46 protein-coding genes (2 of these 46 cut by a window edge) are annotated in these 57,671 nt (G+C 65.8%); 27 read left to right on the top strand and 19 right to left on the bottom strand.

Going from position 1 to position 57,671, the window contains the following annotated elements; translation table 11 throughout:
- The 8 genes from CH271_RS04830 to CH271_RS04795 form a co-directional block, all read left to right on the top strand.
- Window positions 1-526, top strand: partial view of a hypothetical protein gene (locus CH271_RS04830; protein WP_037194096.1) — the 3' portion only. Its footprint begins 2 nt before the window's first position; the window shows 526 of its 528 coding nt (coding positions 3-528); its start codon straddles the left edge of the window (only 1 of its three bases is visible, at window position 1); it ends in the stop codon at window positions 524-526.
- A 30-nt stretch (window positions 527-556) separates the two neighbouring features.
- Window positions 557-1,210 carry a hypothetical protein gene (locus CH271_RS04825; RefSeq protein WP_094632857.1) on the top strand — a complete coding sequence of 218 codons (654 nt, stop codon included), beginning with the start codon at window positions 557-559 and terminating at the stop codon, window positions 1,208-1,210.
- Between the two features lie 190 nt (window positions 1,211-1,400).
- Window positions 1,401-2,057 carry an RNA polymerase sigma factor gene (locus CH271_RS04820; RefSeq protein ID WP_143546007.1) on the top strand — a complete coding sequence of 219 codons (657 nt, stop codon included), beginning with the start codon at window positions 1,401-1,403 and terminating at the stop codon, window positions 2,055-2,057.
- The gene (locus CH271_RS04815; RefSeq protein ID WP_094632855.1) at window positions 2,050-2,535 is read left to right on the top strand and encodes a hypothetical protein; all 486 of its coding nucleotides are present in this window, start codon (window positions 2,050-2,052) and stop codon (window positions 2,533-2,535) included. Before CH271_RS04820 ends, CH271_RS04815 begins: the two co-directional genes overlap by 8 nt.
- 14 nt (window positions 2,536-2,549) lie before the next feature.
- On the top strand, window positions 2,550-4,097 hold the full coding sequence (locus tag CH271_RS04810) for a S8 family peptidase (protein WP_094632854.1): 1,548 nt from the start codon (window positions 2,550-2,552) through the stop codon (window positions 4,095-4,097).
- Window positions 4,094-6,565 (top strand): CHAT domain-containing protein, encoded by a 2,472-nt coding sequence (locus tag CH271_RS04805; RefSeq protein WP_094632853.1) that lies wholly within the window; start codon window positions 4,094-4,096, stop codon window positions 6,563-6,565. Before CH271_RS04810 ends, CH271_RS04805 begins: the two co-directional genes overlap by 4 nt.
- Before the next feature lie 87 nt (window positions 6,566-6,652).
- Entirely contained in the window at window positions 6,653-7,861 is a 1,209-nt protein-coding gene (locus CH271_RS04800; RefSeq protein WP_094632852.1) for a S8 family peptidase, read from the top strand.
- A 68-nt stretch (window positions 7,862-7,929) separates the two neighbouring features.
- Window positions 7,930-8,820, top strand: a complete 891-nt coding sequence (locus CH271_RS04795) for a trypsin-like serine peptidase (RefSeq protein ID WP_052047964.1) — start codon at window positions 7,930-7,932, stop codon at window positions 8,818-8,820.
- 149 nt (window positions 8,821-8,969) lie between these two features.
- Here the strand turns inward: CH271_RS04795 and CH271_RS04790 are convergent, their stop codons facing one another.
- The gene (locus CH271_RS04790; protein WP_094632851.1) at window positions 8,970-10,313 is read right to left on the bottom strand and encodes an HNH endonuclease signature motif containing protein; all 1,344 of its coding nucleotides are present in this window, start codon (window positions 10,311-10,313) and stop codon (window positions 8,970-8,972) included.
- Window positions 10,314-10,426: 113 nt separating this feature from the next.
- Window positions 10,427-11,374 (bottom strand): GlxA family transcriptional regulator, encoded by a 948-nt coding sequence (locus CH271_RS04785; RefSeq protein ID WP_179274816.1) that lies wholly within the window; start codon window positions 11,372-11,374, stop codon window positions 10,427-10,429.
- 71 nt (window positions 11,375-11,445) lie between these two features.
- On the opposite strand from CH271_RS04785, the gene CH271_RS04780 reads away from it, so the two are divergent.
- The gene (locus tag CH271_RS04780) at window positions 11,446-12,213 is read left to right on the top strand and encodes an NAD(P)H-dependent oxidoreductase (protein ID WP_094632850.1); all 768 of its coding nucleotides are present in this window, start codon (window positions 11,446-11,448) and stop codon (window positions 12,211-12,213) included.
- Here the strand turns inward: CH271_RS04780 and CH271_RS04775 are convergent, their stop codons facing one another.
- The 4 genes from CH271_RS04775 to CH271_RS04760 form a co-directional block, all read right to left on the bottom strand.
- Window positions 12,214-12,702 carry an FBP domain-containing protein gene (locus tag CH271_RS04775; RefSeq protein WP_094632849.1) on the bottom strand — a complete coding sequence of 163 codons (489 nt, stop codon included), beginning with the start codon at window positions 12,700-12,702 and terminating at the stop codon, window positions 12,214-12,216.
- Between the two features lies 1 nt (window position 12,703).
- A complete protein-coding gene (locus tag CH271_RS04770; RefSeq protein WP_094632848.1) occupies window positions 12,704-13,270 on the bottom strand; it encodes a TetR/AcrR family transcriptional regulator in 567 nt (188 codons plus the stop codon).
- A gap of 69 nt (window positions 13,271-13,339) precedes the next feature.
- Complete coding sequence (locus CH271_RS04765) at window positions 13,340-15,088, bottom strand: ABC transporter ATP-binding protein (RefSeq protein WP_094632847.1); 1,749 nt, start codon at window positions 15,086-15,088, stop codon at window positions 13,340-13,342.
- The gene (locus CH271_RS04760) at window positions 15,085-16,833 is read right to left on the bottom strand and encodes an ABC transporter ATP-binding protein (protein ID WP_176460624.1); all 1,749 of its coding nucleotides are present in this window, start codon (window positions 16,831-16,833) and stop codon (window positions 15,085-15,087) included. Before CH271_RS04760 ends, CH271_RS04765 begins: the two co-directional genes overlap by 4 nt.
- A 105-nt stretch (window positions 16,834-16,938) precedes the next feature.
- Here CH271_RS04760 and CH271_RS28690 point away from each other — a divergent pair, with 105 nt between their 5' ends.
- The 3 genes from CH271_RS28690 to rsgA all read left to right on the top strand — a co-directional run bounded on the left by CH271_RS28690 (window position 16,939) and on the right by rsgA (window position 19,777).
- A complete protein-coding gene (locus CH271_RS28690; RefSeq protein WP_008710019.1) occupies window positions 16,939-17,112 on the top strand; it encodes a hypothetical protein in 174 nt (57 codons plus the stop codon).
- Window positions 17,113-17,164: 52 nt separating this feature from the next.
- Window positions 17,165-18,613: an alpha,alpha-trehalose-phosphate synthase (UDP-forming) gene (locus tag CH271_RS04755; RefSeq protein ID WP_094632846.1), complete on the top strand. Its 1,449-nt coding sequence runs from the start codon at window positions 17,165-17,167 to the stop codon at window positions 18,611-18,613.
- A gap of 153 nt (window positions 18,614-18,766) precedes the next feature.
- Window positions 18,767-19,777, top strand: coding sequence for a ribosome small subunit-dependent GTPase A (gene rsgA / locus CH271_RS04750; RefSeq protein WP_094632845.1), 1,011 nt, complete (start codon window positions 18,767-18,769; stop codon window positions 19,775-19,777).
- Between the two features lies 1 nt (window position 19,778).
- Here rsgA and CH271_RS04745 read toward each other — a convergent pair whose 3' ends face one another.
- Window positions 19,779-20,009 carry a hypothetical protein gene (locus tag CH271_RS04745; protein WP_032376217.1) on the bottom strand — a complete coding sequence of 77 codons (231 nt, stop codon included), beginning with the start codon at window positions 20,007-20,009 and terminating at the stop codon, window positions 19,779-19,781.
- A gap of 159 nt (window positions 20,010-20,168) precedes the next feature.
- Between CH271_RS04745 and CH271_RS04740 the strand changes: the two genes are divergently transcribed.
- Window positions 20,169-21,584, top strand: a complete 1,416-nt coding sequence (locus CH271_RS04740; RefSeq protein WP_094633160.1) for an MFS transporter — start codon at window positions 20,169-20,171, stop codon at window positions 21,582-21,584.
- On the top strand, window positions 21,581-21,985 hold the full coding sequence (locus tag CH271_RS04735; RefSeq protein WP_094632844.1) for a MarR family winged helix-turn-helix transcriptional regulator: 405 nt from the start codon (window positions 21,581-21,583) through the stop codon (window positions 21,983-21,985). The genes CH271_RS04740 and CH271_RS04735 overlap by 4 nt, the downstream gene beginning before the upstream one ends.
- Before the next feature lie 9 nt (window positions 21,986-21,994).
- Here the strand turns inward: CH271_RS04735 and CH271_RS04730 are convergent, their stop codons facing one another.
- The 6 genes from CH271_RS04730 to CH271_RS04705 form a co-directional block, all read right to left on the bottom strand.
- Window positions 21,995-22,741 carry an FAD-binding oxidoreductase gene (locus CH271_RS04730; RefSeq protein WP_094632843.1) on the bottom strand — a complete coding sequence of 249 codons (747 nt, stop codon included), beginning with the start codon at window positions 22,739-22,741 and terminating at the stop codon, window positions 21,995-21,997.
- 435 nt (window positions 22,742-23,176) lie between these two features.
- A complete protein-coding gene (locus CH271_RS04725) occupies window positions 23,177-23,593 on the bottom strand; it encodes a heat shock protein transcriptional repressor HspR (protein ID WP_094632842.1) in 417 nt (138 codons plus the stop codon).
- Entirely contained in the window at window positions 23,593-24,762 is a 1,170-nt protein-coding gene (gene dnaJ, locus CH271_RS04720) for a molecular chaperone DnaJ (protein ID WP_094632841.1), read from the bottom strand. The genes CH271_RS04725 and dnaJ overlap by 1 nt, the downstream gene beginning before the upstream one ends.
- A 31-nt stretch (window positions 24,763-24,793) precedes the next feature.
- Window positions 24,794-25,426 carry a nucleotide exchange factor GrpE gene (gene grpE, locus CH271_RS04715; RefSeq protein ID WP_037194070.1) on the bottom strand — a complete coding sequence of 211 codons (633 nt, stop codon included), beginning with the start codon at window positions 25,424-25,426 and terminating at the stop codon, window positions 24,794-24,796.
- Window positions 25,423-27,267, bottom strand: a complete 1,845-nt coding sequence (gene dnaK / locus CH271_RS04710) for a molecular chaperone DnaK (protein ID WP_032376212.1) — start codon at window positions 27,265-27,267, stop codon at window positions 25,423-25,425. Before dnaK ends, grpE begins: the two co-directional genes overlap by 4 nt.
- Before the next feature lie 240 nt (window positions 27,268-27,507).
- The gene (locus tag CH271_RS04705; protein ID WP_094632840.1) at window positions 27,508-28,008 is read right to left on the bottom strand and encodes a Pro-kumamolisin, activation domain family protein; all 501 of its coding nucleotides are present in this window, start codon (window positions 28,006-28,008) and stop codon (window positions 27,508-27,510) included.
- A gap of 297 nt (window positions 28,009-28,305) precedes the next feature.
- Here CH271_RS04705 and treS point away from each other — a divergent pair, with 297 nt between their 5' ends.
- Entirely contained in the window at window positions 28,306-30,486 is a 2,181-nt protein-coding gene (treS, locus tag CH271_RS04700) for a maltose alpha-D-glucosyltransferase (RefSeq protein WP_037194066.1), read from the top strand.
- Between the two features lie 39 nt (window positions 30,487-30,525).
- A complete protein-coding gene (locus CH271_RS04695; RefSeq protein WP_094632839.1) occupies window positions 30,526-31,086 on the top strand; it encodes a hypothetical protein in 561 nt (186 codons plus the stop codon).
- On the opposite strand, the gene CH271_RS04690 is transcribed toward CH271_RS04695, so the two are convergent.
- The 3 genes from CH271_RS04690 to CH271_RS04680 form a co-directional block, all read right to left on the bottom strand.
- Complete coding sequence (locus CH271_RS04690) at window positions 31,075-32,535, bottom strand: dynamin family protein (protein ID WP_094632838.1); 1,461 nt, start codon at window positions 32,533-32,535, stop codon at window positions 31,075-31,077. The genes CH271_RS04695 and CH271_RS04690 overlap by 12 nt on opposite strands.
- Window positions 32,532-34,340, bottom strand: coding sequence for a dynamin family protein (locus CH271_RS04685; RefSeq protein WP_094632837.1), 1,809 nt, complete (start codon window positions 34,338-34,340; stop codon window positions 32,532-32,534). Before CH271_RS04685 ends, CH271_RS04690 begins: the two co-directional genes overlap by 4 nt.
- A gap of 148 nt (window positions 34,341-34,488) precedes the next feature.
- The gene (locus CH271_RS04680) at window positions 34,489-37,044 is read right to left on the bottom strand and encodes an IniB N-terminal domain-containing protein (protein WP_094632836.1); all 2,556 of its coding nucleotides are present in this window, start codon (window positions 37,042-37,044) and stop codon (window positions 34,489-34,491) included.
- Between the two features lie 261 nt (window positions 37,045-37,305).
- On the opposite strand from CH271_RS04680, the gene CH271_RS04675 reads away from it, so the two are divergent.
- From CH271_RS04675 to CH271_RS04650, 6 genes are all read left to right on the top strand, one after another.
- Window positions 37,306-39,069: an Hsp70 family protein gene (locus CH271_RS04675; protein ID WP_037194055.1), complete on the top strand. Its 1,764-nt coding sequence runs from the start codon at window positions 37,306-37,308 to the stop codon at window positions 39,067-39,069.
- A gap of 7 nt (window positions 39,070-39,076) precedes the next feature.
- Entirely contained in the window at window positions 39,077-41,587 is a 2,511-nt protein-coding gene (locus tag CH271_RS04670) for a LuxR C-terminal-related transcriptional regulator (RefSeq protein WP_094632835.1), read from the top strand.
- A gap of 42 nt (window positions 41,588-41,629) precedes the next feature.
- Window positions 41,630-42,754: a hypothetical protein gene (locus tag CH271_RS04665; protein ID WP_094632834.1), complete on the top strand. Its 1,125-nt coding sequence runs from the start codon at window positions 41,630-41,632 to the stop codon at window positions 42,752-42,754.
- Window positions 42,751-44,400: an Hsp70 family protein gene (locus tag CH271_RS04660; protein ID WP_094632833.1), complete on the top strand. Its 1,650-nt coding sequence runs from the start codon at window positions 42,751-42,753 to the stop codon at window positions 44,398-44,400. Before CH271_RS04665 ends, CH271_RS04660 begins: the two co-directional genes overlap by 4 nt.
- Before the next feature lie 81 nt (window positions 44,401-44,481).
- On the top strand, window positions 44,482-45,780 hold the full coding sequence (locus CH271_RS04655; protein ID WP_037194051.1) for a S1 family peptidase: 1,299 nt from the start codon (window positions 44,482-44,484) through the stop codon (window positions 45,778-45,780).
- An 87-nt stretch (window positions 45,781-45,867) separates the two neighbouring features.
- Complete coding sequence (locus tag CH271_RS04650; RefSeq protein ID WP_094632832.1) at window positions 45,868-46,989, top strand: S1 family peptidase; 1,122 nt, start codon at window positions 45,868-45,870, stop codon at window positions 46,987-46,989.
- 278 nt (window positions 46,990-47,267) lie between these two features.
- Here the strand turns inward: CH271_RS04650 and CH271_RS04645 are convergent, their stop codons facing one another.
- Entirely contained in the window at window positions 47,268-47,924 is a 657-nt protein-coding gene (locus CH271_RS04645; protein ID WP_094632831.1) for a hypothetical protein, read from the bottom strand.
- Between the two features lie 586 nt (window positions 47,925-48,510).
- Here CH271_RS04645 and CH271_RS04640 point away from each other — a divergent pair.
- The 3 genes from CH271_RS04640 (at window position 48,511) to CH271_RS04630 (ending at window position 53,352) form a co-directional block, all read left to right on the top strand.
- Window positions 48,511-51,828 (top strand): heterodisulfide reductase-related iron-sulfur binding cluster, encoded by a 3,318-nt coding sequence (locus tag CH271_RS04640; RefSeq protein WP_094632830.1) that lies wholly within the window; start codon window positions 48,511-48,513, stop codon window positions 51,826-51,828.
- Window positions 51,829-51,956: 128 nt separating this feature from the next.
- Complete coding sequence (locus CH271_RS04635) at window positions 51,957-52,991, top strand: hypothetical protein (protein ID WP_256986275.1); 1,035 nt, start codon at window positions 51,957-51,959, stop codon at window positions 52,989-52,991.
- Between the two features lie 91 nt (window positions 52,992-53,082).
- Window positions 53,083-53,352 (top strand): hypothetical protein, encoded by a 270-nt coding sequence (locus CH271_RS04630; RefSeq protein WP_037194043.1) that lies wholly within the window; start codon window positions 53,083-53,085, stop codon window positions 53,350-53,352.
- On the opposite strand, the gene CH271_RS04625 is transcribed toward CH271_RS04630, so the two are convergent.
- Window positions 53,345-55,258 carry a dipeptidyl-peptidase 5 gene (locus CH271_RS04625; protein ID WP_094633159.1) on the bottom strand — a complete coding sequence of 638 codons (1,914 nt, stop codon included), beginning with the start codon at window positions 55,256-55,258 and terminating at the stop codon, window positions 53,345-53,347. The genes CH271_RS04630 and CH271_RS04625 overlap by 8 nt on opposite strands.
- Before the next feature lie 100 nt (window positions 55,259-55,358).
- On the opposite strand from CH271_RS04625, the gene CH271_RS04620 reads away from it, so the two are divergent.
- Window positions 55,359-55,586 carry a DUF3263 domain-containing protein gene (locus tag CH271_RS04620; RefSeq protein ID WP_094632828.1) on the top strand — a complete coding sequence of 76 codons (228 nt, stop codon included), beginning with the start codon at window positions 55,359-55,361 and terminating at the stop codon, window positions 55,584-55,586.
- Between the two features lie 7 nt (window positions 55,587-55,593).
- Here the strand turns inward: CH271_RS04620 and CH271_RS04615 are convergent, their stop codons facing one another.
- A complete protein-coding gene (locus CH271_RS04615; protein WP_094633158.1) occupies window positions 55,594-56,331 on the bottom strand; it encodes an SOS response-associated peptidase in 738 nt (245 codons plus the stop codon).
- A 115-nt stretch (window positions 56,332-56,446) separates the two neighbouring features.
- On the opposite strand from CH271_RS04615, the gene CH271_RS04610 reads away from it, so the two are divergent.
- Window positions 56,447-57,671, top strand: partial view of a pyridoxal phosphate-dependent aminotransferase gene (locus CH271_RS04610; RefSeq protein ID WP_094632827.1) — the 5' portion only. 26 nt of this gene lie beyond the right edge of the window; 1,225 of the gene's 1,251 nt are visible here — the first part of the coding sequence; its start codon is at window positions 56,447-56,449; its stop codon lies beyond the right edge, outside the window.

Raw genomic sequence — 57,671 nt, 5'->3', positions numbered from 1 at the left:
GACTGACGAGAACGTAGCGGGCGAAGCACGCAAGGGATTGCTCGACGGAATCAAGGGCAAGGCCAAAGAGGTCGTCGGCGCGGTGACCGGCAACGACTCGTTGACAGCCGAGGGCCAATTGCAGGCCGCTCAGGCCCGTGAACACAAGGAAGCACAGGCCACGGAGCGGGTCGCCGAGGCGCAGGCCACCGAAGCCGCCGAGGAACTGGCCGACGTGCGCACTGCGGCCGAGAGTCGCAGGGAGGCCGCGGAGGAAAATGCCGCGGTGACCGAGGCGCAGGCAGATCGAGTTCGCGAGACACAGGTGGTCGCGGCCGAACAGAACAAGCGAGAGGCCGTCGCACAGGAGCGCGCTGCCGCGGAGGTCGACGCGACCGCCGAGCAGATCGAGGCCGACGAGGACCGGCGCATCGAGCAGGCCGCCGCGGACTCCGACGAGATGGTGGCCGCACAGAAGCATCAGGAAGCACTTCGGCAGGCCGAGGCCGATCGCAAGAAGGCCGAAGAGCTCCGCAATCAGGCCTGACCCACTACCGCATACCAGGAGTTTCGCTACATGAGCGTTTTAGCCATACCACTGACCATCCTTCGCATTCAGTACAAGATCGCTCGAATTCCGTTGCAGCTCATCGAGACCAATGTGGTCGAGAAGATGAATGCCGAAGCACCCGCCCGGCTGGTGTACGAGCACACGCTCGGATCACTCGACCGTGCCGTCGGAAACCTGTTGGGAGACAAGAACCTCGCCGACCGCGGGGAGACTCTCGTCGACAGCACCGAGAACCGTGCCGAGGCAGCCCGCTTGGACGCCGAGGCTCGGGCCAAGAAGACCGCGGCCGACGACGAACTGAAGGTGGCTCGCGAGACCGCCGAGAAGGATCGCCGCGCAGCCGACGCCGCTGCCCAGGAAGCCGCACGTGACGCCCGCCAGGAGGCCGAGCGACGCAAACGCGAAGCCGCGGAGGAAGCCGAGCGCAAGGCTGCTGCGGACAAGAAGAAGGCCGACGAGCAGGCCGCGGCCACCGCGAAGGCCGCCGAGGATCGCAAGAAGGCCCAGCAGGCTCAGGTCGACAAGCAGGAGAAGCTGGCCGCCGCGCCGTCCGAGGCCGAATTGGCCGAGGCCGCCGAGCGTTCCGACGAGGCCGCCGCCAAGAAGGACGAGGCGGAGCGCATCGAGAAGCTGTTCATCGCGGAGAAGAACAAGGACTGACGCTCAGCTTCCGAATCGACACCACGGTCGCCCCATCGATGATTCGGTGGGGCGATCTTCGTTGTCCGACGACGTCCGCAGTTAGCACCTCTAATTTGCTTCTCTCACAACACTTCTCGAGATCGACCGAAAACAAGCGCTGGTCCGCGGACAGGTGTATCAATAGAGCACCATCGCACTCCTGTGCAATGTGACCGTAGTAGAAGCCAGGGACGGGGGTCCCATGGAGTGCAGCGCTGCCCTGACCGAGACGAGCGCCGAACACGACGAGCCGACCGACGATCGACTGCTGTGGGCCACTGCAGGCGATCTGTTCGGGGACTGGAGTGACCGAGGCGATGCCGCCCGGTTCGAGCAGTTGGTTCGACTCCTCACGCCGGTCCTCTGGCAGGTCGTCCGAGCAGCAGGAACCGACGAAGAACAAGCACGGGACGTCCTGCAGACGGTCTGGCTGACCCTCGTCCGTTGTCCCGATTCGGTGCGTGACAACAGAGCCGTCGGCCACTGGCTCGTGGTCTCCGCGCGTCGCGAATCGTGGCGTGTGGTGGGCCGCGACAGACGTTCGGTGGCGCTCGACCCGGCCCGAGTGCCCGAGCCCGAACCAGGTTCCTCTGCCGAAATCGAGGCTCTGCAGGTGTCCGATACCCAGGTGCTGTGGCTGGCGGTGAGCAGATTGTCGGCCAGATGCCAACGGCTGGCGCGCGTTGCGGCCAGCCTCGAGCTGACCGACTACAAGTCGCTCGCCGCGGACCTGGGACTCGCGGTCGGCAGTGTCGGTGTGATCCGCCGCCGGTGCCTCGACGCCTTGCGTGCCGACCTCGAACAGCAGGGAGTGACCGGTGTCTGAAGAGAGCAGCCCTCGGTCGGCCGACTCGGCAATTCTCGAACGGCTGGGCCGAATGTGGCAGGAGGCCGATCCCCCACCGCCGGGGCTCGCCGACGATCTGGTGGCGTTCGTCGCGGCGGCCGGTGTGGAGTCCGAATGGGCGGAGATGCACCTGGTGATGTCCGACGACCTTGCCGGGGTCCGAGCAGCCTCGGACGCCAAGACCCTCGAGTTCGAACTGGGGGCCATCGCACTGCTGGTGCGGGTCGCCCCGGAGTCGTCCACGACCGGACGAATCGACGGCTGGCTGACGATCGAGGACGCCGATATCCCCACGGGTACGTTCGTCACCCTCGTCGCCGACGACGGTGACCGCACGACGCACGTCGACGACGCCGGCCGATTCGAGTTCTCCGGCATCCGCGAAAGCCCTTGGCGGCTTCGGTTTTCGTTCTCCGACAGCACCCAGCTGATCCAGACCCCTCATCGACAGTGGTAGGAAGGCCGACGACAATGACGAATGACGAGCCGGTGGAGAGCTGGAAGCGGATTCCTCGGGTGGCGGTCGGCATGCCGGGCAACCCGGATGACATCGGTTCCCAGAGCCCGACGCTGTACGTGCGCGACACCGTTCTGGTGTCGTACAGTTCCACCGAAAACCGCGATCCCACAGACGTTCTCGCCGAGGTGGCCGGACATTTCGGCTGGCTGCTCGACAGAGGCTCGCGTGACGATCGGCTGCCGATCTCGGTTCGCTACCCGGATGTCAACGACGAGGACGCCGAGTCCGAGCGGATCGTCGAACGCGTCTTTCTCGTGGCCACCGGGGATTCGGTGGCACCGACCGTCGACGCTGCGGCATTCGTCCGCACGTTCCGAGCCACCCGATCCGACGACGCCCCGGTCGACGTGCAGCTCGAACATGTTCTCGCGATCGGAACTTCGCTGGCCCCGTTCATGTCTCCGTTCATGAGCCCGTTCATGAGCCCCTTCATGTCACCGTTCATGTCTCCCTTCATGTCCGGCGGCTCCCCCGCCGGAATCTACGCGGTCCCCGGAGCCGGCGGCCGGATGCCCGTCGCCTACGTCGGCCCGGCACCGGTGCGACATCCGGACGATCGAATCGACGGTCGACGAGTCCGCGTCGCGATACTCGACACCGGCTGCGGTGCCCACGATTGGCTCGGTTTCGTCGCCAAGGGTGTCGATCAGAACCCCACCATCGGAATCGACGATCCCGCCACCGACCCGGAGGTCCACCCGGATCTGTTGGGTCCGTTGGACGGGCAGATGGATCCGGTCGTCGGTCACGGCACGTTCATCACCGGACTCGTCCATCAGGAGGCACCGGACGCGGACATCCTCACCGCCAGGGTGCTCCACGCGGACGGAATCGTCTACGAGGCAGATGTTCTCGCTGCTCTGAGCGCATTGCTCGAGTACGTTCGAGCAGACGAGGCCAACCACGTCGACGTACTCAATCTGTCGCTCGGCTTCTATCACGAGGAGGAGCCCGGCTTCACGTCCTCGATCCGCGACGTCCTTGCCGCGCTTCGTCGAACAGGTGTCGTCGTGGTGGCCTCGGCCGGAAACGACGCAACGAACAGGCCCTGCTACCCCGCGGCGTTCTCCCTCGATCCGGACGAACAATCGTGGGCCCCGATGATCTCGGTGGGCGCGCAGAACCCCAACGGCACCCAAGCGCTGTTCAGCAACACCGGTCACTGGGTGAACACATGGGTCTGCGGTGCCGCAGTGGTCAGCACGATGCCGGAGTTCGACGCCGGAGCAACACCGTTGGCACGACGGCAGGCACGCGAAACGTTGGACCCCGACGACTTCCTCGGCGGATTCGGCGTGTGGAGTGGCACGTCCTTCGCGGCCCCGATCGTCGCCGGTCGAATCGCCGAGGCGCTCATCGAATCCGTCTCCCTGCGCACCGGCGACGACCGCATCGCCGCCGCCCGCGACGCGGTCGACCGCGTCCGAGCAGCGATCACCGCCGAGAACGATGCGCTCCACGCCAAATCGATCCGATCGAGACGAAACACCCCACGGTGAACTCTCCACGAGAGTTGGTGGAGCGAGCCCAGTCGCTCATCAGCGCCGGACGCCACGACGAGGCCCGGCAGGTACTGGCGCAGGCTCGCGAGCACCTTCCCGACGGTCGGATGCGAGCCGAGGTCGTGTCGGCCACCGCGTGGGTGATGAGCGAAACGGGTGATCTGACAGGCGGGTTCGACATCTGCCGATCCGCACTGCGCGACGACGAAACAGACGTCGTCCGACTCGGCCCGATCGGCAGGGCGATCCTGCTCGGTCGCCTCGGGGCACTCGAGGTTCGGGCAGGCAACGACGACGCAGCCCTGCCGCTCTTCGGTACTGCCGCCGAAGCATTGGTCGATCACCCCGCAGCCTGCGGCCGAGTGCTGATCAACCGCGGCTACCTGCACCTTCGACGGCGACAGTTGCCCGAAGCTGCCGTCGACCTCGATGCAGCGATGGAGTTGTTCGCTCGTGTCGGAGATGTCGTCGAGCAAGCGAAGGTGGCACACAATCGCGGCTACGTCGATCTACTGGCCGGAGACCTCGCGGGTGCGCTCGATCGAATGAACACGGCCCGGGAGACGTTGCGCCATCTCTCGTCCGCGCACAGGGCAATCTGCGACCTGGACCGCGCCGAGGTTCTCGAGGCCGCAGGAATGATCGGCGACGCGGTCGACACTCTGGAACAAGTACTGAAACTGGTCGAGGATTCCACACAGTGGCACACCCGCGCCGAGGCGGAACTGCTGCTCGCTCGCATTCTCGCCGACGAGGACTTCGACCGCGCCGCGTCTCTCGCAGCCGCAGCAGCACAACACTTTCGCGAACACGGAAGTGACGGCTCGGCCGTCCGAGCAGATGCCGTTGCCGCTCTAATTCGGCTGCACGGTGATCTCCCGAACGGCGTTCCCGCCAGTACCCTCGAACTGCTGGATCGCCTCGACGCGCGCCACTTGACTGCGCACTCGACCGAACTGAAACTGCATGTAGCACTGAGCTTTCTGGACTCCGACGTCGACCGGGCCGAACGGTACACCGCAGACATCGAAGTTCGCACCGATGCGCCGGTGTCGACCCGCCTACTCGCTGCCCGTGTTCGGTCGGCACTCGAACGCACCCGCGGACGACCCGCCGACGCCCTGACCCATGCGGCACAGGCGATGGACGAATTCGTCGAATGGCAAACGCACTTCGGCAATCTCGGAATGCAGGTGGCAACCCAGCGAGTGGCCACCGACGTAGTCCTTCAGGGGCTCAACGCGGCGTGGGAGACGCAGGATCCGGAGCGAATATTCGACTGGTCCGAACGAGCCCGCGGTGCAGCAGCCGCCTGGAATCCCGTGCGAGCGCCCCGCGACGACGAGATGGTCGGCGCACTTGCCGAAATCCGTTCGCTCCGTGACTCCGACGACGCCGAGGCCCACCGGCGTCGCGTCGAACTCCGCGAACAGGTGCGAGATCTCGGCTGGCGTGGATCGTCGTCCTCGGCGACCTCCCTGTCGCGGCCCGGTGTCGTCGATGCCCAGCGGGCACTGACGGAATCGGACGCGGCGCTGATCACGTATTCGTGGCTCGGCGACAGGGTGGTCGCCATGGTGGTGTCCGCGGGCACCCCGGCCACGTTCGACCTCGGACCGTGGACCGACATCGCCCGGGAACTGTCCGGTCTCCCAGCAGATCTCGACGTGGCCGCCGCGCGTCGGGGCTCTCGCCTGCGCACGTCCGTCGAGAGGTCACTGACCAGGCGGCTGACTGCTCTCGATCGACTGTTGGTCGTGCCGGTCCTGGCCGATTCGATGCCTCGCCGAATCCTGTTGACGGTGCCCGGTGTGCTCGGCGGTATTCCGTGGGGCCTACTCCCCGGCCTCGCGGCTCGTTCTCTGTCGGTTGCGGTGTCGGTGCAATGGTGGATCGGTAGTTCGTCCGAGACCGGCACACGGGCACCGGTAGGCGTGGTGTGCGGGCCGGGCACAGAACACGGCGAACGGGAGGCCAGAGACGTTGCGCAGGCCTGGGAGGGTCGGTCACGGATCGTCACCGGCGCCGATGCCACCACCGTTGCTGCGGCCGATCTCGCCGAAGCGTCGAACATCCTCCACGTCAGCGCACACGGGGGCTATTCGCGCGAACATCCACTGTTCTCGTCGATCGCCCTGACCGACGGCCCGTGGTTCGGCCACGACGTCACTCAGCTCGCGTCGGTGCCGTCGCTCGTGGTTGTCTCCGCCTGCGAAATGGGTCGTGCGGCCGGTGAATTCGATGCGCTCGGCATGGCGCGTGCCTGGCTGCACGCCGGTGCACGATGCGTTGTCGCTGCTCCCGCGAACATCGACGACGAACGTGCCGCTGAATTCTTCCCATCCCTGCACCGAAGAATAGCGGGCGGCGAGACCCCAGGCGATGCGCTGGCCACGCTGCGCGGTTGTGCTCCGGAATCTCCGGACCTGGGTGTCGCCGCACTGTGTTACGGAAATGCCTGGTGAACAACATCATCGAGTGATGTATCAGCGACGTGGTCCGGCGCTCCTGATGGTCGTACACACCCGAACGCCCATCACCGAGGAGTGGATATGTCCACCACACTGACAGACCCGTTCACGGAGGAGCGGCTGATAATCCTCCGCGCTCCAGCGCGACCGGCCATGCGAGATCTCGACGCCGGTCCGGTTGCGATGTCGGCAGAAGCAACCGCAGGCATCACGATCGACATCGACAGCAAGGTCAGCAAGTCGACGATGCGCACGATCGCGAACGACCCCACCGTCGTCGGCTTCTGCCCGTCGCTGCCGATGACACTGATAGAGCCCGTGCCGACGCCACGACTCCACCGATCAGGTGTCGCCGCCACGACGTGGGGTGTCGACGCGGTCGGAGCAACGACCTCGCCGTACACAGGGTCCGGGATCACCGTCGCCGTACTCGACACCGGCATCGACTCGACTCATCGGGCCTTCTCCGGCGTAGAGCTGATCACCCGGGACTTCACCGGGGACGGCAGCGTCATCGACAAGCATGGGCACGGAACACACTGCGCTGGAACGATCTTCGGACGTGATCTGAACTCGAAGCGCATCGGTGTTGCCAGCGGTGTGAACCGCGCGCTGATCGGCAAAGTACTCGGAGCCGACGGCGGTGGCACCGACATCCTCACCCAAGCCATGATCTGGGCCCGCGACAACGGAGCACACGTCATCTCCATGTCACTCGGCATCGACTTCCCCGGCTACGTGAACTACCTGATTCAACAGCGCGGCTACCGCACCGACGTCGCCACATCGGTAGGCCTGCAGGCCTATACCGCCAACGTCAGACTCTTCGAGAAGCTCTCCGAGTTCCTCAACGCCGGTCTCGGACAACCACTCGTCGTTGCCGCCACCGGCAACGAAAGCGGTCGGCATGCCAACCCGCCGTACGAAATCAACGTCTCACCACCGGCCGCCGCGGCCGGCATCATCGCCGTCGGCGCACTCGACAGCAGCGCGGACGGATTCGTCGTCGCACCGTTCTCGAACACTCGAGCAACGGTTTCCGCTCCGGGCGTGGGAATCGAGAGTGCTGGGCTCGGCGGCGGCACCACCACCATGAGCGGAACCAGTATGGCCACACCGCACGTCGCGGGCGTGGCGGCTCTCTGGGCCGAAAAGCTCCGAACGCAAGGGCAACTGAGTCCCCTCGTACTCCAGGCCAAGATCATCGGCGACGCCACCTGCGACCCACTCGCGCCGGGCTTCGATCCCCTCGACGTCGGTGCGGGTTTGGTTCAGGCACCGCAGTCCTGACTCGCTCCACCTTCTTTCGATACGCACCCTCACACCCATGCTCGTGTCACACCTTTCGGAGGATCATCATGACCAGTACCATCCGTTCCACTGGATACATGCTCGATCGCAGCGGCATTCCCGACGACGTCCTGGAGCTACTACAGGTACTTCCCGGACAACACCAGGTCGAACTCGACCCTGCCGACGCACCGGCATCAGCCCACTCGTCGTCCACCGAGCCCTACTGCCCCACATGGGCAACGCACGCCGATCCTACTGTCGTGCAGTCGTTCTCCGTGGAAGGAGAGACGTTCCTCGAACCACTGGTGCACGAGGAACCCAACCCTCTTCTCTACCCGATGTGCACGGTCGGGATCGTGTTCACCAGCGCAGGCAAGCGGGGTAGCGGTGTACTCGTGGGGCCGAACTTGCTTCTGACGGCCGGCCACGTCGCACCGTGGGGCGCGAGCTCGTGGAGCATGGAGTTCGTCCCCGCTTTTCGAAACGGCAACCGTCCGTACGGAAGTTCGTACGTCCAGACATACCGTGGCTACAACACGAACGGCAATGTGACCGGGCACGATTACGCGATCTGCAAGTTGTTCAAGCCCCTGGGCTCCGCGCTCGGGTGGATGGGTACTGCGTCGTTCGGCAGCGAAGATCAGTACTACAACAAGCGTTACGTCTCGTCGGGGTATCCGGGCAGCTACGGTCAGCGACCGGCCGTCGAGTTGGACATGGGGATCCGCGACATCGACGACGACAGTCCGGGCCGCGAGCTCGAATTCGCGTTGCGCGCAGACCTCGGACCGGGTTGGTCCGGTGGCCCGCTCTGGCAGCACACCGCCAACCCCTATGCCGTCGGTGTGCTGAGCGGAACGGAGAAGGACGGTCTCGACCCGACGCGACTCGTGTACGCCGCCGGAAGCCCCATGGTCGATCTCGTCAACTACGGCCTGGCGAACTGGCGTCCGTAGCCCACACGTTGACTCGGGTTGCTGGGAGATCCGGTCCGACTGATGCGCCGGCTCGTGATCCAGCACTCGATCAACTCTGATCGGCCTCGCGACAACCTCTTCCAGCCCCGCACCGGTGTTTCGGTGCGGGGCTGGAGTCTTCCTGGATTTCAGGCGATATGAGGGCCGGCGCGGGCGTGGGATTGTCTCGGTTGTCGATACGGGTCGACGGTTGCCGGTGGTACGAACCAGGGGTGGTTGTCGGTACCGATGAACACTTCCCAGTCGGAGTGGTGCATGAGGCGGTGGTGGAATCCGCAGAGCAGAACCAGATTGTTCATGTCGGTGGGGCCGCCGTCGCCCCAGTGCCAGATGTGGTGTCCTTCGGTCCAGGCTGCAGGTTTTCCGCAGCCGGGGAACGCACAACCGTGATCGCGGGCGGTGAGGGCTCTGCGTTGTTTGGCGGTGACGGTGCGGGCGGTGCGGGCGAGGTTCAACGGGTTGCCGTTCTCGTCCATGACGATGGCGGTGAGGACACAATCACACGCCAACTGACGGGAAGTATTGCGGGACAGTGGTCCCATCCACGGCAGCCAGCCGACAGTGGTGCCGTCGCCGAACAGGTCGCGATACGCGCCACGATCCGCGGTGGCGGGTTGGGTCGCGTCGTCGGATTCGGCTGCTGCGCGTGAGGTTTCGTCGTCGGTGATGTCGTCGGTGATGTCGTCGGCGCTGTCGCGGAGGTCGGTGAGATCGCGCAGGCTGATGTGCAGGTTGACGTGCGGGCGTTCACCGCCTTCGATGGGGCGATCACTCGAGGCGAGGTATTGGTCGAGGATGTGTCCGAAGGCGTCGGCTCTGCGTTTGGCGGGGCTGCGATCGTCTCCGGTTTTGGATGTCTGGCTGCCGTCGGCTGCGGGGTGGGGTTCGGTCAACGGCGAGAGTGCGGTGAGCAGCTTTTCGCCGGTGACAGCATCGAAATCACCTTTCAACACCAGCCGCCCGTTCAGGGTTGTGGAGGCGAAGAGTTCGTTGCGGTCGGTGTTCTCGGCGGGTGGTTTCTTGGTGCCGAAGCTGTCTTCGAGTCTGGTGATCGCTGCACGGATCCGGCCGGTACGAGCGTCGGGTCCTGTCGCAGCCTTGATCAGAGCTTTACGTGCGGCATCGCGACCCTCTTCCGGCAGGTTCTCCGGGGGTGTTTCGGCGAAGGTGAGGATCAGGGCGGCGTGGTCGATGGACATGACGCCGGTGTTCACGGCGTCGGCGATGTCGGGAAATGCGGCCATGCCGCGGGCGAGCGCGACGATCTTGGTGGCCTTGGACGGTGAGAGCAGTGTGGTGGAGGTCAGCCAGCCGGCGGGTCCGGGGAAGCCGAGCTTCTCCCGGCTCACGCGGGTGTCGATCTCGGCGACGAGGGCGATACGCCGCGCTTCCAGTAGTTGGATCTGATGGGAGACCGCGGCGGCATCGGCGAGGAGTTCGCTCTCGCTCAGTTGCCAGATCTCCGTGGTCATGCGAGCAAGTGTATCGAACAAATATTCGACTGACAACCATAGTGCAATCGAAAACTATTGCCCTACATAACTATTCGTAGACCAAAACCTGTCGGTGTCTCATGATAGAAGCGTCAACCGCCCACCCTGAATGTCGCCCGGTATGCGCTCGGCGAGACCCCCAACTCCGCGGCAAGCTGGTTTCGCAATGAGGTAGCCGTACCGAAGCCGGTGTCGTGGGCAATGCGTTCGATGGTCAGGTCCGTGTTCTCGAGCAACTCCCTCGCCCGCTGGACGCGCTGCGCCACGATCCAACGAGCCGGAGAGACACCGACTTCGGCGACGAACCTGCGTGAGAACGTCCGCACACTCATCGCCTGGTGCCGGGCCAAAACCTCGACCGACAAAGCCGACCCCAGATTGCGCAGTGCCCACTCCTGCGCATCGGCCGTCGACGTGCTGTGCGTCCGCGGCACCGGAGTGTCGATGTACTGCGCCTGCCCGCCGCTGCGGTGGGGAGGTACGACGGTTCCGCGCGCCACCCGATTGGCCACAGCCGCACCGAAGTCCTGTCGAATCATATGCAGACACAGATCGATTCCCGATGCCTCCCCTGCCGCGGTCAACACGTTGCCGTCCTCGGTGTAGAGCACGTTGGGGTCGAGCAGCACCTGCGGATACAGTTCGGCAAAACGTGCGGCGGACTTCCAGTGCGTGGTGGCCCGTTTGCCGTCGAGCCGACCCGCCGCAGCGAGGACGAAAGCGCCCGTGCAGATGGACGCCAACCTCTGACTCGACACCGCGTCGAACAGGGGCGAGGCGGCGTCGAGGCCGGTCTCGTAGTCGACGTCGGAGGCGGGCACGATGACGGTGTCCGCCTCGGCCACAGCCTCGAGCCCTCGTTCGACGAGTATGCGAACGTCGGAGTCGGTGCGAACCGGGCCGGGTACGTCGGTGCAGGTGATCACCTCGTACAGCGGATCGCCGGAGTCGGAGCGAGCCTGCCCGAACAGGCGATGCACGATGCCCAACTCCATGGCAAGCAGGCCGTCACGGACGTAGACGGCAATGCGGTGCGTCATGGCCGAATTCTTTCACATGTTGTCTTTCACGCCACTGGTTCCGGAATGCGATGTAGCCCAGGATCGAGAGCATGAACATCCTATGGGTCCATGCCCATCCAGACGCCCGCTCCCTCAACGGTTCCCTGCGCGACGCAGCCTTGGAACAACTTCGCGCCGACGGCCATACCGTCGAGCAGTCGGATCTGTATGCGATGCAGTGGAATCCAGTGGTCCGGCCAGAGGACTACGACCACGATCCGACCGAGCGATTCCAGGTGGCCAACGCGTCGAGATCGGCCCTCGCGGCAGGAACCCAGGCCCCGGAGATCGCCGCGGAACAACAGAAGCTGCTGCGGGCCGATGCCGTCGTGCTGCAGTTTCCGCTGTGGTGGTTCTCGATGCCCGCGATCATGAAAGGCTGGGTGGATCGAGTCTTCGTCGAGGGATTCGGATACGGCATCAGGCGTGCAGACGGCCGCACCAGGCGTTACGGCGACGGCGTGCTCGCCGGCAAGCGTGCGATGGTCGTCGTCAGCATGGGCGGCAGCGAACACACGGTGTCAGCACGCGGCATCAACGGCGACCTGCACGAGATGCTGTACCCGATTCAGCACGGCATCCTGTTCTACACCGGCATGTCCGTACTGCCGCCGGTGTTGATCGCCAGCGCCGACCGGATGACCGAAACCGATTACGCTGCAGCAGAATCAGAGCTCCTACAACGCGTCAAGGGCCTGCCCACGGACGCGCCCATCCCCTACCGCACGCAAAACGGCGGCGACTACGACCGGCGATTCGTACTACGCGATGACATCGAACCCGAGGACACCGGCATCCGAGTACACACGATCAGTTGATCAATCGAGGACGCGAGCGAGGAACGCTTCGATGTTGTCTTCGACTGCCGCGGTGCGTGTCTCGACGTCGAAGTCCTCCTTGAACTGTCGGCCCAATGCCGGGGTCTTCTTCTTTCGCGCATACAGCGAGCACGCGAGGTCCGAGCAGATGTAGGTGCCCACAGTATTGCCACGCCTGCCGGATTCCCCGGCCTTCGCGGCGGCCATCAGCGACACTCCACCGTTGGCATGCGTCGTGAGGCAGATGCTGCACATCTGCGCCTTCCTGGGCCCGCCAGCTTTGTAGCGCAACGCGATTCCACACAGGCGATCCCCCGAAGGAGCGACGATATAACTCCTGCCGGCGAGCTTGGGGTCGACCCAACCGAAGAAGTCGAGATCGTCCCACGGCACGTCGTCGATGTTCTCGGGAAGCGAGAGCCGCTTGGCGTCGCCCTTGGACGAATTGACGAACGACGACCTGATGTCGCGTTCGGAGATCGGTTCCATGTCACTGCCTCCAGTGCTGTAAAAGTGTGTCGATTCCGTCGAGGATGCGAGCCCAGGACTGCTGCGAGTCGGGCGCACTGTGACCGAACGAGCCAGACGCATCGAGGCTGGCGTAGCCGTGAAACACACTGCCGAGCAATCGAACTGCATGTACCTGATCCTCTTCACCGAGGTCGTACCCCCGGAGGATCGCTTTCATCATCGCCGAGTGACGCACTCCCGCACTTGCAAGAGCAGTCTCGTGATCGAGCGGAAACTGCGTCGCTGCATAGCGACCGGGGTGTTCGCGCGAATAGTCGAGATACGCGTTGGCGACGGCAACCAGAGCGTCTTTTCCTGCTCGACCCGCCAGTGCCTCGGACACCCGATCGGCCAGTTCCTCCAACGCCAGCAGCGCTATCCCGACGTTCAACTCGTGCGCGTTCTTCAGGTGCGAATACAGGCTTGCCACCTTGACGTCGAAGCGTCTGGCTACCTCACTGGCGGTGACGCGATCGAAGCCGACCTCATCGGCCAGATCCGCTCCCGCCGCCACGATGCGTCGAGCGGTCAATCCTGCACGTGCCATGCCGGCCTCCTCGTTCTTTCGAGGACACCGTAACCAAACCTAAGGGCATTAGGCAAATTGCTATAACAATCAGCGGCCCTGCCACGCCTTCCACAACTGTGCGTATCGTCCACCGGCGGCGACCAGCTGCTCGTGCGGACCCTGTTCCAGAATCCTGCCGTGTTCGAGGACCACCACGCGGTCCGCGGCAGCGGCCTGGGTCAGCCGATGCGCGACGATCAACGTGCTGCGCCCTCTGGTCGCTGCCTCGGCCGCGGCTTCGAGGTCTCGTGCCCCGGAACTGCCGGCTTCTGCAGTGGCCTCGTCCAGCACGGCGACGGCCGGGTCGGCGAGAACCAGTCGCGCCAAGGCCAACTGCTGCGACTGAGCCGCGGTCAACTGATGTCCACCCTCGCCGACGGCAGTGTCGAGGCCGTTGTCCAGCGCCTCGACCCACGCCCATGCTCCGACGGTGCGCAGTGCGGCTTCCACGTCGTCGCGACCGGCATCCGGGGCGGCGAGCAGCACGTCGTCGACCAACCGGCCGGCGAACACGTGGACTTCCTGGCTGACGATCGCGACGTGCCGCCGTAATCCTTCGCTGCCCAGTGCATCCAGTGATGCGCCGCCGACACGAACCGTCCCCGACGTCGACGCCATCGAACCGGCCGCGATGGATGCGATCGTGGATTTGCCTGCGCCGGTGGAACCGACGAGTGCGACGGTCTCGCCGGCGTCGACCCGGAGGTTCACTCCGTGCAGCACCTCGTGGCCGGACTCGTACTCGTGTCGCAGATCGGTGACGTCCAAGGTGGCGTCGGCGGGCGCGGAACCGTCGCCCACGGGTCGCTCGTCGGGAATGTCGATGACACCGACCAGTCGAGCCAACGACGCTCCGGCTGACTGGATGTCGTCGAACGTGAACAGCAGGGTCCCGATCGGATTGAACAGTCGGTGGAACAGCAGTGCTGCGGCCGTCGTCTCGCCGACGGTGACGTAATCGCCGCGCACGAGCAGGAATCCGGCCAACAGGATCACCGACAGTCCGACGCATTCGGCACGATTGTTCCGAGATGCGAATCGAGTGAGCAGGCGGAACACGTCGACACCGATGTCGCGGGCCTTCGCCGACGCCCGATCGATCTCTTTCAGATGCGCCGACTCGAGTCCGTACGCGCGAACGGTTTTCGCGCCCTGCATGCTGCTGACGAAGGACTGCGCACGCTCGCCCATCGCCACGCGTTCGGCCGCGTACTTCGGGGCCGAGCGCGGCAGATACCAGCGCAGAGCGAGGACGTACATCGGCAGCGCGACGAGCCCGGCCAGGCCGAGCCGCCAGTCGATGCCGAGCATCGTGATCATGCTCAGGCATACGAGCAGGAACGCGCCGACGAGCTGCGGGATGACCTCACCGATCGACTTGGCCATCACCGCGACGTCGTCGCCCACCCGGGAGAGCAAGTCTCCCTTGCCTACTCGCTCCAGCGTGGCCACCGGCAGATGCAGCGCGCGGCGCACGACCGCCTCACGCAGCGACGCCAGAATGCCCTCACCGAGACTGCTGATGAGATAGCCGCTGAACCCGGTGACGATGCCGCCGACAACCGCGGCCACCGAGATGACGACGACCACCCCGATGATCGCCGACGAGTCGGCTCCGTCGCGGACTCGGTCGACCAGAACACCGAGCACGTAGACGGGCACCAACGACATCGCCGCCGCAATTGCGCCGAGGAGCAGCGTGACCGCCGTACGCGCCCGTCGTAGCTTCAGCTGTTCGAGCAGCCACTTCCCGGAGCGGGCTCCGGTGGCGATCGGAAGGAGTTCGGGGGTGGTCATCGCAGCACCGCGTCCTTGTACTGCGCGTCCGAGGACGCGAGATCGTGGTGCGTTCCCTCGGCGACGACGCGACCGTCGTCGACGACGAGAACGCGATGGGTCACCGACAGCAGCGCGGGGCTGGTGGTGATGAGGATCGTTGTCTGCGATGTCCTTTCGGTGTGCCGGAGTTCGGCGATGCCGCGAGCGATGGCGTGCTCGGTGACCGCGTCGACAGCGGTGGTGGGGTCGTGCAGTACCAGGACCGGGGCGTCGACCGACAGTGCTCGCGCCAACGCCACTCGCTGGCGTTGGCCGCCGGACAGGCTGGCTCCGCGGTCGGTGACGGCGTGATCGAGACCGGCATCGTGCAATTCGACGACGTCGGTGGCCGCGGATGCCTGGAGAACTCGGTCGAGTTCGGCGTCGGGCCGCTCCCGCCCGGCGGTGACGTTGCTGCGGACGGTGCCCGCGAACAGGTCGGTGATGTGGGGCTCGACGAGCACCGTCTCGCGGGCGCGTCGAAGATCGATCTCTCCCGCCGCAATGCCGCCGATGCGAACAGATCCGGTGTAGTCGGCGTCGGAGATCTGCCCGGACAGCAGCGTGGCCAGCGCTTCCCCGTCCTGGGGCCGGTAGGCGACCACGCCGAGCATCTCGCCCGGTTCTGCACGGAAGGTGAGTCCGTCGAGGGAACGGAACCGGACGTTGTCGACACCGAGATCGGCCCCTACGGGCACCGCGGATTCCGACTGCGGCAGAACGTGTTCCGCACCGAGCACGAGGGCGAGCCTGTCGGCCGATCCGCGCACCATCGCAACGACGCCGGGGATCCTCGCCAATCCGGTCAGGGGTTCGATGACGAACTGCGCGAGGCCGATGACCGTGATCAACTCACCGACCGAAATGCGGCCCTGCAGCGCGAACCAACCGGCGGTACCGGCGATCCCGACGGCCAGCAGCGCGTTGACCGTCGCCGACAAGCCCTGGTAGACGTTGTTCGCGCGAGCCAACTTCAGAGTCGCAGCCAACGCTGTTCGACTCGACGTCACGAATCGTTGCGTCGCGGCATTCTCGGCACCGATTCCGCGCAGCGGCCGCACTCCGCTGACCAGATCGGTGGCCATACCCGACACACCGGCCACCTCGGCCTGCTGTGCGGTGGCAGCACGGGTGAGCAACGGAGCGAGACGTTGCAGCGCGATCAGGATGACCGGCGTCCCGATGACGACCGCAAGGCCCAGAGGAATATCGATGATCAGCAACGCCACCGCCGAGGCGACGACCGCCACGGCCGACGCGAAGACCCGGGCGATCAGATCGAGAATCCAGGACTCCTTCTCGGCGTCGGACGTCGAGACCGTCAGCAACTCTCCCGCCGACAGCTCGGTACGCACACCCCGCGGATCGAGGACGCGGCCGGCGACCTCGACGCGCACCAGATGCGCCTCCCGCTCGATGGCGACCACGATGATGCGGGCACCGACCCGCCACGCGTACGACAGGGTGACGAACAAGGCCGCCAGACCGACCAACGACAGAATCATCGCGGTCACATCACCGGTGTCGATGGCCCGCGAGACGATCAGTCCGATGGCCACCGGGACCATCGTTTCGCACAGTTGATGCACCCCGAACAGCAGCGACGAGACGATCAGGCGGGTGCGATGCCGTCGTACGGTGCGGCGGAGAATCGCGGAGCCGGTGGCCGGAGAAGGCACCTCCACCACTGTCCGAGCATGGCGGAGCGGCACAGAATCGGTCATTTGCTGCAGCCTATGGCATCGGGAACTGGCGATGGGGCGCCACATTTACATAGAGTCGGGTCCAACGAACACCGTGTAAGCCCAGCAGAGAGTACGGAGAACACCATGCCTGCCAAGACTTCGACCGACAACGACATCGCCGACGAAGACATCGTCCCACTCGAGTACGAGACGGCCAGCCAGGCTCAGCGCGTCGTCGCGGCCTACGCGACCGATGCCGACGAATGCCGCATGTTGCTGTCGATGTTGGGTATAGATCCCGTAGCGAAGACCGACTGACAGGTTTTCGCAGGACTGTTTACCCAGGGATCTACAAGCGGATTGGACAGTTGTGGCTGACGCCTCGCAGGGTTCGGATTTTGTCGTCGTGGCCAACCGGTTGCCGGTCGATCTGGAAAAGCTTCCGGACGGAAGCACACGATGGAAGCGAAGCCCAGGCGGGTTGGTCACCGCTCTCGAACCGATTCTGCGTGCCAACAAGGGTGCGTGGGTGGGGTGGGTCGGCGTCTCGGACGTCGACGTCGAGCCGTTCGTCGAGGACGGCCTCCAGCTGCGTCCGGTCACGATCAGCGAGAAGGAATACACCCAGTACTACGAGGGCTTCTCCAACGCGACGCTGTGGCCGCTCTATCACGACGTCATCGTCAAGCCGGAGTACGACCGCGACTGGTGGAACGCCTACGTAGAGGTCAACCGCCGCTTCGCCGAGAAGACCTCCGAGGCCGCAGCACAGGGCGCGACGGTCTGGATCCAGGACTACCAGCTCCAGCTCGTCCCGAAGATGCTGCGGATGCTGCGCCCCGACCTGACCATCGGGTTCTTCCTGCACATCCCGTTCCCGCCGATCGAACTGTTCATGCAGATGCCGTGGCGCACCGAGATCGTCGAAGGACTGCTCGGAGCCGACCTCATCGGTTTCCACCTGTCCGGCGGCGCGCAGAACTTCCTCTACCTTGCCCGACGCCTCGCCGGGGGAACCACCTCTCGCGGAACCGTCGGAGTGCGGTCCAAGCTCGGCGTCGTGCAGGTCGGCTTTCGGACCGTGCGAGTCGGCGCGTTCCCGATCTCCATCGATTCCGGTGACCTCGACACCAAGTCGCGCTCCAAGGCCGTCCGTGATCGCGCGAAGCAACTGCGCAAAGATCTGGGGAATCCCAAGCGCATCATGCTCGGCGTCGATCGCCTCGACTACACCAAGGGAATCGACGTTCGACTGAACGCGTTTCGCGAACTGCTCGAAGAGGGCCGCGTCGATCCGGCAGAGAACGTCATCGTGCAGTTGGCGACGCCCAGCCGGGAACGCGTCGACAGCTACGTCGCCATGCGCGGCGAAATCGAGCAGCAGGTGGGCCGCATCAACGGCGAGTACGGCCAGGTGGGCCACCCCGTGGTGCACTACCTGCACCGGCCGATCCCCCGCGACGATCTGCTGGCCTACTTCGTTGCCGCAGACGTCATGCTGGTCACCCCCTTGCGCGACGGTATGAACCTCGTCGCCAAGGAATACGTGGCCTGCCGCAGCGATCTCGGTGGCGCGTTGGTGCTCAGCGAATTCACCGGTGCCGCAGCAGAACTGCGCCAGGCGTACCTGTGCAACCCACACGACCTGGACAGCGTCAAGGACGCGATCATCGGAGCCCTCGAACAGGAACCGGAATCGGGCAAGCGACACATGCGCGCCATGCGCAGGCAGGTTCTCGCCCACGACGTCGACCGCTGGGCCCGCTCCTTCCTGACCGCGCTCGCAGCGCCGGCGGAGGGCACCAACCTCACCCGATAAATTCGCTTTCCAGACACCGTCGACGGCTGCTACTTTGCCGTCGACGGTTTTTTTGTATCGAGTTCATGCGTTTTCACGTGAGGAGGTGGGCATCGTGGCCACCTGGACGATTGCACCCCTGAGCCCTCGTTCCTCCTCCCCCAAGGATCTCGCATGTCTCCACTCGAGCATTACGGCCTCGATCAGCACTGGCTGACGGAATTCGAAAAGCATTCTCAGAAAACAACTCTCGCCCGCGTCGTTCGCGTCGACCGCGGTGAATTCGACGCCGTCACCGACAGCGGCATCGTCCGATGCACCGGCACCGGTATCTGCACCGGCGATTGGGTGACACTGGACTCGTTCAGGCTCGTTGCCACACTTGCTCGCCGCACATCCATCGAACGCACCTCCGCCGGATCCACCTCCGACATACAGGTTCTCGGAGCCAACGTCGACACCGTCGTCGTCACGGTCGCGTCGGACACGGCCCTCGACCTCGGTCGCGTCGAGCGCTACATCACCCTCGCCTGGGGCAGCGGCGCTGTTCCCGTTCTCGCGATCACCAAGACCGACAGCGGAAGCGTCGCCGAAGAGCTACTGCTGGCCGCCGCGCCGGGCGTCACCGTGTGCAGCACCAGTGCGGTGTCGGACGGCGGAATCGACTCGTTGGCAGCACATCTGCGCGGCACGGTCGCCCTGATCGGGCCGTCGGGATCCGGAAAGTCGACACTCGGCAACGCCCTGTTGGGCGGTTCGGTTCTCGCCACCGGTGCCACCCGGTCGGCCGACGGCAAGGGCAGGCACACGACGGTGCACCGGGAATTGGTGCCGATCCCTTCCTCGAGCCTGGTGCTGCTGGACACCCCGGGTTTGCGTTCCGTGGGCGTACAGGGATCGGAAGACGCTGTGGCGAGCGCCTTTTCCGACATCGAAGAGCTGGCCGCGTCGTGTCGGTTCGGTGACTGCGCGCACGAACACGAACCCGGCTGTGCGGTGCTCGCCGCCGTCGATGCGGGTCAGCTCACCGACAGGAGGTTGGGCAACTACCGAAAACTGTTGCGGGAGAACGCGTGGTCGACCTCGAGGCACGACGCCCGAGCGCGCAGCGAGAAGCTGCGGGAGTACAAGCAGATCTCGAAGTCGCTACGCCAGAAATACGCCGTCGACGGCAAAAGGAGGTAGGTCAGCTCTCGTCGAACAGTGAGGGACTGTCGGTCTCCGCCTCGGCCTGCCGGGCCGAACCTTCACTGCTCGACGCCTTCCGCACCACCTCGACCGTGGTGGTGCGTACCGACAACCGATGACCGTCGTGATGTTCGAGCAACGCCAGACCCTGACGGATCTCGAGCACCTTCCACGGGCCTGCGTGCCCGGACGCCTGAACCAGGTCGCCTGGTGCGATCTCGGAAGCCACTGTTGTTCTCCATTCACCGAGCAAGCATTTCGGGGTCGAGCAAGTCTGTGACACACACCCTATCGGGCGTGCTCTGCGTGCCTCTCACTTGCTCGTCGAACAAATTAGGAGTACTCATGTAATAGTTGTAGATATACAAGCATTATCGCGGAGGTGAACGTGGCCGAGTTGACTCGACGACACCGGTATCTCGTGCTCGGCATCTGCTGCCTGAGTCTGTTTCTCGTCAGCACCGACAACACGATCGTCAACGTCGCGCTGCCGTCGATGCGCGCAGATCTGAACGCTTCGGTATCGGGTCTGCAGTGGATCATCGATGCATACACGCTGGTCGTGGCGTCACTGCTGATGCTCGGCGGCTCGATGGCCGACAAGTACGGCCGCAAGCGCTTCTTCCTGATCGGCACCGGAACGTTCGTCCTCGGCTCCCTGCTGTGCAGCGTCGCACCGTCGCTCGGCTGGCTCGTCGCCTTCCGCATGCTGCAGGCCGTCGGCGGCTCGATGATGAACCCTGTCGCGATGTCGATCATCACCAACACCTTCACCGACCCGAAAGAACGTGCAGGAGCCATCGGCATGTGGGGTGCCGTCGTCGGCATCTCCATGTCTGCGGGTCCGGCCCTCGGCGGCATCCTCGTCACCGGTGCCGGTTGGCAGTCCATCTTCTGGATCAACGTCCCCGTCGGGATCTTCGCCTTGGCGATGACACTGAAATTCGTCCCGGAATCCAAAGCCGAACACTCGCGCAAGTTCGATCCGGCCGGCCAGTTCCTCATCTTCGCGTTCCTCGCGTCCCTGGTCTTCACCATCATCGAAGGTCCCGCGAAGGGTTGGGGGTCGCCGCTGATCGTGTTCACCGGTGCCGTCGCCGTCGGCTCTCTCGTCGGGCTACTGGTGGTGGAGTCGCGAATCGAGGAGCCGCTCATCCAACTGAAGTTCTTCCGCAGCGCGCCGTTCAGCGGAGCGACGGTGATCGCGGTGTGTGCTTTCGCGTCCCTCGGCGGATTCCTGTTCCTCAACACCCTCTATCTGCAGGACGTGCGCGGATACTCGCCACTGCACGCCGGTCTCTACACCCTGCCGATGGCGTTGATGACGCTGATCTTCGCGCCGATCTCGGGCCGCATCGTCGGCACACTGGGAGCGCGCATTCCGCTGCTCGTCGCCGGTATCGGCTTCGTGGCCTCGGCGCTGATGCTCACCCGCCTGACTCCGACGACCTCGTTCGCGTGGCTGGCCGTCGCGTACGTGATTTTCGGAATATCCTTCGGCATGGTCAACGCCCCGATCACCAACACCGCGGTGTCCGGAATGCCGCGCAGTCAGGCCGGAGTGGCATCCGCCATCGCGTCGACGAGCAGACAGGTGGGTCAATCGCTCGGCGTGGCCGTCGTCGGATCCATCGTCACGGCGAGCATCGTCGGCGAGATCTCCGACGGCTTCACCGCAGCCGCGGTTCCCGCGTGGTACGTCATCGCAGGCGCAGGCGTGGTTGTCACCGCGCTCGCAGTGGTCACCACCGGCCGGTGGGCCCGCGCGACCGCCGATCGAATCGACCAACCGGTGCTCGTATGACCGGGACGGAGGCAGCACTCGTCTGGCGCGAGATGCGTGCGCTGATGCTCGAGAAGCACGACACCCGCCGAGCCGTCGCCGACGCCACGGGGATGAGTTTCCTGCGGGCCAAGCTGCTCACCAAGTTGCTCGCGGGCGATCGGACGGTCACCGAACTGGCCGAGATCCTCGCCTCCGATGCGCCGTACGTCTCGCTCAACGTTCGCGAGCTGGAAAAACGGGAACTGGTGATCCGCACCGAAGATCCCACCGATCGCCGACGCCGCATCATCGGACTCACCGAATCCGGACGCCTCCTCGCCGAGAAGGCCCGAGCGATCGCCGACGCCCCGCCGCCGGAATTCACGACGGTATCCGCCGAAGACCTGGCACATCTACGACGGATTCTGCAGCTGCCCTGATTACTCGCTTCAGCGGCGGATGGCGTCGAGCGGTGTGCCGATCTCGACGAGCGCGCGCACGGTCGCCGCTTCCATTCCCGGCGAGCCGCAGACCAGGATCTGGCGATCCGGGAACGGCCCCTGCGTGGCGACGACGTCTGCCACACTGCCCTCCCAGCAATGCTCGGGCTCGAAGAACGCTGTGCTGGAACCGATCTCGGCATGAATGCGATCGTTCCATCGATCCGACGCCCACGGCTCGTGCAGTTGGTCGACGACGGGAACGACGGTCAACCACGGCAGCTCCGACGCCATCAACCACAGCATGTCCCCGGCGTACAGATCGCGAGGCGACTTGCCGCCGACGAACAGCGTCACGTTCGGTGGATGTTGGCGGCGAGTGAGGTCCAGCAGAATCGCGCGCAACGGAGCGAGGCCGGTGCCACCCGCGATCATGACGACGTCGCGCCCCGAATCGTCGACATGCAGACCGCCCTGCGGATCGCTGATCTGCCACACGTGACCGGGCCGCGTCTCGTTGACGATCGAGCCGCTCACCCACCCGGCCGGCACGGCTCGAACGTGGAATTCCAACTTTCCGTCTCGCGACGGCGGCAGCGCGGGTGAGTATCGCCGTGTCAGCGCAGCGCTCTGGGGCACTGTCACCGACACCGACTGGCCTGCCGCGAACGGCACAGCGTCGCCTTCGAGTCTGATGACCGCGAGGTCGTTCCGAAGGCGGTGATACTGAACGACCGTCGAACTCCACGCCTGCATGCCGACCAGGATAGGGGTCGAAGCGGGGTGTCTCGCAAACGCGCGTGAGGTTCGGCACCGCTGCCCCGCTCGAGGCGCGCGAGGTGCGCCCCCGCCCCGGTCGACGCCGCAAATGCGCGCGCGTTTGCCGAACGCACGCGGAATAGTGACCGATCGCCGGCGAATCCGCGCGCACCTGACGAACGCGCGCGCGTTTGCGAGGACGTGTGCAGCAGAGACCCGGGCTCAACACCCGCGGACCGACCCGACTTCAGATGCCCAGTCGACGCCAGGTTCGCCACCGCCGACGCCCCCGGTCGAGGCCGCAAATGCGCGCGCGTTTGCCGAATGCGCGCGGAATAGCGACCGATCGCCGGCGAATCCGCGCGCACCTGACGAATGCGCGCGCGTTTGCAAAACAGTGAAGGGCGAACGGTGAAGGGCGAACCCTCGAATTCAGCGCTGGTGCTTCGGCTTCCAGACCACCAGAGCGTTGCGTTGGATCGGCACCAGGTCGCGGCGATAGCTGGCGTGCACGGCCGCCAACTCCTGAGCCAGTTCGCTGATTCGCGACTGCAGAGCCTCGACCTGGTTGGTCAGCTCGATGATGCGCTTGATACCGGCCAGGTTGACGCCCTCGTCCTGCGAGAGTCGCTGCACTTCGCGGAGCAGTGCGACGTCACGCGGGGAGTAGCGTCGACCGCCGCCGGTGGTGCGATGCGGGGTGACGAGTCCGAGTCGATCGTAGGTACGCAGCGTCTGCGCATGCATGCCCGCCAATTGAGCCGCGACGGAGATCACGAAGATCTGGGCGTCGGGATCAGCTTGCCCGCCACCGGCTTTCGCGGGTCCACCCTCGGGAGGGACCGACATCACAGTGCCCACCCGGCCCGCGGGTCGAATCCGCTGGCCTTCTCGGCTTCCAGATAGGTCTTCAGAGCGTCGGTAGCAGCATCGTCGAGTTTCTGCGGGACGGCAACTTTGACGGTCACCATCAGGTCTCCGGTACCGGACTTCTTCGGGATACCGCGTCCACGCACCCGCAGCACTCGGCCGTCGACGGTGCCCGGTGGCACCTTCACTCCGACGCGACCCTCGAGGGTGGGCACCGACAGTGTCGTACCGAGCACCAGTTCTCCGTAGCTCACCGGAACGGTCACCGTCAGGTCGTCGCCGGTTCGGCCGAACACCTTGTCGGGCTTGACCCGAACCGTGACGAACAGATCGCCCGACGGCGCTCCGCGGAGGCCGGCTTCGCCCTGACCGGCGAGCCGGACCTTCTGTCCGTCACTGATACCGGCCGGGACGCGCACGGTGATGGTGCGGGTCCGGTTCTGCACTCCGGTACCGCGGCAGTCGGCGCACGGGTCGTCGATGATGGATCCGGTACCGCGGCAGTCGTCGCATGGCTCACTGAAGCCGAACGCGCCTTGGTTTCTGTTGACGACACCCTGGCCGTTGCATTTGGGGCACACCCGCGGGCTGGTTCCGGGCTTCGCGCCGCTGCCGTGGCAAGTGGTGCACGAGGACGGGCTGGTCAACCGCAAGGGGACCGTAACGCCCTGTGCCGCTTCACGGAACTGCAGTGAGGTCTCGGTTTCGACATCGCTGCCGCGTCGGGGCCGATTGTTCTGCGGGCGCTGCTGCGCGCCGCCGCGATTGAACAGGCCACCGAACAGGTCGCCGATTCCGCCGTCGCCGCCGCCTTGACCGAAGATGTCGCCGACATCGAAGGTCTGGCCGCCGCCGAATCCGCCTGCGCCGGGCGAGAATCCACCGCCGCCGCGGTTACCGAACCCGCCCGAGGCGAACAGCCGTCGTGCTTCGTCGTATTCCTTGCGCTTGGCCGGGTCGGCGAGGACGGCATGCGCCTCACTGACCGCCTTGAACTTGTTCTCGGCCGAGGCGTTGCCGGGATTGGCGTCGGGATGGTTGTCCCTGGCCAACTTTCGGTACGCCTTCTTGATCTCTTCTGCAGTCGCGCTGGAGGAAACGCCCAGCTCCTTGTAGAAGTCCTTCTCGATCCACTCCCGCTGGCTCACCGGGCGTTTCCTCCTCTCGCGCTATTTCTGTTTACTGCTCGTCGGACGCGGGTGCATCCGATTCTTGTGCTGCATCGTCCACCACGCCGACCATCGCGGTACGCAGGACGCGCTCGCCGAGCTTGTAGCCCTTGCGCATCAGCGTTCCGACGACCGGGCTGCTGCCGTCGCCCTCGTGGGAGACGGCCTCGTGGATGGCCGGGTCGAAGGCGTCGCCCTCGGCCCCGAAAGTGGTCAGGCCGATGTTCGAGAACACCCCTGCCAACTTGTCTGCCACTGCCTTGAGCGGTCCGGTTTCGAGATCACCGTGCTGGCGAGCTCGCTCGAGGTCGTCGAGAACCGGAAGAAGCTGCGAAACGACGGACGCCTTGGCGTTCTCCGCTCCGGTCTGCTTCTCACGGTCGGTGCGACGCCGGTAGTTGGCGTACTCCGCCGAGACGCGCTGCAGATCTGCGGTGAGCTCTGCGACCTGAGTGTCACGCGGGTCTTCCACGACGTCACCGTCGACGGTCCCTTCGTCCACCGAGTCGGGCTGGGGCGCAGCCCCGGTGCCCACCAGGGGCTCCGGAACTGCGTCACCTTCCCGTACTTCACCGGTCTCGGGATCGATCTTTCGCTTGTCCACGAAAGTGACCGGTTCTTGCTCGGTGTTCTCCGACGTCACTTCTTGTCCGTGTCGTCGGCGGGCTCGTCGACAACCTCTGCGTCGACGACACCGTCGTCAGCGGCCTGCGCGCCACCCTCTGCGCCGCCCTGCTCCTTGGCCTGAGCCTCGTAGATGGCGGTGCCGAGAGCCTGCGACTCGGTCGAGAGCTTCTCCACGGCGGTCTTGACTGCCGAGATGTCGCTGCCCGCGAGAGCCGTCTTGGCGTCGGCGATGGCGGTTTCGACGCGTCCCTTGAGCTCGGCGTCGACCTTGTCCTCGTTGTCCTTGACGAACTTCTCCGTCTGGTGGACGAGCGACTCGGCCTGGTTGCGGACCTCGGCCTCTTCGCGACGAGCCTTGTCCTCGTCTGCGTGAGCTTCCGCGTCGGCGACCATGCGGTCGATCTCTTCCTTGGACAAGCCGGAGCCGTCCTGGATCTTGATCGTGTTCTCCTTGCCGGTGCCCTTGTCCTTGGCCGTGACGTGCACGATGCCGTTGGCGTCGATGTCGAAGGTGACCTCGATCTGCGGGACGCCGCGAGGAGCCGGGGGCAGCTCGGTCAGCTCGAAGGAGCCGAGGAGCTTGTTGTGCGAGGCGATCTCGCGCTCACCCTGGAAGACCTGGATCTGCACCGAGGGCTGATTGTCGTCAGCGGTGGTGAAGGTCTCGGATCGCTTCGTCGGGATGGTGGTGTTGCGCTCGATGAGCTTGGTCATGACGCCACCCTTGGTTTCGATACCGAGGGACAGCGGCGTGACGTCGAGGAGCAGAACGTCCTTGACCTCACCCTTGAGGACACCGGCCTGCAGTGCAGCACCGACGGCCACGACCTCGTCCGGGTTGACGCCCTTGTTGGGCTCGCGTCCACCGGAGAGTTCCTTGACCAGCTCGGAGACGGCGGGCATACGCGTCGAACCGCCGACGAGCACGACGTGGTCGATGTCCTTGACTGCGATGCCGGAGTCCTTGACCACTGCCTGGAACGGCGCGCGGGTGCGGTCGAGCAGGTCGGAGGTGATCTTCTGGAACTCCGAGCGGCTGAGCTGCTCGTCGAGGAACAGCGGGTTCTTGTCGCCGTCGACCGTGATGTACGGGAGGTTGATCGAGGTGCTCTGCCCGGAGGACAGTTCGATCTTCGCCTTCTCGGCGGCCTCACGCAGACGCTGCAGCGCCATCTTGTCCTTGGTCAGATCGATGCCGTTCTGAGCCTTGAACTTGTCGACGAGCCAGGTCACGATGCGCTCGTCCCAGTCGTCGCCACCGAGGTGGTTGTCGCCGGACGTCGCACGAACCTCGACGACGCCGTCGCCGATTTCCAGCAGCGAGACGTCGAACGTGCCGCCACCGAGGTCGAACACGAGAATGGTCTGCTCGCTGTCGCCCTTGTCCAGGCCGTATGCGAGAGCTGCCGCGGTGGGCTCGTTGACGATGCGCAGGACGTTGAGGCCGGCGATCTGGCCGGCTTCCTTCGTGGCCTGACGCTGTGCATCCTCGAAGTACGCGGGAACGGTGATGACCGCGTCGGTGATTTCCTCACCCAGGTAGGCCTCGGCGTCGCGCTTGAGCTTCTGCAGCGTGCGCGCGGAGATTTCCTGAGGGGTGTACTTCTTACCGTCGATCTCCACGGTCCAGTCCGTGCCGACGTGGCGCTTCACGGAACGAATCGTGCGGTCGACGTTGGTGACCGCCTGGTTCTTCGCGGGCTGGCCGACCAGCACTTCACCGTTCTTGGCGAAAGCGACGATCGACGGGGTGGTGCGTGATCCCTCGGAGTTGGCGACGACAACCGGTTCGCCGCCCTCGAGGACGGACACGACCGAGTTGGTGGTCCCGAGGTCGATACCGACCGCACGAGCCATAATGTTTCCTCCTGTTATTGCGTGGATTCAGTCCCTGGGTGAGCGAACTCCACTCAAGTTTGCATAACGCGATCTGTCGCGTCAACTTCCAACTTGAGCCTCATCCACTCAAGGCTGCTGACCTGCACAACGGAGGGTGTGGCGAATTTGTTCCCCACTGCCGTGGGCACACACAGCAGTACGCCGCGACGATCACGAGGATCGCCGCGGCGCAGCGGGGAGAAAGTATTCGTGAAGGAGTTACTCGGAAGGCTCCTCGACCGGGGCGGGGATGCAGCTGTGGGTGAGCAGTCCACCGGTGATGTTGTCGAGGAAGTTCGCGTCCAGCGCACTGGCGAACGCTGCCGCACCTGCGGGGCGAGCCATCCATTCACGGTCGACAGAAGGCACGGTGTACGTCGCTGCTTCGCCGGCCTTGATGGTCGTCTCGGTGTTCTGACCCTGCACACCCGGCAGTGCGCCGTAGTTGACGTTGACGTTCGACGCGTCGTCCGCGCCCACGTTGTCGACCTTGACCTGCAGTGCCACGACGCCACCTTCCGGCGCGTCCTCGACCGTGGTGTCGCAGACGGCGGCCATGGTCACCACCAGGTCGGGGCTTTCGAGAACCACCGAGCCGAGCGGGCCGACGGGCTCGGGGGCAGGTTCGGCCGATGCGGCGGGTGCGAGGGCAACCGCACCGATGGCGGCGGCCAGAGCGGCCGTCGAGGCCAGGATCGATGTGCGGGCAAGACGTCGCATGAACAACTCCTGTAGCTGAAGGGGATGTGACTCATGAGTCTGATGTGACTGATGGGACAGTTGGTACCTGTTTCACTATGTCCTAAAGGAATCAGACATTCCACACCAGGCGGTATCGATTCGATGACGTTCGCATATCGAAGGAAAAGGCCCCCAACGAATCACATCGATGTAGTTCGGTGTCGTTCTCACCGGTCGGCGAGCCAGGTTTCACCGGTCGTCGATCAGGGGAACCACAACCCTGCGGATCGGCCGCGCCCTACGTAGGGTTGAAGAAAAGCGAGGCTACGGAGGCACATGGATCCCGAAGTGCAGCACGAACCGAGCGAGATCACCTACGACGAGAAGTTCTATCCGGCTCGGCCGAAACCACTTCGACCTTCGGTGCGTCGCGCCAATCGGAGCAACAGTCCCACCCCGGACAGCGAGCCGGTGGCATCGAACCCCGAGTACGTGGACTGGCTCACCGAGCAGTCGATGTTGCGCGACGCCAAACTGATCGCCGAGCAACTCTCGGGCAAGGGCAGCATGTGGCAGAACCCGTATGCCGACCCCGATCCTCGTGCGGCCGTCGAGCGCGCTCCGGTGTGGTTCACCGCGTACCCCATCTCGGTGATCAACGCGCCGCAGACGAGCTTCCTGAGCACTCTCGGCGACGAGAAGCTGTGGCAGGCCTTCTCCGAAATCGGTGTCACCGCAGTGCATACCGGCCCGGTGAAGGTGGCAGGCGGCATCCACGGTTGGCGTCCGACCCCCTCGGTCGACGGCCACTTCGACCGCATCGGCATGCAGATCGACCCCGCGTTCGGATCGGAAGAAGAGTTCCGACGCCTCTGCGTGGTGGCCTCGGCGTACGACGGCATCGTGATCGACGACATCGTGCCCGGCCACACCGGCAAGGGTGCGGACTTCCGGCTCGCCGAGATGGCCGTGGCCGACTACCCCGGCATCTACCACATGGTCGAGATCGAGCCGCAGGACTGGCATCTGCTCCCCCGGGTGCGCGCCGGTGCCGATTCACAGAACATCGACGCCGAGGCCGAGGCCAATCTCGCCCGCGCCGGCTACATCATCGGTCAGCTGCAGCGCGTGATCTTCTACGAGCTCGGTGTGAAGGAAACCAACTGGAGCGCAACGCCTCCCGTCGTCGGCATCGACGGCGTCGAACGCCGCTGGGTGTACCTGCACTACTTCAAGGCCGGTCAGCCGTCGATCAACTGGCTCGATCCCTCCTTCGCCGGCATGCGACTGGTGATCGGCGACGCGTGTCACTCCATCGCCGACCTGGGCGCAGGAGCACTACGCCTGGACGCCAACGGTTTTCTCGGCGTCGAGCGTCGAGCCGAAGGACCGGGCTGGTCCGAGGGCCATCCCCTGTCGGAGGCGGCGAACCATCTGATCGCCAGCGTGGTGCGCAAGATGGGCGGGTTCACGTTCCAGGAGTTGAACCTGACGATCGACGACATCAAGGCCATGGGCACCAACGGTGCCGACCTGTCGTACGACTTCATCAACCGGCCCGCGTATCAGCATGCGCTCGTCATGGGGAACACCGAATTCCTCAGGCTCACCATGACTTTGGCCCGCGACCACGGCGTCGACACCGCATCCCTGGTCCATGCGTTGCAGAACCACGACGAGATGACCTTCGAGCTCATCCACTTCGCCACCCTGCACGCCGAGGACGAGTTCACCTACGGCGGCGAGGCGGTCAAGGGCAGCGATCTGGGCGACCGTATCCGCGGTGAACTGACCGATCGACTCACCGGACGCTGGGCACCGTACAACCGGACGTTCACCACCAACGGAATCGCCTGCACCACAGCGAGTGTGATCACCGCATCGCTCGGCATCCGCGATCTGGACCGAATGGACGAGCAGGACATCGAGACGGTCAAGCGGGCCCACCTGCTGCTTGCGATGTACAACGCGCTGCAACCGGGCGTGTTCGCACTGTCCGGTTGGGATCTACTGGGCATCCTGCCGATCGCGGCCGACGAGGTGGACGACCTCATCCGCGAAGGCGACACCCGCTGGATCAACCGCGGTGCACACGATCTGATGGGGTACTTCCCCGAGGCCGTGCGCTCGGAGTCGGGCATCCCTCGCGGGCGCAGCCTGTACGGCTCGCTCCCGGAGCAGCTGGCGGATCCGCAGTCGTTCGCCCGCCAGTTGGCGCGAATCATCGAGTTGCGCAAGCGGTTCGGGATCGCCACCGCTCAGCAGATCGACATTCCGACGGTCTCGCACAAGGGCCTGCTGGTCATGGTGCACGAGCTCAGCCAGGGAACCATCCAGGCCACGGTGCTCAACTTCTCGTCCGAGGAGATCAGCGCGACCATTCAGTCCAAGCACCTGGTGCCCGGTACGTGCGCCATCGACGTCTTCGACGACAACGAGATCGCGACCGTGGACGAGCTGAACAGCTTCCCCATGACACTGCGTCCGTACGAGGGCGTACCGGTGGTGCTGCGCTGAGACCGCGGCCCGTCACCGCCGACGGATAGACTCCTGCACGTGGCCGAAGAACAGAACGACCCGACATCACGGAGGCCCCGGCCTGCCCGTCCGCAACCACCGCGGCCGGATGTTGCCGTCGAACCGCTGCGGCCACGGCAGGAGCCCACTCACTCGGTCCTGCCGAAGGTCGCGACTGCTCTGTGGGCTCTGACGGCAGCGCTGATCCTCGCGTTGGCCGCCGCCATCGCCCTGAACTGGGAGTCGGTACTCTCGGGCGTCGAAACTGCGGTGTCACAGCAGGATTCGACGGCCAGTGCGGCCGATGTCCGCAACACCGCCTCGGCCACGCTGCTGTCCAGCGGGGCCGCAGCGGCGGTGCTCGTGCTACTGGGATTCGTCGCACTGAATCTACTGCGCAACGCAGCGATGTCGTCCAAGGTCCTGATGGGAGCGGTCGGAATCCTGACCATCGGCGCGGCGGTCACGTTCTCGACCTTCGTGTCCGACGCCTCCGCGCTGCTCGGCGGCGTTCTGCAGTGGGGGCCGTTCGTCGTGGCGGGCACTGCGGCGGCCGCGACCATAGTGGCCCTCCTGCCCCGAGGATCCTCACGCCAGTGAGGCGAGTATCCCTTCGGCGCTGCGGGCCGCCGTGGCGCACGAGGTCGAGGTGAACCGGTCCAGCAGTGGGTGCTCGGACAATGCTCTCCACTTGTGCACGGCAGCCAGCGCGGTGTCGCGCTGCTGAGCGCGTCCGGCATCGGGAGGCAGATCGAGGCGTTCGGTGGCGGCGATGCCGAAGCCGCCGATGATGCGCTGCAGTTCGAGTAGAGCACCGTCGGGCAGTTTCGGTGTGGTGGAGCGCAATCGGCCGAGCAGCCGCAGTTCGGCGAAGCCGTGCACGTCGGCGAGCATTCGGCCGGCCTCGGTGCGAAGCGCGTGAGATTCCGGCCTGAACTCCAGGATTCGTTGCAGGGCAACCAGAGCCGAGTGCAACTTGAGCTGATCGGCGCGCTGACCGAATTGCACGTCGATCACCGAGCGAAGTTCGGTCAGCCCGCTCCGCTCGACCAGATCGGCAGCCAGCGTGGGCGAATCGCGCACCCCGAGCCGAATCAACGTCACTGCCATCCGAATACCGAACAGACCGAAGCGGTCGACGATGCTGGCGCGCAGCGATGCGTCGACAGGTAGCGTGCTCTGTGCACGCACGAAACGATCGGCCGAGAGCATCGCCAACTGCAGATCCTCGGTCGGCACCGTCGCCAACATCTCGAAGGCAGCGAACTCGTTCTGCCGCAACGTTTCCGCGCCGAGCGCCAGCAAACCCGCGACCGGAACAACTGCCTGGCACAGGCCGGTGGCCTCGAGTTCGGACGCGAAGCGCGCAGCGACTTCCTTGGCCGACATCATCGCGTCCATCCGCCCCGAACCCACCTCGTCGGCCCGCGAGACGACACCGATCACACCGAGCGGTCCCGAATCGCCGCCGACGTGCGCACCGATCTGCCCGAGAAACGACACGTCGGTCGCATTGAGGGTACGCAGCAGATACACCACGGCGTCTGCGCCCGATGACGAGTTCTCGGGAGTGAGCATCGCCAGCGTGCGCGCCGACACGTCTCGCGAGAGAGACGAGGTACCGGGAGTGTCGATGATCGTCGTCTGCGCCAGAGCGCTTGCAGGCCATTCGACGTCCAGTCGGTCGACCTGCGCGGCCGTCAACGACCCGAGGTCGAAGGTCAGTCGCCCGTCGCGCCGTTGCACCGGCACGTTCGCAGCCCGGTCGCCGTCGTACCAGGCCGTGACGGCGGGGGTGACGCCGTTGCGGTACCACGTGACGACCTTCGTGCACTCCGTTGCGTCGGTCGGGGCAATGTCCTGCCCGACAAGAGAATTGAGCAGTGTGGACTTGCCCGCCTTGAGTGATCCCGCGAGCGCCACCCGCAACGGCTCGTCGAGACGGTACAGGCATTCGTCGAGCATCCAGGACGCTTCGGCATCACCGGAGTACGTCGATCGTGCCGCCGATATGAGGTCGCGTGCTCGGGCCAGAGCCGCCACGCTCATACAGCGACGTCTTCGACGAGAGACACTGCCCGAGAATTCAGTTCGGCCACCACGCGCATGTCCTTCTCCAGCGCAGCGATGCGGGCGGAACGGTCGGTGTTGTCGGCCGCGGCGGCTTCCTGCGCCGAGCGCAGCGACTCGTTCAGCGAACGCAGCGTCTGCTCGGCGATCGAGGTGAAGTGATCACGCAGCACTCGCTGAATCTGGCGCAGCCGGTCCTTCGACTCCTTGCCCACCTGGAAGCTGACGTCGTCGGTGAAGCGGCGGATCGCCATCTTGGCCTCGGAACGCCGCGCTTTGACGCGGTTCTCCTTGTCCTCCTTGTAGGCCTTGGTGCCCAGGAGTACGCCCGCACCGATCGAAATCGGATTGAGCAGACTCAACCCGACGAACGTGGTGATCAGGCCGAACATCAGCACACCGCCGTAGGATCCACGCATTCCCACCAGAACCTTCTGCGTGATTCCGACACGGCCGGATTCCAGATCGGCCAGGGACGAGACGGGATCGAGGACGTTGTCCAGATCGCCCAGATCGAGATCGGGCAGCGCTGCCGCCCCGGACGAGGCGAAGTGTTCGGCCACCAACTCCGAAAGCCACAGTGCCCGTTCGTGAGCCCAGACGAAGTTGTCGCCCACCGACGCGGCGATCTGCTCTTCGAGCCACTCGCCGAGCTGCGGCCAGTCCTTGCCCGGATCCCCCTCGTCGACGGTCTCTTCCGCTTCCCGGGTGACGCGCCGCAACCGGTCGCGCAGATCGTGATCGATGTCGGAGGCGAGGTCGGCGATTCCGTCACCGAGCGTCTGCTGCCACTGCGACGAACGTTTGTGCAGCTCCTCGGCGGCCGATTTGGCGCGCTGCAGCCCCGCGACGGCCGCGGCTGCCCGCTCCGGATCCTTCAGTGCCGCAAGCTCACTGCCGAACGCGAGTGTCAGATGTTCGGTGACCGATCGGACATCGAGCGAGACCGAGGAGCGTGCCAGCACATCCGCCCGGGCCACCACGTCGTCGCGCAGAAATGCGTAGAGCTTCTGGAAACCGGACTCGGCGTTGAGTTCCTCGTCGTTCAAACGCAGTGCGTGCGAACGCAACAGAGACGACACCGGCAACATCTGCACATCGATTCCCGCGCGGTCCAGGTGTCCGCGATTGGCCTCGACGATCTGCCGCCAGTGCGGGTAGAGATCGATCTTGGTGATCAGCACCGCCACGGCCGGGCACAGACCCTGCACCTGTCGGAGAAACGACAGTTCCGGTTCGGTGAACTCACGCGACGCATCGGACACGACGAGCACCGCGTCGGCCGAGGGAATGAGACCCAATGTGCCTGCAGCGTGCGGATTCGTGTGCCCGCCGACGCCGGGAGTATCGACCAGCACCAAACCGTCGGCGAGCAACGGACTCGCCACCCCGATGTCCAGACGCAACACCTCACGGCCCTGGGCCAGCGGACTGGCGGGGGTGACCGTTGTGATCTCCTCGGGCGGAACGTCGACCCGGATCGGTTCGTTGCCCGGATCGGCGAGTACGAGCTGCGCGGAAAGGCTCTCGGCATTGGACACCACGGTCGGGATGGCGGTGGTCTCGTCGTCGCCGACCGAGCACACCGTCAGATTGAGCAGCGAATTCACGAACTGACTCTTGCCCTGCTTGAGCGGTCCGACCACGATGATGCGTCGACGTGGATCCAACACTCGCGAGCGCGCCGCCTCGACTCGATCCACCAGGTCGGATCTTCCCGCCGATGTCGCCACCGCCGCGGTCCGGCTCAGCAGCTCGGCCAGCTCCGTAGATTGCCCGTCCATACGCTCGTGTTCACAACCGTTCTCGTCGACTTCCGCGGTACCCGGGCTCCACTCACGCCCAGGAACGAACTCTAGCGACGACTCGGCCCCGAGTGCTGGCGAATACTCGGGGCCGAGTCATGTCATTGCCTACCCGCAGCCGAAAGGATCAGGGCTGCGTCGGGTCGATGTCGTGATCGACGGTCACATGTCCCAGAGAGTCGGCTGCCGAATCCACCGAACCGTGCAGGCCGGAATCGCTGAACAGGCTCGAATCGGTCTCGCCCTGACCGAAGACGTCCGAGTCGACGCTCGACCAGCCGGTGCCGGTCGCAGTGGCCGAGGAATCGAACGAGCTCGAGTGATCGAACGATCCCGACGCAGCGGAGGAAAGGCTGCCGCCGGCGTCTGCCAGCCCCTCGGCACCCGACTGCAGGCCACCGGTCAGGCTGCCCGCGGCCTGGCCACCGATGTCGGCAGCGGAATCAAACCCGCCGCCCGCGGAAGCCGCAGCGTCCGCACCAGCATCCAAACCCGCACCCACAGTGGACGCGAAGTCGCCTCCGATCGAGGCACCCGTGTCGAGTCCCGCGCCGACGTTCGATGCGATCTCGCCGCCCACCGAGGTTCCGGCGTCGACCGCTCCGCCTGCCGCACCTTCGAGGCCGCCGACAACCGAGCCTGCAGCGCCCGCGGCACCTTCGAGTCCTGCGCCTGCGGATGCTGCCGCATCGATTCCGGTGCTGATGCCACCGGACACGGCTCCTTCGAGTCCGGCCCCGGCCGAAGCCGCAGCATCGACGCCGCCTGCGACACCGCCTGCTACCCCGCCCGCGATACCGCCGCCGAGGCTGCCCAGACCTGCGAGTCCGCCGGTGAGGCCTGCACCTGCGTCACCGAGACCTGCGAGACCACCGGTCAGGCCTGCGCCTGCATTGCCAACAGCCCCGAGACCGCCGGCCACATCGGCACCCACGTTTCCGACAGCCGCCAGGCCACCGGTCACATCGGCACCCACGTTTCCGACAGCTCCGAGTCCGCCGGCCAGATCGGCACCCACGTTTCCGACAGCCGCCAGGCCACCGGTCAGATCTGCACCGACGTTTCCGACAGCACCCAGGCCGCCGGTCAGATCAGCACCGACGTTTCCGAGGCCCGCAAGTCCTCCGGTGAGGCCCGCGCCCACTCCGCCGAGTCCGGCCAGGCCGCCCGACAGACCTGCGCCCACTCCGCCGACTCCGGCGAGTGCTGCTTCGACGGTTCCCGAGAGGTCTGCTCCGGCGGCAACCGCTGTGTCGATCGCTCCGACGAGTCCTGCGCTGACGTCGGCTCCGGCTCCGAGAGCGGCTCCGAGATCGAGTGCAGCGCTGGTGTCGAGAACCGATTCGAGGGCGGTACCGAGCTGAGCTCCGGCTGCTCCACCGACGCCGAATGCCGTGCCGAGGACGCCTTCGAGGCCGCCTGCAACTCCGCCTTCGAGTCCGCCGACCAGCCCGCCGCCGATACCGGCACCTGCGCCGATCGTGCCGTCGAGTGCGGCGTCGAGAGCAGCGGTGAGGCTGCCGACTGCGCTGGTGTCGAGATCGAGTGCGGTTCCCAGTGCGCCACCGACCACTGCGCCGATGTTGCCGCCCGCGGCCAACAGGGCGTCGACATCGAGGTCGGCGAGCGCACCTGCGTCGAGGACGGCTCCGAGTGCGGATCCGATGGATCCTGCGATGGCACCGTCTGCAGCGAAGAGACCGCCGAGGCTCGCGCCGACTCCACCGGCGAGGTCGCCGACCAGTGCGCCTCCGGCACCGAGCGCTCCGTCCAGTGCAGCACCGATGTCGGTGGTCAGATCTGCTCCGACGGTTCCGAGTCCGCCGAGTGCGCCGCCGATTCCCGCGGTCAGGGCGGCACCGAGGTCACCCGCGATGTCCAGTCCGGCTCCGGCACCGAGTACGGCGTCGAAGACTCCTCCGAGGGCCGTACCGAGCTCGGCTCCGACGGTTCCGCCGACTCCGAAGACTGCACCGAGAGCGCCGGCCAGGCCGCCCTGGATCTCGGCCAGTGCGCCGAGATCGACGGCACCGGTTGCGCCGAGAGCGGCGTCGAGTGCTGCCTGCAGCTGTGCCGCGATGTCTCCACTGATCTCGCCGCTGATACCTGCGCCTGCGCCGATCAATCCGGTCAAGGCAGCGCCGAGTCCGACCGTTCCGCCGAGAAGACCGTCGAGATCGAGATCCAGACCGCCGCCGATACCTGCGCCTGCACCGATCAGCGCGTCGAGTGCGCCGCCGAAGGCAGTGCCGAGCTCGAGACCGATCTGGCCTCCGACGGCCAACGCTGCAGCGAGTGCAGCCTGCAGGGATGCAGCGATCTCACCCGTGACGTCGATTCCGCCGGTCAGGCTGCCACCTGCAGCGAGTCCGCCGCCTGCGACAGCACCGGCTGCCAGTCCGAGCCCGGCCGACAGTCCGCCGCCGAGGCTCGCACCTCCGGCGAGTGCGCCGTCGAGGCCTGCGGAACCGTCTGCGCCCAGGATGGCCGAGAGCTGGCTGCCCGCACCGGCGAACAATCCCGACTCGGCGACCAGGGGTGCCACCGCGACGATGTCGGCGTGGGTGACGTCGCCGAGTCCCGCGGCGGCCAGCGTCATCTCGGGGTTGGCGCAGTATGCAGCTGCAGCCTGGTCGTCGCGCAGCAGGCTGAGGATGAAATCGAGTACGGCGTTGGTAGCCATCGTGGGTCTCCTTGACGAGTGGTGCTTCGTGGTTGATCACAAAGCTATGCATCGGAGAGCCCCTGCCCAACGGGGCCGATCCCCCTACTCCCCCGGGGGTTGCCAGGGGACTTCGATTAGGGGATCTGGGCGCTTTGGGGGATTTCACTCGTTATGCGCTCTAACCTGCTGTGAGACGTAACGAATATTTGGCCACTGCCGACAGTGCGAGTGACGGCAGTAGTGCTGACGGCAGGGCGAGACGAAGGCGGCGACACGACAATGAACGCAGGGCTCGGCATACGTATCGGTTCGGTGACGGCAGTGGCTGCACTGGACACCGATCCTGTCACCTCGGTGGTCAAGCGTTCGGCACTCGACCTCCGTCCCGGCGAAGCCCCGCGTCTGGCAGAACTGTGGGACCGTTCGACGCGAAACCTGATCAGCGGTTTCGCCGACCGCGTCGGCGATCCGGTGGAACTGATCGACGACGACGGCCGCAGTCACCGGGCCGAGGACCTGTACGCCACCGCTGCTCGCGCACTCGTCGCCGAGGTCTCCGCCGGAACCGATGCCGCTCCCACCGTCGTCGTCACCCATCCCACTCGCTGGACCGCGTACACCGCCGAGGTCCTCGGTGAGGCACTGGACCGCGCGGGGCTCGCCGACGTCACGCTGGTACCGGAGTCCGTCGCCACGATGCGGTGGCTCGAAGTCACTCGCGGGCCGCAGTCCGACGGCCTGGCCGTGGTCTACGACCTCGGTGCGACCGCACTCGACGTCACGCTGATGCGCACCGGCTCCGAGGCAGGCACCGTCGGCACCGGAGTTCACTCGCAGGAGTTCGGCGGAGCGCAGTTCGATCACGCGATCATGCAGTACGTTCTCGACACCGTCTCGGGAAGCCAGTCCTTCGAGTTCGATCCCTTCGATCCCGACACCGTCGGCGCGCTGGTGGAACTGCGGGCCCGCTGCGGCGAGGCGAAGGAACAGCTCTCCTACGACACGTCGACGTCACTGACGGTCGACCTGCCGGGCCTGCACACCGAGGTGCGCCTCGTCCGTTCCGAGCTCGAGGAACTGGTCCGCGCATCACTGCTGGGGTCGATCGGGGTTGTACGCGACGCCGTCACGGCCGCGGGCCTCGACGTCACCGACATCGACCAGGTGGTCCTCGTCGGTGGCAGCTCGGCCATCCCGCTGGTCGCCGAGCTCATGTCGTCCGAACTACGCGCACCAGTGGTGGCCGGACCGCGGCCCGAACTGACCGTCGCGATCGGTGCCGCGATTCTCGGCAGCGACATCGCCGACGCGACCGCCTCCGACAACGCCGCCGCTCTGGCTGCGGCACCCACCACGGCCGTCGCGTCCGCTGCGGCAGCTGCGCCGATGCCTCGCCCCACTCCCCGGCCCGCGCCGACGCCCACCGCCGTCGAATCGGACTCGGGCATGTCCGGTCGCAAGAAGGCGGGCGTCGTGGCCGGATCCGTCCTCGTCCTCGCGCTTCTCGCCGGCGGAGGCCTGTCGGTGGGAACGGCGTTGACCTCCGACAACACCACTCCGGCCGAATCGAACGCGGAAACCTCGATCTCGAGCACCGAGACACCGGGAACCACCGCAGCGGTGGCGGATGCCGCAACGACGACGCCTGCCACCGGCGAGAACGGTGCCGTCGCAACCGGATCCGAGGGCGCACCGACCTCGGTGGTCAACGCCGACGGCACGGTGACGCAGATCGACCCCGCCACCGGTGCTCCGGTCGCGGGATCCCCGGCTCCGGCCGACAACGGCGCGGCCACGGTGCCGACCGTCCCGTCGGTCGCTGCTCCGACCGTTCCCAGCTACCAACCGCCTGCCGTACAGGTTCCGCAGGCACCGAGCGTGCAGGTTCCCAGCTATCAGGGTCCCACCCTCGGCGATGTCGGCCAAGGCGTCGGTAACGGACTCGGAGGAGTCGTCGGCGGCGTCGGTGACGGGCTCGGCGGTGTCGTCGGCGGCGTCGGTGACGGACTCGGCGGAGCCCTCGGCGGCCTGACCGGCCGATAGGTCGACCGTGACCAGTACCCGTTCCGGACTCCTCGGCGTCGAGCGCGCCGATCGCTTCGTCCGTGATGCCCTCCTCGCCACCGGATTTCATATCATCGTCGGAGTGAACGGCTCCGGTCGATCCGTGGTTCTCGACTCCGTTGCCGCGTCGGTGGACGTGTACACGGGCACCATCGCCGACGCGCCGTCCGGCTCGACCGTTCTCGTCGATGACGCGCACCTGCTGTCGGAGCAGCGTCTCGACGAGATCGCAGCGGCTGCAACACGATCGGACATCACCCTGATCGTCGCCACCGCGCCGCGCAGTTTCGATTCACGCATCGAGAAGCTCATCGCCTCCGCCGGTTCCAACCGGTTGACTCTGGTTCCGCTGGACAAGGTCGCCATCGCGGCGCGGGCAGCAGCGACCGTTCGGCCGATCTCGGCGTCGCTCGCCGGTGCCGTCGCCAAGGCGACCGGCGGAGTTCTCGCCGCTGTCGACGCGGCCCTCGGCGCGCTCGGCGGCGACCGTTCCGATCCGACTCCACTGCGTGTGGTCGCCGAATCCGTTGCCGAACAGCACCGTCGGATGCTGATCGAGACCACCGACGACACGCGGGCACTGCTGCTCGCAGCTCGATTCGGCGTCACGCCCGACCCTGCATCGGCCGCGCAGATCGTGCCGCGCGCGACCGATGTCGAGTCGATCGTCGACCTGGCCTGCAGCTCCGGGATGCTCGACACCACGGGCACGTTGATTCCGGTCGCCGAGGCTCCACTGATCGAGATGATCGGAGACGGGCGTTGCCGCGTCCTGCTCTCGTCCATCGCCGATGTCGCCACCCGATCCCGCCTGCTCGACGCCACCGCGGCACGCGCGTTGGCGGAGCGGGGCGTCGTTCATGCCGGACTCGCCGATTTCCTTGTTCAGCAGGCAGATTCGGCTCCCGTAGATGCCGCAGGTGCCCTGTACGACGCGGCGGTCGACGCGGGATTCGACTCGGCGAAGTTGGCTGCGAGACGGTCCGAGGTCGCGGCTGCCACCGGAAACCTGGACGAGGCGGCGAGATACGCCGATGTGGTTCTCGACAGCGCTACCGGGTGCGATGCGATGGATCTGCGGACAGCGGTGCGCTTGTCGGCGTCGATTGCCGCGCAACGCGGAATGACCTCGCGCAGTGCACAATTGTTCGCCTGGCTCGGCGAGGATCGGCTCGGACCCGACGCCGTGTGGGCTGCCCTCTCGGCGGCGGCCGCCGGTGATCGCAGCGCCGCCGACCGTTCGATGGCGGCCGTGTCCGCTCTCCCGCCGACGTCGAGTACGGCGTCGGGCAGTCTGCTCGCCACCGGAGTGATCGGGTCCATCGATTCGCGGAGCGCAGCAGCGTCGAGTGCCGCTGCGAATGCGCTGATGCGGGCAATGACGTTGACAGGCAATGCTTCCGATCGCTCGTGCACCCCGGACACTCCCGCTGCCATCTCGGCCTTGCACGCGGTGCACTGTGGCGACCTGCCCCGTGTCGATTCCATCGTGGCGCGAGCACTTCCCGACCACCGTCCGGGTTCCGAGGCCCACACCAGGCTGAGCCTCGTCGGGGCGTGGGCGTCGATGCTGCGAGGGGATACCGCCGATGCGGGTGCCGCGATCGAGGCACTGCGAGTTCCGGTGTCGCACGTGCGCAATCAATTGTTCCTGCACGCGATTCGGGTGGGCCTGGCTCGCAGGTCCGGTGATGCAGGCTCGCTGATCACGGCATGGACGCAGGCGCAGAACGTCGTCGCCGAGTACTCCACCGACCTGTTCGCGCTACTACCCCTGGGCGAATTGCTCTTGGCCGCAACTCGACTCGGCCAGGTGGACCGCGTCGAGCATCTGGTGGCGGAGGCCACCGATCTACTCGCGGCGCTCGGCGATCCACCCGTCTGGGCGTCGGCGCTGCACTGGTACCAGGTTCAGGCGGCCATCGTGGCCCAGACCCCCGACGCGTTGGTGCCGCACGCCAGAGCTCTGGCCGCCGCCGCACCTACCCACCCGTACAGCGCCGCGCTCGCCGCTGCCGGCCGCGCCTGGCTCGGGGTGTTGCAGGGCAGACCCGACGCGACCGATGTCGAGAATTCGGCACGCACCCTCACCGCCTTCGGACTGCCCTGGGACGGAGCCCGACTGGCGAGCGAGGCCGCCCTGACCGTCACCGACACTGCGACGGCGACCTCGCTGCTGCACATCGCCAGGTCGTTGCGCCAACCCAGCTCGACTCAGCGCGACAGTCCGAGATCGACGCCGCAGCCGACGGGCTCGTTGAGCGAACGCGAGGCCGAGGTCGCCGAACTGCTCGTACTCGGAGTCACCTATCGCGAGGTCGGCAGTCGGCTATACATCTCCCCGAAAACCGTCGAGCATCATGTGGCCCGTATCCGGCGCAGGCTCGGGGCGGAGTCGCGGTCGGAGCTGATCTCGATGCTCCGGGCCATGGGGTACGGGGCCTCGACCAGCGCAAGCGTCGACCATGTAACTGTGCGAGGACCGGGAGCGACATAACGACCGACCATCAGTCCCCGATCGAGAACAGGTAGCAGCCCCATGACCGAGCAGCCCGGCAGTGCGAGAGTCGGCGCGCCGGATGTCGGCCTGTACCTGGACGACGAGCGCGCCGTCGCCGCCGTGTCCCAGCCGATTGCGCCGGGACCGTCGTTGCACCTGGCGTCGCTGCATTCGACCGTGCTCAACACTCATCCCGACGGCACCGTCTCGCTCGGTGATGTGACCGACGACGATTCCGAGGCCTACACACATTTTCTCGACTCGCTCGCCGACGGTGTGGGTGTCACCGGCAGCAAGGGCACCGTCTTCCCTGCCGAGCAACTGACGTCGATGGCCCTGCTGTGCCTGCTCACCGAGGTGGCGTCGTCCATCGGTCTGCGGCCAGGTGATCTCGCCGCGGCGGCGACCTATCCCGCCGGGTGGACGGCCGAGCAGGTGTTCGCGCTGCGTTCGGCGATGAACACGCACGGGCTGGCACACGTGTCGCTGGTCGCCGAAGCCGACGCGCTCGCCGCGTGGAACGCCTCGGCCCTGCAGACCTTGCAGAAGAAGGACACCGCCGTCGCCGCCGCGCGCGGTGCTGCGATTCTGGCTGCACAGTTCCCCGTCGACGCCGTCACCGAGCGGTTCGCGGTGGTCGGACCGACGAGATCCGACCGTCGCCCACTCTTCGCTGCGGCAGCGTTCGCGGCGGCGTTGACCGTCGGTGCCGCGCTCGTCGCGCTCCAACTCGGTGGGTCCACCGATACCGAAGTGCCCACCATCGACAACGCCCAGGTGGTGGTGCCCACGTCATCGATCGGCTCCGGTTCGGGTGGCCCGATCGAATTCCCGACCGTCGTCGTCGAGCCGGCCGCCGAGATCGCTCCCGTCGCTCCGCTGCCTGCGACCACCACCGCGGAAGAGTCGACCCCACCCGAAACCTCCGACCGCCCGCGGATCGAACCGACCGAGACCGACATCGAGACGCGCCCGGCGAACGAGGCACCCGAGGACGACGACCGCGAGAAGCCTCCGATCGTCGTCGACCCGGTCGAGTCGGAATCGCCGGTCGAGGAGCCCGAAGAACCGCCCACCGTGACTCCCGAAACCGGCTCGGACGACGGCCAGACCGCATCCGAGCAGACCGCGCTGAACAACCGATCGGCAGGGACAACTCCATGAGCGGTGTCGGGCATCTCGGAATCACCGTGGGCAACACCAGGTCCGTCGCGGCCTACCGCGCATCGGTCGAGGACGAACCGACGATCGTCGTCCTGCCGACGACCCTGCGATTCGACGAGGAAGGCCGAGCCCACCTCGGTGATCCCGTCGACACGGCCCCGTTCGCCCGGTTCGTCGATCTCGTCGGTCAGCAGGAGGATCTCGAGCCCGACGCCGACGCCTACCGCGCCGAGGACTTGATGGCCAACGCCGCCAACTGCCTCGTCACCATGGTGTCTGCGAAGGCCGGGGTGTCCGGCGACATGCCCGTCACGACCATGACGTACCCGACGCGGTGGACCCGCGCCGCCGTCGCCCTGCTGCGTGACGCCCTCGATCACACCGGCCTCACCGAGGTTGCCCTGGTTCCCGACGCCAAAGCCGTAAGCGCGTTCGCGCAGCCGAGCCCGGGAGCTGCGGTCACGGTGGTCGACATCGGAGCCACCGGCACCGACATCTCCACCTATCCCGGAGGCGGGACGGTACGGAGCACCGACGTCGGCGGAGACGCCTTCACCGACGCACTCTTCGATCACGTGGTCACCGATCGCGAGCACATCGACCTGTCCGACGCGGCAGTCCTGGCGGCCCTCTCAGGCGTCGTCGCCTCGTGCGAGGCGGCCAAGCAGACCCTGAGCACGGCCGACGTCGCCACGATCTCGGTCGAACTTCCCGGGGACTCGCAGAGCATTGCGGTCACACGAGCCGAGTTCGCGAACCTCGTCGCGCCGTTGCTCCGCCGACTCGACGTGCCGGGGTCCGGCACCGTGATACTCACCGGCGGCAGCGCCGCACTCCCGTCGGTGGCGACCGGCATCGGCGAACGATCGTCGGGCCGAACGATCGTCGAGCCACTCGCTGCGACCCGCGGCGCTCTGCTGCTCGCCGAGGTCGAGGATGTCGACGGTAACTCCCTGGTGACCGGTGCCGCGCCGGTCGTCACCCGCAACGACGGCACGGAGTCCCTCGACACCGACGCCATCCCGGTCGTCGCACCCGAGCCGTCCCTCGCGTTCTCCGAGGCAATTCCTGCGGTCGCTCCGGTGTTCGACCATTCGGAATTTCGCTCCGAACCGATCGTTCCGGTCGACGAGAACGCGTCGACCACGGCGTACGCACCCGTCGCTCCGGCCGCCGCCGCCCAGGTCGGGGCGAAGAAGGAACGCAGCGAGCGTTCGCGAACGATCGCCACGATCGTTGCCGGTGCAGCGGCAGGCGTGGTCATCGTCCTCGCGATCGCGGCAGTGAGCGGAGTGTTCGGTGATGCTCCGGCCGCGACACCTCCGACCGTCACCGATGCCGGCTCGCCGATCGTCACCTCGACGCGCGCACCCGCGACCACCACCGCCACCCCCGTCGAGCCCGTCTTCGTACCCGAGGTCGTCGAACAGACGCCGGACGAGCCGTACATCGCACCCGAACCTGCCCCCCTGCCTGCTCCCGCGCCCGCGCCGGTGCCCGCCCCTGCGCCCGTGGTACCCACCACGATGCCCGTGGTCACCACGACTCCGGTGACGACCACCCCGGTCGAGACCACGACTCCGGCTACGACCACCACCAGCACCACGACGGCGGCCACGACCCCGACTCCGACTCCCCCTGCTTAGCTCTGAGCTGCGCAAACACGGATTCTGCGCCCGATGGCCTAGGGTGGGTCGCTGACGACAAGCACCCGATGAAGGGATTTCATGCGTAACACCGGGGCGCTGCGTGCCGCAGTGCTGTGTTCGACGGCTTTTGTTCTTCTTGCTTCGTTCTCCGGAACAGCAGCAGCAGAACCCGTCGTCCAGTCACCCGCCGATCAGCTTCCCCGCGAGCTCGTCGAAGCCGTGCAGCGAGATCTGAAGATCTCCCCGCAGGAGTACCTCGATCGTGCTGCCCGCGCGCAGGAACTGTCTGCTTACGCATCGGACTTCCGGGCCAGCCGTCCCGCAGATTTCGCCGGTGCCTGGATCGGACCCGACGGCAATGCCGTCGTCGCCGTCACCTCGCCTGCTGCGGCACAGGCCGTCGCCAAGGACGGATACGCCACCGCGCAGTCGCCCGTGTCGGCAGACGGACTCGAGAAGTCGCTGGCAGACCTCAACAGTTGGATCGCAGGCCTCCCCCGCGAGATCTCCGAGCAGATCAACGGCACGGCCATCGACTTCATCGACAATCAGATCGTCATCGATCTGGTGAACAGTCCGATCGGTAGCGCGCTGAATCTGCCGACGCTGCTGGCGAACATCAAGGTCATCCTGTCCCCCGGCGGAAACAAGCCGGTCGACCCGACTCCGATGGGCGGCGACACCTACGTCACCACCTCGGGACCCATCGCCGACGCTCCGGCCACCGACATCAGCATCTGTTCGTTCGGCTTCAACGCCGTCGACCCCTCCGGTGCCGCCGTCAATCTCAGCGCGGGACATTGCAACCCCGACAAGGCCACCGGATCCGGCGGCGCACCGGTCTACCTTCCCGATCCGGCCGACATCTCGCGCAGCACGCAGATCGGGTCGTTCGATCGGTCCAGCCTGGGTGCGGCGGACGGCCTCGACTGGTCGGTCATCGCCTTGAACGACACCGGCGTCGCGTCCGGACTCGACCGCCCCACCGTCCGTGGAGCGAACGGCAGCACCGTCACCGTCACCGGAACCGCGGCTCCTGTGATCGGAGCGCCGGTCTGCAAGTCCGGTCAGTCTTCGTCGTTCACCTGTGGAGTGGTTGCGGCCGATCGCGTCGAGACACAGCTCTATATGGAGGACGGCACGTCCCGCACCGTGCGCGGATTCGCCAGCACCGCATGCACTCTCGCCGGCGACAGCGGCGGTGCCATCGTGACCGGAACACTCGCGCTCGGAATCACCAGTGGATCCAACAGCGGCGGCGCACCCGATTGCAACGAGGCCAACCTGGCGCTGGCGCAGTACGGCGGCACCGCAAGCCTGGGCATTCCCATCGATCAGGTCACGCGCGCGACCGGAGCCACACTGCGCACCGAGTAGTGGCTACTTCGGGAGGCGTTCACCCCCTATAGTCGTACAACAGGGTGAACGGCATCACATCTTCGGATGCCCGGGGGAGAGGTTTCTATGCGTCGCCGTGCGTTTCGGCTGTCGATCGTCGCAATTCCGCTTCTGGTGACGCTGGCCGTGTCCGCGCCCACTGCAGAGGCAGATCCGGCGGCCGAAGCGGTATTGCCCGCGGCCTTGGCCGACGCCGTGGCCCGCGACCTCGGGCTCGATCCGCAGCAGTTTCTCGACCGAGCGGACGCGGCTCGGCGGTTGGCCGAGTTCACCGCCACCATCGGTTCCGGCGGCGTCACGAGCGCGTGGCTCGACGAGAACGGGCGTCCCGTCGTCGCGGTGGCAGACGGACCGACTCACGCCGACGTGGCCGATGCCGCGTCGGCCAGCGGTTTCGAGGTCGATGCATCACCCATCGAGATCCCGCCGGCAATTCTCGATGTCGTCCAGCCTCTCGTGGACCTGCTCCCGTTCGATCCGTCACCGACGGCAGGCCCGATTCGCCCGAGTTCGTATCTCGGCGGCGACAGCTACCTCGCGGGCACGCCTGCCGGCCTCGGTCAGCGATGCTCACTCGGGTTCAATGCCGTCGACCCGACGCACGGGTCCGTCAATATCACTGCGGGACACTGCAATCCAAATATCGCCGATACCGGTTCCGCGGCACTGACGGGCGCGTATCCGATGTACGGCAGTCTTGTGGGCTCGAAATTCGGGACGTTCTACCGAACCAGCCGGTCGCACAACGATTACGCCTTGATCGACATCGACGACGCCAACGTCGGCGAATTCGAGAGCAACGCGGTGCGAGTCCCCTGGGCTGCTCCCCTGCACGTCACCGGAACAGTGGATCCGATCGTGGGAGCACCGGTCTGCAAATCCGGATCCAGAACCGGATTCAGTTGCGGCACAATTCTTGCCACGGGTCAGCATGTCGCATTGGGAGAGAACGTCTTCGATCGCAGCTTCTCCACGTCCATCTGCGCGTTGCGCGGCGACAGTGGTGGCCCCATCGTCAGCGGCACCCTCGCCGTGGGCATCTCCAGTGCATCGAACGTGGGCGATCAGCCCTCCTGCGAGGTCGCGACCGTCGTCAGCATGCTGCAAGGCCAGCGGCCCGAGCTGTTCGCCACCCCCATCAACGACATACTCGCCGAGAACCCCGGCCTGACCATCCGGACGTCGTAGGCGTCCACTCGGACAAACACACCCACGCTCCGTATGATCCGACGCGTCCATCGCTGCGGGCCGCATTGTCGCGCTCGAACAGTGCACCCTTCTACCGCTGAGGCGGAACCTTCCATGAACGAACTGCTGTCCGTCGGATTCACACTCTTCGGCTACGCGTACACCATCGTCGTCGGGGGCCTCTCGCTCGCCACCATCCACGGAGCCTGACGGATTCGAAAGAAGCAGGGCCCGCACTCTCGTGGAGTGCGGGCCCTGCTCGGCGTATGAGCTGAAGGCTACTTGGCCCAGACCGTGGTGCCCGGTGCCGCGTTCAGCGTGTTGATCAAGTCGATTCCGGCAACGACGAGCGTGGGTCCGCCGGCGATGATCGTGCCGACGACGCCACCGATGCCCGCGCCCGTTACGACGGATGCAATAACCGTCGGGCCACCGATGATGCCCAGCAGCCCGATACCCGCCCCAACGATCGTTCCGGTCAACCCGCCGATCGCGGTCGCGATACCGAGCTGCGACGAGAAGTTCTGCTGCGCCTTGAGGTTCTCTTCGGGCGAGGCGACGGTCGTTGCGCCGATGCTGCGCGAGTTGGCCGATGCCTTCGTGAAGTCGAGGTTCGGAACCAGACGCAGGGTCTTGCCGTTGTCGTCGACGTTCTGCTCGTACGGGAAGTTGAGTCCGCCGAGGTTGAACGACAGCGGGAGCGTCACGAGGGTGTTGTCGGCGGCGTCGAGGACGTCGACCGTCTTGCCGTCGTCGGCGACCTTGAAGACACCCGCGTCGATGGTGGTGACGATGGTGCGATCTTCGAGATCGACGGTGTAGTTGGTGTCACCGGGAGCCGTCTCATCGACGGGCTGGGCATACGCGGTTCCGCTGGCCAGGCCCATCGCGACTGCAACGAGGGCCGACGTGACGACCAGTTTGCTGAGTTTCATGTGGAGTTCAGTTCCGTTTCTGTGCATTGAATGCTTGGCAGTACCGCTAGGCAACCGTCAAACGCAAAGTCACCCCGATGACGCTTTTGCGACTTTTGGTGCGCCCGAATTGTAGCGTACGAATCGGACCGGTCGTTGTCCTTTTGAGACCGGTCCGCCACCTGTCAGTTACCCACTGTCACAAACATTTTGGATATTCGCAGCACAGCGGCCCGAGTCACGTCATGCTGGGATCGGAGATGTCGATCATTCGACCGATCGAGGAAGACCGGGCCCGTGATCCCACCGGCCTCGGCCGGCCTTCAGGTGACATCCCGCCGCGTTCACAGAGCAGGTAAGGACTGCCTTCCCGACAGCACCTCGACGGCCTACGCATACGGTGATCTGCGAGACAACCTACTGACGAGTTCAGCCCACCCGTCGGACGGCCTCATTTCCGCACCCACCAGCATCGCTTCAACCGGCGATGCTAAGTTACCCATCAGTACGGTGAAACTGCTACTGGGGAGTAACATAGCCCGTCAGCCGGCTCGACGGGCTGAACCCGCGGTAGCCCCCAGCTGCCACCTGAACGAAAGGCCGCGACATGAACGCCCTGACGATCACGTTGGGCACAGTCGGTGCTCTGCTCAGCCTCGTATGTTGGTACGTCTTCATTCGCGGGGGCCTGCGGATGTTCAACATCGTGCGACTCGGCCAGCCGGCACCCGACCGCTGGCGACCGATAGTGCCTCGCTTCAAGCAGATGGTCGTCGAGTTCCTGGCCCACACCAAGATGGTCAAGTTCCGCACCGTCGGCTGGGCGCACTGGCTGGTCATGATCGGCTTCATGCTCGGTGCCATCGTCTGGTTCGAGGCCTACGGGCAGACGTTCAACCCCGAGTTCCACTGGCCCATCGTCGGCAACACCGCGGCCTACCACCTCATCGACGAGCTGCTCGGACTCGGCACGGTCATCGGCATCACCACGCTGATCATCATTCGCCAGCTCAACCACCCACGGAAGCCCGAGCGCCAGTCGCGCTTCGCCGGCTCCGGGTTCAAGGCCGCCTACTTCGTCGAAGCCGTTGTGCTCATCGAGGGCCTCGGCATGGTGTTCGTCAAGGCAGGCAAGATCGCCACCTACGGACATGCGAACCCGTACACCGACTTCTTCACGATGCGCTTGGCCGAACTGCTGCCCGCCAACTCGAACATGGTCGCGGTGTTCGCGTTCGTCAAGCTGATGTCCGGCATGATCTGGCTCTACATCGTCGGTTCGCGCATCAACTGGGGTATCGCGTGGCACCGCTTCACCGCGTTTCCCAACATCTACTTCAAGCGCATGGACGACGGCACCGTCGCTCTCGGCCCGGCCAAGCCGATGATGTCCGGCGGCAAGGTCCTCGAGATGGAAGAGGCCGACCCCGACGTCGACGCGTTCGGCGCAGGAAAGATCGAGGACTTCAGCTGGAAGGGCTGGCTCGACTTCACCACCTGCACCGAGTGTGGCCGCTGCCAGTCGCAGTGCCCCGCGTGGAACACCGGCAAGCCCCTCTCCCCCAAGCTGCTGATCATGTCGCTGCGCGACCACAGCCACGCCAAGGCCCCGTACCTGCTGGCCGGCGGCAAGAAGGACATGGCAGGCGACGAGGTCGGACTCGTCGACTCCGAGGGCAACGTCGATCAGGCCAAGCTCGACGCCATTCCGCAGGCCGCCCGCGACGAAGCCGACCGCAAGCTCGTCGCCGACGCCATCGAGGGCGGCATCATCGATCCCGAGGTGCTGTGGAGCTGCACCACCTGTGGTGCCTGCGTCGAGCAGTGCCCGGTGGACATCGAGCACGTCGACCACATCATCGACATGCGCCGCTACCAGGTGCTGATCGAATCGGAGTTCCCGTCCGAGCTCGCAGGTCTGTTCAAGAACCTCGAGAACAAGGGCAACCCCTGGGGCCAGAACTCCAAGGACCGCCTCAACTGGATCAACGAGATGGACTTCGACATCCCGGTCTTCGGCCAGGACGCCGATTCGTTCCAGGACTACGAGTACCTCTTCTGGGTCGGCTGTGCCGGTGCCTACGAGGACCGCGCGAAGAAGACCACCAAGGCCGTCGCCGAGCTGCTCGCCACTGCAGGCGTGAAGTTCATGGTGCTGGGTGCGGACGAGACCTGCACCGGCGACTCCGCTCGCCGCGCGGGCAACGAGTTCCTGTTCCAGCAGCTCGCGATGCAGAACATCGAGACGCTGAACAACGTGTTCGACGGCGTCGAGCAGAGCAAGCGCAAGATCGTCGTCACCTGCGCCCACTGCTTCAACGCGCTCGGCAACGAGTACCCGCAGGTCGGCGGTGACTACGAGGTGGTCCACCACACGCAGCTGCTCAACCGCCTCGTGCGACAGAAGAAGTTGATCCCGGTGGCCTCGGTCAGCCAGGACATCACGTACCACGACCCGTGCTACCTCGGCCGTCACAACAAGGTGTACGACGCCCCGCGTGAGCTCATGGCCGCGTCGGGCTCCAACCTCAAGGAGATGCCGCGCCACGGTGAGCGGTCCATGTGCTGTGGCGCCGGTGGCGCACGCATGTGGATGGAAGAGAACATCGGCAAGCGCATCAACATCGACCGGGTCGACGAAGCACTGGCGACCAACCCGAAGAAGATCGCCACGGGTTGCCCGTTCTGCCGCGTGATGCTCACCGACGGTGTGACCGCACGTCAGGAAGGCGGCGCACACGAGGGCGTCGAGGTCGTCGACGTCGCGCAGCTGATGCTCGAGTCGATCACCCGCGTCGAGTCCTCGGTGCTGGGCGAGAACATCAAGGTCATTCCTCGCGAGCGCACTCCCGAGGAGAAACTGGCGACCGAGAACGCTGCCGAGGTCGAAGAGGCCGAGCGCATCGCACCCGTCGAGGAGCCCGCCGAGGCGAAGTCCGCTCCGGCAGCTCCGGCTCCCAAGGCCGGGGGCGGTCTGAAGATGAAGGGTCTGGCAAAGGCACCAGGGGCGAAGGCACCCGGTTCCGCTGCACCGGCCGACAGTGCCGACGCAGAACCCGCCGCCAAGCCCAAGGGTCTCGGCATGGCCGGGGGCAAGGCACCCGGCGGCAAGGGTCTGCAGATGAAGGGCAAGGCACCCGGCGCGAAGGCGGCTGCACCTGCACCTGCACCTGCACCTGCACCTGCCGACACTCCCGCGTCGACCGAAGCACCTGCCACCGCAGAGGCCTCGGAGTCGACTCCCTCGGTCAAGCCCAAGGGTCTGGCTGTGAAGTCAGGATTCAAGAAGCCGGGAGCCAAGGCACCGGGTAAGCCTGCTGCCGAGGCCACTACGGCGTCGGCACCTGCCCCGGAAACGCCTGACGCACCTGCGGAATCGGCTTCTGCTGCAACCGAATCCAAGCCGACCGTCCAGCCCAAGGGCTTGGCCGTGAAGTCAGGATTCAAGAAGCCGGGAGCCAAGGCACCGGGTAAGCCTGCTGCCGAGGAGCCGGTCTCCGAAGCACCTGCGGCAGAGGCTCCCAAGGCCGAGGCACCCACTGCTGAGGCACCGGTTGCCGAGGCCACGGCGACGGAGGCACCCGCCACCGAGGCTGCAGCAGAATCCAAGCCGACCGTCCAGCCCAAGGGCCTGGCCGTGAAGTCCGGATTCAAGAAGCCGGGTGCGCGTACGCCGGGTGCAGCGTCCGCACCGGCAGCGACACCAGCCGAGCCGAAGAAAGCAGAGCCCGAGAAGGCCGAGCCGACTCCGGAAGCCGAGACATCGGTCGCTGACGCACCGGCAGCCGAGGCACCGGAGACAGAGGCGCCGAAGGCAGAAGCGTCGGACACTGCGGGTGAATCGGACGATCGGACTCCGCCCAAGCCGAAGGCCGGTGGACTCGGATTCGCTCCGGGTGCCAAGGTTCCGGGTCGCCGGAAGTAACCTCACACCCTTTTTACCGACTGCGCGCCCCCGCTCACTTCAGAGCAGGGGCGCGCAGTCGTCAGTAGGGGTGTGAGGTCCACTCCCACGAGTTATCCACAGGCACCGAGTTATCCACAATCGGCCGCGTGGGGGTTGTCGAGATCGGCTGCGCCCGAGAGCATTTCTCCATGACCCGCATCGTCTCGCGATCCGACGCACTCTCCCGCGGAATTTCCGACGCGGAGTTGCAGCGCTACTGCCGAACGCGAGCGTGGCGGCGACTCCGTCCCGGACGGTTCGTCAGCAGAGAGGAGTTCGATGCCCTGTCGAGAGAAGACAAGCATCGAGTCGTCGCCGAGGCCGTCTTCGACGCGACCACAGCCCCGGATGCCGTTGTCAGCCATGTGAGCGCCGCAGTATTCCATGGTCTCGACGTATGGAATGCGGACCTCGGCCGAGTTCACATCACGCGCAACCGCGCCCGTGGCGGCGGTCGTGGCAGCGCCGTTCGAGCAGTACACACCTCGCCGTACACCGACGAAGAAGTCGTGGACTTCGACGGAGTGCGCGTCACAGGTCTGGCGCGCACTGTTGCCGATTGCGCTCGCACACTCCCGTTCGAGACGGCTGTCTGTATCGCCGACCTCGCTGCGAGAACACGCGGACTCACCGCCGAAGATGTTGTTGCAGCATTGGATTCATGTCCGCATCATCCGGGCAATCGGATGGCGCGTCGAGTCGCAGAATTCATGGACGGTCGGTCCGAGAGTGTCGGCGAATCACGCGCCCGAGTATTGCTGCACCATCTGGGCTACACCCCGCAGCTGCAGGTGACGATCACAGATTCCCGCGGAGTCGTCGGACGGGTGGATTTCGACCTCCCCGACATCGGGACTGTTCTCGAATTCGACGGCAAGGTGAAGTACGGACGCTACGTGCCCGAGGGAAAGTCGGCGGCCGATGTGTTGTGGGAAGAGAAGCGTCGCGAGGATCGCATTCGCGCAACCGGCCGTCAGGTGGTGCGAATCGCCTGGTCGGATCTCGATCGCCCCGAGCTCGTCGATCGGATGATCCGCGATGCCGCCCACAGAGCGGGACCACGCAACCGAGCGACCGTTCTATCGACCGCGCGCCCCTCGTCGCGCCCGAATACAGACGCGCACCCTGCAGAAGCGGTGTGAGGCTCCCCCGGACCACCCCCGCGACGTGGACGAATCGGGCGCCGTGAGTATGGTCGGAAACGCACGGCGTACCCGAGAAGTAGGAGCAGGCATGACCGACGACGCGGACAAGCTCTGGCGACGCTACGACGAGTGGTGGTCGGCGTTGACCCCGGACGACCGAGCGCACGTCGAGACGTGTTGCGAGTCCGGCCGCACCGATGAGCGCCTCTGTTCACTCATCCTCGAGAACGACGGCCCGTCGAAGGCAGCGTTCGAGGCAGGCAGCAAGCTGTCCGAGGGCAACAGCAAGTACTGCGCCATCCCCAGCGCGCTGCTCGAGTTTCTGGAAGCGAAGCGCGCGCACCCACCTCTCAGCTAGGGGGACGCCACAGCTGCAGCTCGGGGATTCCCGGCGGCGTGAAGCCCATGACCTGGCCGTAGAAGGACAGTTCGGATTCTCGTGCGTTCACCTGTGTTTCCAGTTTGCGGAATCCGTGTGACTCGCCCGCATATGCCAGGTAGGCGTGCGGTATTCCTTTCTCCACCATGGCGTCTCGAAACCGCTCGGCCTGGGACGGCGGCACGATCGGATCGTCGAGCCCCTGCAGCAACAGCACCGGGCAGGACAGTCCGTCGACGTTGTTGACCGGCGCGCGGGTGCGGTACAGGTCGATTGCCTCGGGCAACGGTCCGATCAGCCCGTCGATGTAGCGCGACTCGAAATCGTGGGTCTCGGCGACGAACAACTCCAGTTCTGCGACACCGAAGTACGATGCGCCGCAAGCGAACACGTCGGATAATGTCAGCGCAGCCAACACCGTCCAGCCACCTGCGGAGCCACCCTCGATGGCCAACCGGCGTGGGTCGGCGAGTCCGCTGTCGGCCAGCCCCTGCACCGCGGCGATGGTGTCTTCGACGTCGACCACTCCCCACTGCCCACGCAGTCGGTTGCGGTATTCGCGGCCGTATCCGCTCGACCCGCCGTAGTTCACATCGACGACGCCGATGCCGCGACTGGTGAAGTAGGCGAACAACGGGTTCAGAGCGGGTGCCACGTGCGCTGTCGGGCCGCCGTGGACGAAGGCCACGTATGGCGGGAGTTCGCCGTCCAACCCCTCGTGGTCGGGGTTGCGCGGCGCGTAGGTGATGGCGTGCACCTCACGGTTCGGCCCCTGGAACGTCACCTGACGTCCCTCGGGCAGATATGCGCTGTCGGGTACGGACTCGAAACCCGAACGTACCGAGGTCAGTTCGTCGGATTCCAGATCGAGGGCGAACAATCCACCTGCCACCTGGGCTCCGCCACCCTTGAGGAGCACGGTCGACCCGGAGCGCCCACCGAGCCCCACCGAGGTCACACCGTCGAGCGCGATGTCCTCCAGCGCGCCGGACGCAGGATCGAGTACCGCGAGGGTGTCGGTGCCGACGGTGCGCACGGTGAGCAGCTTTCCGTCGTCGAGCAGCGAGTACCAACTCGATCCCAGCCGCCACAGCGGAGCCCCGAAGTCGGCGTCGAGCGTCAGCAGCGGGGTGACCGAACCGTCGAGGGTGACCGAATACAGGTTCCACCAACCACTTCGGTCACCGATCGCATACAGCGATCCGTCGTCGATCCATTCCGGCTGCATCACCGATTCCTCGGTCGAACCCAGCAGCACCGTCCAGGACGAAGGATCGGCCAGCGAAGCCACACGCAGTTCCGTTCCGTCCCAGGGCATCTGGGGGTGGTTCCACGCGATCCAAGCGATGTGGGTGCCGTCGGGTGACAGTCTCGGGAACGCCAGGAAATCCGAGCCCGCCACCAGCGAGCGCACCCCGCCGCCGCCGAGATCGATGGCCACGATGTCTCGTGACACCGCGCCTGCGTCGTGCATCTCGCGGACTGCGATCACGTCGGTGCCGACCACCGAGAGATCGGCGTACCGGATGCTCGACGCCACAGCCGGTTTCGGAGTCAGCGGGACGGGTGCGCCGCCGGGGGTGAGTCGGTAGACGCGTTGATCGGAGAACTCGGCGAACACCAGGTCGCCGTCTGCCGTCGCAGTCCAGGCTCCCCCGCCGTATTCGTGGACGCGAGTGCGGGCGTTGAACGGCGCGGGCAGAACGGGCTGCACTTCTCCGTCGACGTGGCGGCAGACGGCCGTTCGGCCCTGTTCGGCCGGCCGCAGTTCCGACCACCAGATCTCGCTGCCGACGAAGCACCCACCCTCGACGGGGTGGCCCGCCGAGGACAGATCGGCTGCGGTGATGGGCGAGGGCCAGGATCCGAATGCGAGGGCAGTCACGCCGTCCACCCTAGTGAACTGACGTGCACGTAACGCGTTGTTCACCGGCCCTTCAACCGTGACCCGGATGATGGGAGACAAGTAGCACTAGGGGGACACCATGCGCCGGACCACTACCCAATCGGTGGACCACGAGATTCTGACATTCGGCCGAACCTGGCGTGGGTACGGCGGTGGCAGCGACGAGGACATCTACGTGGCATTCGGCGTCGACGCGCGTACCTACTTCGAGCGACTGGCTCGCATCATCGATTCGCCGATCGCGGAGGAGCTGACGCCGGACGAGCGGGCCGCGATTGCCGAGATCTGCCGAACGAGACTCGCCTGAGTCACCGCTACACCGGCATCAACAGCTCCGGGCTGTTGTTCTTCACACTGTTCACCGCGGTGCTGACCTCGTAGGGCTCGAGCCGTGGCTCGGGGATCGCGGCCAGCAGGTCTCGAACGTCTCCGAGGTCCGTCACCGCGGGATCGAGCCAGCTCGCGCGCAGATCCGGTGGGAGTACGACGGGCGAGCGATCGTGAATGTGCCCGAGCGCATCGGCAGCAGGCGAGGTGAGCACGGTGACCGACCAGACCCAACGCGCCTCGTCGTCCTCGGCCTTGGTGGGATCTCGCCACAGTTCGTACAGGCCGGCCATCGCGAGCACTCCAGGAGTGGAGCCCGCGGAACGACCATTATCCAAGCCCTCGTGCAGGAAGTAGGGCACCTTCGCGCCGTCGCGTTTCTCCCACTCGTAGTACCCGTCGGCGGGGACGATGCATCGTCGCCGACTTGCCGCCTTCTTGAACGACGGCTTCTCGGTGATGGTCTCGGACCTGGCGTTGATCAGCCGGGAACCGATCTTCGCGTCCTTCGCCCACGACGGGATCAGGCCCCAACGCACCGACCGCAGTTGTCGCACGGCGTCGGCCTCGGGTTCGTCCTTCGGTGCTCGTTCGAGCACCGTCCGCACCGTCTGGGTGGGGGCCACGTTGTAGGACGGCGGCACCTCCGCACCGACGGTCTCGGCGATGTCGAACACCGCCTGCAGGTCACTGTCACTCCGGGTACTGGCATACCGTCCGCACATGGAACGAGATTGTTCCACTCGCCACCGACAACGCGCTCGAACAAACCCCGCGCGAAACGACCTCGCGAAACAACCTCGTGGAAACCGATACCGCCCACCTGGCACGATGTGACGGGTGACCACTCCGCAGATCCACTCCCAGCCGCGTTACCGCACGTTGCAGCAGTCCACCAAGCTGCAGAACGTGCTGTACGAGATCCGCGGACCGGTACACGCCCATGCCGCGCGCCTCGAGGCAGAGGGCCACCGCATCCTCAAGCTCAACATCGGCAATCCGGCACCGTTCGGATTCGAGGCTCCCGACGTGATCGTTCGGGACATGATCGCGGCGCTGCCGGTGGCCCAGGGGTACTCGGAGTCCAAGGGCATCCTGTCGGCTCGTCGGGCCATCGTGACGCGCTACGAGCTCGAACCCGGCTTCCCGGAGCTCGACGTCGACGACATCTACCTCGGCAACGGAGTGTCCGAGCTCATCACGATGACGATGCAGGCGTTGCTCGACGACGGTGACGAGGTGTTGATCCCGGCCCCTGACTACCCGTTGTGGACGGCGATGACGACGCTTTCCGGTGGCAAGGCCGTGCACTACCTGTGCGACGAGGAGAACGGGTGGAATCCCGATCTGGCCGACATCGAGTCCAAGATCACCCCGAAGACCGTCGCACTGCTGGTGATCAACCCCAACAACCCGACGGGCGCGGTGTACTCGAAAGAGGTGCTGCAGGGCATCGTCGATCTGGCGCGCAAGCATCAGCTGCTGTTGCTCGCGGACGAGATCTACGACCGGATTCTCTACGACGACGCGGAGCACACCTCGCTGGCGAGCCTGGCTCCCGACCTGCTCTGCCTGACGTACAACGGACTGTCCAAGGCGTATCGAGTGGCCGGTTACCGCGCCGGATGGCTCGCGATCACCGGACCGAAGGCGCACGCCGCAGGTTTCATCGAGGGTATCGACCTTCTCGCGTCGACGCGGCTGTGCCCCAATGTGCCTGCGCAACATGCCATTCAGGTCGCACTCGGCGGATATCAGAGCATCGAGGATCTGATCCTGCCCGGCGGTCGTCTGCTCGAGCAGCGCGACGTCGCGTGGGAGAAGCTCAACGCGATTCACGGCGTCTCGTGCGTCAAGCCGCGCGGTGCGCTCTACGCATTCCCACGACTCGATCCCGAAGTCCACGAGATCTACGACGACGAGAAGCTCGTCCAGGATCTGCTGTTGCAGGAGAAAATCCTGGTGGTTCAGGGAACCGGCTTCAACTGGCCCGGCCACGATCACCTGCGCATCGTCACGCTGCCGTGGGCCCGAGACCTGGCCGTGGCGATCGAGAGGTTCGGTA

This window comes from Rhodococcus sp. 05-340-2 (genome assembly GCF_002258915.1).
GTDB lineage: Bacteria > Actinomycetota > Actinomycetes > Mycobacteriales > Mycobacteriaceae > Rhodococcoides.
Note: the sequence above shows the minus strand (reverse complement) of the source record. Positions and strands in the feature narration are given on the sequence as shown.

Coding starts and splice junctions, on each gene's coding strand:
- CH271_RS04765 (WP_094632847.1), bottom strand. CDS start 15,088: ATGACCACCCCCGAACTCCTTCCGATCGCCACCGGAGCCCGCTCCGGG.
- dnaK (WP_032376212.1), bottom strand. CDS start 27,267: ATGGCTCGTGCGGTCGGTATCGACCTCGGGACCACCAACTCGGTCGTG.
- CH271_RS04685 (WP_094632837.1), bottom strand. CDS start 34,340: ATGGACGGGCAATCTACGGAGCTGGCCGAGCTGCTGAGCCGGACCGCG.
- CH271_RS04620 (WP_094632828.1), top strand. CDS start 55,359: ATGCGCCGGACCACTACCCAATCGGTGGACCACGAGATTCTGACATTC.
- CH271_RS04760 (WP_176460624.1), bottom strand. CDS start 16,833: ATGACCGATTCTGTGCCGCTCCGCCATGCTCGGACAGTGGTGGAGGTG.
- CH271_RS04690 (WP_094632838.1), bottom strand. CDS start 32,535: ATGAGCGTGGCGGCTCTGGCCCGAGCACGCGACCTCATATCGGCGGCA.
- treS (WP_037194066.1), top strand. CDS start 28,306: ATGGATCCCGAAGTGCAGCACGAACCGAGCGAGATCACCTACGACGAG.
- CH271_RS04650 (WP_094632832.1), top strand. CDS start 45,868: ATGCGTCGCCGTGCGTTTCGGCTGTCGATCGTCGCAATTCCGCTTCTG.
- CH271_RS04825 (WP_094632857.1), top strand. CDS start 557: ATGAGCGTTTTAGCCATACCACTGACCATCCTTCGCATTCAGTACAAG.
- CH271_RS04800 (WP_094632852.1), top strand. CDS start 6,653: ATGTCCACCACACTGACAGACCCGTTCACGGAGGAGCGGCTGATAATC.
- CH271_RS04810 (WP_094632854.1), top strand. CDS start 2,550: ATGACGAATGACGAGCCGGTGGAGAGCTGGAAGCGGATTCCTCGGGTG.
- CH271_RS04770 (WP_094632848.1), bottom strand. CDS start 13,270: ATGGCACGTGCAGGATTGACCGCTCGACGCATCGTGGCGGCGGGAGCG.
- CH271_RS04660 (WP_094632833.1), top strand. CDS start 42,751: ATGAGCGGTGTCGGGCATCTCGGAATCACCGTGGGCAACACCAGGTCC.
- CH271_RS04615 (WP_094633158.1), bottom strand. CDS start 56,331: ATGTGCGGACGGTATGCCAGTACCCGGAGTGACAGTGACCTGCAGGCG.
- CH271_RS04675 (WP_037194055.1), top strand. CDS start 37,306: ATGAACGCAGGGCTCGGCATACGTATCGGTTCGGTGACGGCAGTGGCT.
- CH271_RS04645 (WP_094632831.1), bottom strand. CDS start 47,924: ATGAAACTCAGCAAACTGGTCGTCACGTCGGCCCTCGTTGCAGTCGCG.
- CH271_RS04735 (WP_094632844.1), top strand. CDS start 21,581: ATGACCGGGACGGAGGCAGCACTCGTCTGGCGCGAGATGCGTGCGCTG.
- CH271_RS04630 (WP_037194043.1), top strand. CDS start 53,083: ATGACCGACGACGCGGACAAGCTCTGGCGACGCTACGACGAGTGGTGG.
- CH271_RS04655 (WP_037194051.1), top strand. CDS start 44,482: ATGCGTAACACCGGGGCGCTGCGTGCCGCAGTGCTGTGTTCGACGGCT.
- CH271_RS04785 (WP_179274816.1), bottom strand. CDS start 11,374: ATGACGCACCGCATTGCCGTCTACGTCCGTGACGGCCTGCTTGCCATG.
- rsgA (WP_094632845.1), top strand. CDS start 18,767: ATGTCTCCACTCGAGCATTACGGCCTCGATCAGCACTGGCTGACGGAA.
- CH271_RS04725 (WP_094632842.1), bottom strand. CDS start 23,593: ATGTCGGTCCCTCCCGAGGGTGGACCCGCGAAAGCCGGTGGCGGGCAA.
- CH271_RS28690 (WP_008710019.1), top strand. CDS start 16,939: ATGCCTGCCAAGACTTCGACCGACAACGACATCGCCGACGAAGACATC.
- CH271_RS04795 (WP_052047964.1), top strand. CDS start 7,930: ATGACCAGTACCATCCGTTCCACTGGATACATGCTCGATCGCAGCGGC.
- CH271_RS04730 (WP_094632843.1), bottom strand. CDS start 22,741: ATGCAGGCGTGGAGTTCGACGGTCGTTCAGTATCACCGCCTTCGGAAC.
- CH271_RS04705 (WP_094632840.1), bottom strand. CDS start 28,008: ATGCGACGTCTTGCCCGCACATCGATCCTGGCCTCGACGGCCGCTCTG.
- CH271_RS04790 (WP_094632851.1), bottom strand. CDS start 10,313: ATGACCACGGAGATCTGGCAACTGAGCGAGAGCGAACTCCTCGCCGAT.
- CH271_RS04640 (WP_094632830.1), top strand. CDS start 48,511: ATGAACGCCCTGACGATCACGTTGGGCACAGTCGGTGCTCTGCTCAGC.
- CH271_RS04775 (WP_094632849.1), bottom strand. CDS start 12,702: ATGGAACCGATCTCCGAACGCGACATCAGGTCGTCGTTCGTCAATTCG.
- CH271_RS04680 (WP_094632836.1), bottom strand. CDS start 37,044: ATGGCTACCAACGCCGTACTCGATTTCATCCTCAGCCTGCTGCGCGAC.
- CH271_RS04780 (WP_094632850.1), top strand. CDS start 11,446: ATGAACATCCTATGGGTCCATGCCCATCCAGACGCCCGCTCCCTCAAC.
- CH271_RS04665 (WP_094632834.1), top strand. CDS start 41,630: ATGACCGAGCAGCCCGGCAGTGCGAGAGTCGGCGCGCCGGATGTCGGC.